Raw genomic sequence first — 57,671 nt, forward strand, 5'->3', positions numbered from 1 at the left:
ATGCAGTTTTATCTTCATAACCCAAAGCCATGCCACAGATGAGTTTTTTGCTCTCTGGATAGCCGAGAGCATCCCTAACAGCCGCAGGGTATTCTGCCAAGGCCGCTTGTGGGCATGAACTTATCCCGTGTTCGAGTGCCACCAGCATAATCGACTGAATAAACATACCATAATCAAGGTACGAACCCGTCTCTAAAATATCGTCAATAAAAAACAGCAGCATCACTGGTGCATCAAATGCTCGATAATTTGCCATCCACTGCTCTAACTGCCGATCTTTATCTTCACGGGTGATACCTAGAGTCGAAAACATCGCTAGACCACAAGCCTTGCGACGTGATTTGTAAGGCTCGACCCAAGTATCCGGATAATATTTATATTCGAGTGAATTTGGGGTGCCCTTTCTAGCCTCAGACTCTATCGCGGTTTGTAACGCCACCTTAGCATCACCAGTGACTACCGCTACTTCCCAGGGCTGGGTATTCACACCCGAAGGCGCATGTCCTGCCAGCGCCAATATTTTTCTGATAACAGATTCATCTACCGCTTGTTCAGTAAAGGCACGGACAGACTTTCTTGCAGTTAATGCCGATGAAACCTTCATAGTCTTAACACCTGTATAATTTTACCTACAATGTATTTAGTCGTTCATCATTACTAACAATCACCATCCATAAAACAGCTATAGATAGATAAACACCGATCTACATATTTCGACGATACTGACCACCAACAGCAAACATCGCATCGGTAATTTGTCCTAATGAACATACGCGAGCGGCAGACATTAATGCCTCAAAACCATTACCGCCCGCAATAATGGTATCTTGTAGATGCTGTAATGCTTCAACGGCATCAACTTCGTGCGTCTTTTGCCATTGAGTCACGCGCGAAATCTGACTTTCTTTTTCTTCTGTCGTTGATCTTGCTAACTCTATTTCTACTTCTTCATGTGGGTTTTCAGGCAAAAATGTATTCACACCGATAATAGGTAAACTGCCGTCGTGTTTTTTATGTTCATAGAGTAGCGATTCATCTTGAATTTTTCCGCGCTGAAAGCCGGTTTCCATTGCACCGAGTACACCGCCACGCTCAGAAATACGTTCAAACTCTCGCAGTACCGCTTCTTCAACTAACTCAGTTAGCTCATCAATAATAAATGACCCCTGCAAAGGGTTTTCATTTTTTGCTAAGCCAAACTCATTATTAATAATTAACTGAATCGCGAGTGCGCGCCTTACGGACTCTTCCGTTGGAGTAGTAATCGCTTCATCATAAGCATTTGTGTGTAAGCTGTTGCAATTATCGTTAATCGCAATTAACGCCTGCAATGTTGTTCGAATATCGTTAAAGTCCATTTCCTGCGCATGTAGAGACCGTCCTGAAGTTTGAATATGGTACTTCAAGCGCTGGCTACGGCTGTTAGCCTTATATTTATCACGCATAGTAACAGCCCAAATACGTCGAGCTACACGCCCCATTACCGTGTATTCAGGGTCCATTCCGTTAGAAAAGAAAAATGATAAATTAGGCGCAAAGTCATCAATATCCATACCTCGGGCAAGATAGGATTCTACATAAGTAAACCCATTGGCTAAAGTAAAGGCCAGTTGTGTCAGCGGGTTAGCGCCGGCTTCAGCAATGTGATAACCCGAAATAGAAACTGAGTAAAAATTTCTAATTTCTTGATTAATAAAATACTGTTGAATATCTGCCATCATTCGCAACGAAAATTCGGTAGAAAAAATACAAGTATTTTGTCCTTGATCTTCCTTTAAAATGTCTGCTTGCACAGTACCGCGAACACTTTTTAACGCAGCCGCTTTTAATTGATGGTATTCATCATCGTTCGGTTGCCGTTGATGATCAGTGGTGAATTTTTCAAGCTGTTGGTCAATCGCTGTATTTAAAAAGAAAGCGAGAATAGTCGGTGCTGGGCCGTTAATCGTCATTGACACTGAGGTTAACGGGTTGCATAAATCAAACCCATCAAAAAGATCTTTCATATCCTGAAATGTAGCAACCGACACACCCGAATTACCCACTTTACCATAAATATCTGGGCGAACAGCAGGATCAAACCCGTACAATGTCACTGAATCAAAAGCCGTAGATAAACGCTTCGCCGTTGAATGTTCTGATAGTTTTTTAAAGCGCGTATTGGTTCGTTTTGGATCACCTTCGCCGGCAAACATTCGTGCTGGATCTTCACCTTCACGCTTAAAAGGGAAAACACCTGCCGTATAGGGGAACCCTCCGGGTAAATTTTCTTTCATTAACCACGAAAGCATATCACCAGCATCATGATAATTTGGGAGTGACACTTTTGGAATTTTTGTTCCTGCTAAACTGTCACGCTTATTAATCACCTCAATACTTTTTGTAGGCGATAAATTAACGGAAACAACGTCTTGGCTATATTGCTCTTTAATACTTGGCCATTGCTGTAAGAGTTTTTTTGATGAGCCTAATAGCTGATCTTCTTTTGCTGTTAAAACATCCTCCAGAGCAGAAAAATTATCGACACCTAACATTTTTTTTGTGGCTAATAATTGTTGGTGCTCACGCGCAATAATCGCCTGCTCATCCACTTGTTTTTTATAACTGCGTACCGTTTCTGCGATTTCGGCCAAATAGCGTGCCCGCTCTGCAGGAACAATACTGGTTTTTGCCGAAGATGTTTTTGTTTCTACAGTGGGTAAGGCACTATTGTATTCAATAAAATCATGCTCACGCAAAATAGCCAATAAGCCTTGATAAGCAGCCGTTACACCATCGTCATTAAATTTAGAGGCGATACTACCAAATACTGGCATCGCCTCTGGCATGACATCAAAGGCCGTGCGATTGCGCTGTACTTGCTTTGCAACATCGCGATAAGCATCATCACTACCCTTTCGATCAAATTTATTGATAACAACAAGGTCGGCAAAATCAAGCATATCAATTTTTTCTAACTGGCTTTGTGCGCCAAATTCGGGAGTCATTACATACATCGACACATCGACATAAGGAACAATACCCGCATCTCCTTGACCAATACCGGGGGTTTCTATGACGACCAAATCAAAATTCGACAGCTTCGTTGCCTGAATCACCGCAGGTAGTATTTCGGGCACTTCGCCAACAGTATCTCGTGTCGCTAGCGAACGCATATAAATATTGCTGTTGTATATCGCATTCATTCGAATGCGGTCACCTAATAGTGCCCCCCCCGTTTTTCTACGTGTGGGGTCAATGGCAATAATAGCGATATTCACAGAATCATTAGAATCTAAGCGAAAACGGCGAATAATTTCGTCAGTTAATGATGACTTACCGGCACCACCGGTTCCTGTAATACCCAATATAGGTGTGTTAATTAGCTCACTTTTTTCTTTCAAAAGCGACAACTGATCAGGGCTAATATTACCTTGCTCTATATCGCTTATAATTCGCGCTAAGTCATCTCTGTTGTGGTCATTATCGTTCAAGAAGTTATCGATAAAAGCAGGGGCTAGCCGCTGTTTTTCAGCGTTGCTATTGCCCATAGCTGACGCACGATCAAACGCTTTTGATGCTCGCTCAATCATGTCATCAATAATACCCTGCAAACCCATTTCTTGACCCATTTGTGGTGAATAAATACGTTCTACACCATAGGTTTCTAGGGCACGTATTTCTTCTGGAACAATCACCCCTCCTCCACCACCAAAAACACGGATATGCCCTGCACCACGTTCGTTCAGTAAATCAATAATATACTGGAAGTACTCAACATGGCCGCCTTGATATGAGCTAATAGCAATCGCTTGTGCATCTTCTTGAATAGCTGAATCAACCACCTCTGCTACTGAACGATTATGTGCTAAGTGAATAACTTCTGCTCCGCTGGCTTGCAGAATACGACGCATAATATTAATAGCCGCATCGTGACCATCAAATAGCGCAGCAGCGGTAACAAAGCGTACCGGAATCGTCGAATGCCCCGAAGTGGGTAATGAAGGTTTACTGACGGTATTCATTGGGATCACCTATTGTTTCGTCATAATGATGTGAACGTTGCATACTTACCTTTTGAGCAGTAACGCAATATTCAAAATTGATTTATCGTGAGAGTGTCTGTCTCATAAATTGGATGACATTATCATGTAATTGAGCAACCATTGCTTTGTTTTGATCAACACTAGACATGAGCATTAATTGATAGGCTATTCCATTCAGTGACGCATTATATTGCGCAGCAATATCATCTGCACTTTCGTGAAAAGCCTGTAAGCTAGGGTCATCAATAATCCACTGCATTAAGTCTTTTTGGCGGCGTTGATGAATGCTAATAACCACTTGCTGAACATCGCTTTCTGCACTGACTGCATCAAACCATAAAGTATAAAAAGCTCTAATATTATTTGTACTATTGTCAAACATTTGTGCATGCTTTAATGTTGCTGCGGCAATGGCATCAATCCCTTTTTTCCCCATCGTTGCCTGCTGTAAGTCACGCAACCAATATTCACTCAACGCACGCAATACAAATGTAAACAAACCTGCTTTAGAACCAAAACGGTAGCCCGCTAAACCTCGGCTATACCCTGCTTTTTCACCTACCTCTTTTAGCGTTGTTTTTTCAGTGCCTTTTTCCAATATCAATGCAACAGCGGCTTCAAGCATCAATTTATCCGATAAATCACTACGCTCTTGGTGCGTTTTTCGCTTTTTTTCTGTCATTTTTACTACCTTATATGCAGGCATTTTTTGTATATGTATTATTAACCTCGCATAACTTATGCGTGAGTCTACAATTGATCTGTTGCAATACTATGCAAACTGTCTACAGGAATGGCGACCATTTTTTGATACGCGGCTGCACGCGGCAAGACATGCTGACAATAAAAACGTGTTGTCGCTATTTTATTGTGAACAAACTCATCAGATAAGTCATGCGAGCCATTCACTACTGCTAGCGCCGCACGACACATTTGCCAACCGCCAAATACGGTGCCGGTCAACATCATAAAATTAACGGCAACCGAAGCCGCAAAGTCATTATCGTTACTCGCATTGTTCAGTACAATATCGACAGCAGCTTGCAATGATTCTACTGCATCATTAAGGGATACCGACATGTCCTTAAGCACATCATGTTCCGCTAGTTGCGCAACCACCGTACGAATTTCTGTAATCGCTTCACCAATACCTTCGCCACTATCACGCTGAAGTTTACGACCAATTAAATCGTTCGACTGAATACCTGTTGTTCCTTCATAAATAGTAATAATTCTTGCGTCACGGTAATGCTGCGCCATACCAGACTCTTCGATAAAACCCATACCTCCGAGTACTTGTACACCCAAGCCCGTGACCTCTTGAGCAATTTCAGTCGGCCATGCTTTTGCAAGAGGTGTTAACAATTCTAGTCGACGTTGGTGATAAGACTGCTCCGCGTCTGTTGTATTATATTTACTATGGTCGTAAGAAGCTGCCGCAACATAAGTTAACGCGCGAGTTGCTTCAGTTAAGCAACGCATTAACATTAACATGCGACGTACATCGGCATGCTCGGCAATCGCAACACTGCCTTCATGCCCAACCTTTTTACCCTGTTTACGATCAGTGGCATAGGCAACGGCACCTTGATACGCACGCTCTGATAAACCCACACCTTCCAAGCCCACTTCTAAGCGAGCATGAATCATCATAGTGAACATACAGGCAAGCCCTTGGTTTTCTTCGCCAACTAAATAGCCAACAGCACCACCATTATCGCCAAAACTCATGACACAAGTAGGGCTCGCATGAATGCCTAATTTATGCTCTACCGATACAGGTTTGGAATCATTTAGATCGCCTAAACTCCCATAACTGTTAACAAGATATTTGGGTACTAAAAAGAGTGAGATACCTTTTACCCCCGGAGGTGCATCTGGTAAGCGTGCCAGCACAAATTGAACGACATTATCTGTCATGTCGTGATCACCCCAAGTAATAAAGATTTTACTACCAGTAATTAGGTAGTGATCATCTTTTTTCTCTGCCTTTGTGGTTAACGCTGCCAAATCTGAGCCCGCCTGCGGCTCGGTTAACAACATGGTTCCGGTCCATTCACCACTCACCATTTTTTCTAGATACGTTGCTTTGAGCTCGTCACTACCATGAGCAATTAATGCATCAATACCACTGGCAGATAACATGGGGCATAAAGCAAATGACATATTGGCACTGTTCCAAAATTCACTCGCTGCCATATGTAATGAGAAAGGTAAGCCTTGGCCACCATATTGTTCAGGTTGTGCTAAACCTAGCCAGCCACTTTCAACAAATTGTTGATAGGCCTCAATAAAACCTGGGGCTGATTTAACACCCTTATTATCTAAAGTAACGCCGGCTTGATCTCCCGTCCAATTAAGGGGCGCCAAGACTTCTTGAGAAAATTTCGCCGCCTCTTCTAAAATGGCGCTCACCATATCCGGCGTTGCCTCTTCAAAACCGGGGAGTTTTTGCAAGGCCGGCAAATCAACCAAGTGCTCTAAAACAAAATTAACATCATCAACAGGTGCAGTATAAGTTGTCATAAAAGTCGCTCATTTCATATCAGGGTTAACAAATGTAAAATCATATACCGGACGATTACGCCCTACATTGCGTGGGGAATAAACCGGCCTTTTTCATTTTTTTCTATTCTGGCTCGGCTCACTTTTTCATCATGTGTAAAAAATAAGCTGCCATTACGTTTGACCAAATCATCTAGCAGTGCCATTTTTTCATCAATCACTTGTTCTGGATACCGATCGTAGCCCATCGTAATCGCATGATGCACCCAAGCCATACCGGGAATAAGATCTGAGCAAAAAATCATTGGCCCTTGAGGCGTCGCCAATTCAGCTAACATTAATCCCGGAGTATGGCCATCCGAATAATGAAAACGGACATGCTCCCCTAGTACAGGATGCGTTTCGCCCTCGACCAAGAATAAGCGACCACTATCACTCAGTAAGCTGAGCATGTCAGGGATATACGAAGCACGATCACGAGCGTGTGGATTATTGGCTCTTTCCCACTGTTTTTTTGACACAAAGAATTCAGCATGAGGGAACAATAAAGAAAGGGCTTCGTCTTCTTTCCATGGACTTAATATGCCACCCGCATGATCAAAGTGCAGATGTGACAAAATCACATAATCGATCGTATCGTGAGGACACCCAATGTCTTCCAAATTTTCTAGCAAGACGTGTTCGGTTTCTTGCACGGCAAAGCGTTCTTTCATTTTAGGATCAAAAAAAGCACCAACACCCGCTTCAAACAATGCCGTTTTTCCATTATTAAATTCAACAAGTAACGCACGTGTCGCTAAATGAATACGGTTTTTTTCATCCGCTTTGCACCATTGTTGCCACATTGCTTTTGGGGCATTACCAAACATCGCGCCGCCATCTAGGCATTGCGTATTGCCTTCTACTGCATAAAATTTCATGGATTTATTGCCTACTATTTTTTGTCTATTACTCGCTTACATCTTGATTTTTAGATTAACGCCCGGTAAAAACAGCAGCTCTTTTTTCTAAAAAGGCGTTAACGCCTTCACGCATATCTTCACTGCTAAATAATTCACCAAAGGCATCTTTTTCTTTTAATAGGCCATCATCCATCGAGACCTCATCGGCTTGATTCATGACTTGCTTAGCCGCAGCAATAGCGAGCGGACTATTTTTTGCAGACTGTATAATCGTTTTTTCTGCAGCTTCTAATAGCTCAATTTTTGAAGAGAAAACACGAGCAACAATACCGATGGATTCTGCCTCTTGAAGACTGACATTACGACCCGTAAACACGAGTTCTTTCGCTTTACTTTTACCCACCAAACGAACAAGACGCTGCGTACCACCAAAACCTGGAATAAGCCCTAGCTTAGTTTCTGGCAAACCAAATACGGCATTCTCTGTGGCATAAATAAAATCGGCGGCCATAGCTATTTCAAAACCGCCCCCTAATGCAAAGCCATTAACAGCCGCAATAACAGGAATAGGCAATGTAGAAAAACGGCAAGTTATTCTATGCCCTTGTGCACTAAAAGCGACGGCTTGATCCTTGCTCATAGTACTCATCGCTTTAATATCGGCACCAGCAATAAAAGCCTTATCCCCCTCCCCCGTAATGATCAATCCTCTTACCTGTTCTTCAAGGCGGTTAAGGCAATCATCAATTTCTTTGAAAACATTATCGTTTAATGCGTTGAGTTTATCTGGGCGGCAAATAGTTAATGTCGCAACACCGCCGTTAACGGCATAGCGAATAGTATCGTAATTATTATTTGAGCTTGATGATGAATTAGTAGGCATAAAAACCTCGACCCGACTTCCGTCCGTAACGACCCGCTAACACATATTTTTTAAGTAACGGACAAGGTCGATATTTCGTATCGCCTAAGCCATCATAAAGTACATTCATAATTGCTAAACAGGTATCTAAGCCAATAAAATCAGCGAGTTCCAGTGGCCCCATTGGCTGATTAGTCCCTAGTTTCATACCAATGTCGATATCTTCGATACTGGCAACGCCTTCATAGTGTGCATAAATCGCTTCGTTAATCATGGGCATTAAAATACGATTGATGGCAAAACCAGCCACATCATTAACCTTAATAAACGTTTTACCCATCGCTACAGAAACGGCTTCTACAGTATTAAATACCTCATCACTCGTTTCCAAACCACGAATGCCTTCAACCAATTTCATCACCGGCACAGGATTCATAAAATGCATACCCACAACGTTTTCTGGGCGGCGAGTCACTGCGGCAATTTCGGTAATTGATATCGATGAGGTATTGCTTGCTAATATGGCGCCTTGTTTAGCGACGTCATCTAGTTGTTCAAATATCTCAAATTTTATTTTTTTATTTTCTGTCGCGGCTTCGATAAGTAAATCGCAATCAGATAAAGTAGCTATATCGGTCGTTGAAGAAAACAGAGCCATCGTTTGATCAACATAAGGTTGATCCCATTTTTCTTTTTCTATCCCACGATTTAATTGTTTTAAAATGAAGTCCGATGCAGCATTAATCGCAACTTCATTCACATCAAACAGGTAGGTTTCATAGCCACTCATCATTGCCACTTGTGCAATACCACGCCCCATTTGACCAGCGCCAATCACACCTATTTTTTTAATGTTACTCATCATTCACCGGTCTCTTAATATTTTTATATTGATTGAATATTTTAAGCTATTTACATATTGGGATAATTAGGGCCACCACTACCCTCAGGTGTTACCCATGTAATATTTTGCGACGGATCTTTAATGTCGCACGTTTTACAATGTATACAGTTTTGTGCATTAATTTGTAAACGCATCGCTGCACCTTCACTTGTTTTTGACGCGCTATCTATCGTGGTATCTTCTACCATTTCGTATACGCCTGCAGGACAATAACGTTGTTCAGGCGCATCATAAATAGCAAGGTTGTGCTGTACTGGAATACTGTTATCCCGTAATTGTAAATGACAGGGTTGATCTTCTTCATGATTGGTATTGGATAAGAAGACAGATGACAGTCGGTCAAAACTCAGTACGCCATCTGGCTTAGGGTAAACAATGGGCTTTGTCTTTTTTGCAGATTTTAGTTGTGCATGATCCGGTGTTTTTTCTCTAAAAGTAAACGGCAAGCGGCCGCGAAAGATATTTTGATCGATAAAATTATAAGCGCCACCTACTCGTGTACCGAGCTTATGTAAAGCTCCACCAAAGTTACGCGTGTTATGCAGCTCATCATAGAGCCAAGAAGCTTTAAATTTTTGGGCATAATCTACTAATTCTGTGCCGCCTTGGTCACCCGTACGTAGTGCATCAACAATCGTTTCTGCAGCTAACATGCCCGACTTCATCGCAGTATGAGAGCCCTTAATTTTAGCAACATTTAGTGTGCCGGCATCACATCCCACTAACAAACCGCCAGCAAATGTCATTTTAGGTAAAGAGTAAAATCCACCCTTAGCAATGGCTCTCGCACCATAAGAGATACGCTCTCCGCCTTCTAAAATACGAGCAATTTCAGGGTGGTGCTTTAACTGCTGAAACTCATCATAAGGGCTAATATGTGGGTTGCTATAGTTAAGATCGGTAATTAAACCAACAACCACTTGATGATTTTCTCCATGGTAAAGAAAGAATCCCCCTGTCGTACCATGTCTGTTTAACGGCCAACCGGCACCATGTACTACTAGCCCCGGACGATGTTTATTCGGATCTATCGTCCAAAGTTCTTTAATGCCTAGGCCATAATGCTGCGGATCACTGTCTTCATCGAGTTGATAGCGACTCATCAACTCTTTGCCTAAATGACCTCGACAACCTTCAGAAAAAATCGTGTATTTTGCATGAATGGCCATACCAGGCTCAAAGCTCTCTTTTTGTTTGCCTTGATCATCCAGCCCCATATCACCTGTTGTCACACCCACCACACGATTTTCTTCGTCATATAAGATAGTGGATGCAGCAAAGCCCGTAATCACATCAACTTCTAGCGCTTCGGCTTGCTCTGCCAACCACCGGCAAACATTGCCTAAACTCACAATATAATTGTTATCGTTATGTAGTGTCTTGGGAACAAATAGCGTGGGAATTTCTGTGTAATGACGCCCATTGGGGAATAGAAAAACCTCATCACGCGTCACTTTAACGGATAAAGGGGCACCCTGTTGCTGCCAATCAGGAATCAATTCGTGTAAAGCGCGAGGCTCAAAAATAGCGCCCGATAATATGTGCGCGCCCACTTCAGAGCCTTTTTCTAACACACAAACCGATAACTCTATATTATGTTCAACCGCTAATTGACGAAGTTTAATCGCTGCGGATAAACCTGCGGGGCCAGCACCTACGATGCACACGTCATATTCCATGACTTCACGTTCGATATTATCGTGATCATTATTAGGATTAACCATGGGCACACCTGCTATTGTTTATAACAAAAAATAACGATTCAAAAATTCTTAACTCGAAGGACATTCAATGGCAATGGCTGTCGCTTCACCACCACCAATACATAAACTGGCAACACCTTTTGTTTTTCCTTGATTGCGCAACGCATGAATTAAGGTAACCACAATACGGGCACCCGATGCGCCAATGGGATGCCCTAACGCCGTTGCACCACCATTCACATTCATTTTATCTACCGGCAAACTCAGTGCCTGTTTAGCGGCAATTGCCACCATGGCAAACGCCTCATTAACTTCAAATAAATCAACATCGTCTATAGACCAATCAGCTTTTTGTAACACTTTTTGGATCGCACCAATCGGCGCATGAGTGAATTTTTCAGGCATTTCCGCATGAGAAGTATGTGCTTTAATAACGGCCAGTATTGTTAGACCTAGCTGCTCTGCTTTTTTTCGACTCATTACCAATAAAGCGGCAGCACCATCAGAAATAGAACTAGCATTGGCTGCTGTTACCGCACCGTCTTTGCCAAAAGCTGGCCTTAAGGTCGGAATTTTTTCAGGTTTTGCTTTGGGCGGCTGCTCATCCCTATCGATTATTAATTCGTCTCGCCGAGTCTTTACCACTACCGGTGTGATTTCATTCACAAATGCACCTTGCTCGATAGCCACCTGTGCACGCTGCAAAGACTCTATGGCGTAATCATCCATTTGCTCGCGACTAATACCATCAAGTTTTGCATTCTGATCGGCAAAGCATCCCATAAGCTGGCCATCGCTAGCATTTTGCAAACCGTCATAAAACATATGGTCAAGCATCTCCCCATGCCCCAGACGCTGACCCGAGCGTGCATTGGGTAAAATATAGGGTGCCTGAGACATACTCTCCATACCTCCCGCAACCGCAACATCAATACTGCCTGCCGCAATTTGATCAGACGCTAACATAATAGCCTTCATACCAGAGCCGCAAACCTTGCTCACAGTAGTACACGGTGTCGATACGGGTAGCCCCGCAGATAAAGCAGCCTGCCTTGCTGGTGCCTGGCCTACGCCTGCACTTAGCACATTACCCATAAGCACCTCGTCAACTGAGACATTTCCTTGCTGAGAAGGTACAGCCAGTGCCGCCCTTATGGCGATAGAGCCCAGTTGAGTCGCTGAAACTGTACTTAATTCACCCTGAAACCCACCCATTGGGGTTCTAACAGCACTAACAATAACAACTTCTGCGGACATAGGACTCTCTCTACTCTTTTATCAACTGCATTTTTAAACCGTGCAACACAACATCAACAACGACTAAACAACACGATATGAATGAATAATAAAAGATTAACTTAATTGCTTGCTGCAAGCAAGTAAATTGATATAAGATGTTTTTAATCAAGGCTGTTAGTAATAACACGGTTAAAAAACGATCCCATAGTAGAAACGATAGAAAGAAAAATATAACCGTGGGTCTATACTTTATTAGGATAAACCTATCAAGCTAAGAGGCTTAAAACGGTCTCAAAGAGGCATATCAATAGATACTAGTAGACATCGACCATTGTTGATGACTATTAGAGTTAGGTAACTGGTCATTAGATGATTAGCAATACATAAAAACATGAGGCAGAACATGAAAATTGTCGTCGCAGTTAAGCGCGTTGTCGATTACAACGTTAAGGTAAGGGTCAACGCTGACAATAGCGGCATTGACTTAAGTAATACAAAAATGTCGATTAACCCATTCTGTGAAATTGCGGTTGAAGAAGCGGTGAGATTAAAAGAGCAAGGAATCGCCAGCGAAATTATTGTCGTATCCATCGGCGAAAAAAAGTGTGAAGAGCAACTACGTTATGCCATGGCACTCGGTGCCGACAGAGGCATTCTTATTGAAAGCGACACACCACCCTCTTCTTTATATTGCGCCAAATTACTTCGCCAAATTGTTCAACAAGAAAAACCCGACCTTGTCATTCTTGGAAAACAATCCATTGACAGTGATAACAATCAAACAGGACAAATGCTTGCAGGTTTATGTGGAATGCCTCAAGGAACATTTGCATCCAAACTCACAGTTAGTGAAGATAAAGCGATTGTTACTCGAGAGGTTGATGGCGGACTTAAAACACTATCTCTCTCATTACCTGCCGTCATTACCACCGACTTGCGCCTCAACGAACCTCGCTACGCAAAGCTACCACAAATTATGAAGGCAAAGAAAAAGCCCTTAGAAAAACTACCCGCTAGCGATTTAATTCCAGCCTCAGATGCAGCAGCCACAATTATTGTTGAACGTGTTGATACTCCCTCCCAACGACAAGCGGGCATAAAGGTCAATAATGTTGACGAGTTGATTGAAAAACTGACCAACGAAGCGAAGGTGATCTCATGAACGTTTTAATCATTGCAGAACACAACAACGCCCATTTATCACCAGTTACACATCATGCTGTTAGCGCAGCTCAACAACTATCGACCTATAGTATTGATATTCTCGTTGCTGGAGATGATTGTGTGTCTGTTGCTGAAGAAGCGGCAACTATCACTGGTATCAACCGTGTAATTATTGCCAACAGCAGTGTCTACAAGCACCAACTCGCCGAAGCAGTTACTCCTCTTATTCTGGAAATAAATACGCAAAATACATACGCTTATATATTAGCCCCCGCCACCACTACGGGGAAAGATATTTTACCGCGCGTTGCAGCATTACTCGACGTTGAGCCCTTGTCAGATATCATCAGTGTAGAGACAGATAAAACATTCAAACGCCCAATTTATGCGGGCAATGCAATCGCTACAGTATCTGTTAATAGCGCCGTTGTTATCGCCACGGTTCGTGGAACAGCATTTGATGCTGCCGTTTGTGATGCAAGCAATTCTGCACCCATAATTACAGTAAATAGCCATCAAAACAATTCAATATCGGAATGCATTAACGAAGAATTAACGGTTGCCGATCGCCCCGAACTATCGGGCGCTAGAGTGGTTATTTCTGGTGGGCGAGGTATGCAAAGTGGAGAAAACTTTGCACTAATTGAAAGAATTGCAGATAAACTCGATGCAGCTATTGGTGCATCACGTGCAGCGGTTGATGCCGGCTATGTATCTAATGATTTACAAGTCGGACAAACGGGTAAAATTGTCGCGCCTGAACTTTATATTGCGGTTGGTATTTCTGGCGCGATTCAACATCTAGCCGGAATGAAAGAAAGTAAAGTCATTGTCGCTATCAATAAAGATGAAGAAGCGCCTATTTTTCAGATAGCAGATTATGGTTTAGTTGGCGACCTGTTTGACATTCTTCCTGAGTTAGAACAAAAGTTATAAGCGTCTATCGTAATGAGTATACTACTGCACGAACTGAGTGATCTATTAACACTAGAACGTATTGAAGAAAATACATTCCGGGGCCGCAGCCAAAACATCGGTACCGGCATGGTGTTTGGTGGACAAGTACTTGGGCAAGCCATTAGCGCAGCGCAAGAAACGGTAGCAATTGATCGAAAAATTCATTCTGCCCACGCTTATTTTTTACGTGCGGGAGATTATCACTTACCCATCATGTATAGCGTTGACCGAACGCGAGATGGCCGCAGTTATTCATCACGTACAATAACGGCGATTCAAAATGGTCAACCTATCTTTACTATGATGTGCTCTTTTCAAACCAAAGAAGAATCGGATTTACACTATAGTAGTAACACGGTTATTCCCAACTTTAACGAAGGGTCTTTTGAAGAAATTAATTTAGAGAGCGAATCATTAGCAGAACGCAGTGTGCGTAGTAAAATATTAAGTAACCAACCCTTTTTATTGCGTATCCCAAAAGAAGAAACGAATGGTCAGGTGCATCACGAAATACAAGAAAATTATTGGATTAAAGCCAACCACTCGCTACAAGAGAATACGTTATTACAATACTCTCTTCTGGCTTACACTTCTGATTTTCGTTTATTGACATCGACGCTTCGACCAGTTAATTATCGCTATCGCCTGAATGAAGTTAGCCTAGCCACTGTTTGCCATACCATTTGGTTTCATCGAGAGTTTTCGCTAAATAATTGGTTATTTGTCCAGTGTGACCCGCTATCGGTGTGTAACGGTCGCGGATTATCAAAAGGCAGTATTTATCGTGAAGATGGAAAATTAGTCGCAACTACTATGCAAGAAGGTGTTGTAAGAAAATCACTCCGCTAACCTGCTTTTTTATTCGAAATTTCAGAATGCACTACAGGTTCTGCTCGTTAACTCAGAGGCCTAAAAAAGTATTTTTTATATCAGTTTTTACCGATGCGATATAACATCTATTGAACACGTTTATTCGATCATCATAATACGTTATAGTCGAATTATTCATTGAGTCGTTGCAGATCCAACACTCAGTTAAAACGAAACATGACAAAGTATTTTGCAAACCAAACCTTTCTCATGTTTTTTATAAAACCACAGGGCATCGGCTGGAAAACCCAACGCTGCCACAGTGAGGTAATTGTATGACCCAAACACCTAATAATGGCGGGCTAAGCCTGCGCATTCCCGAACCCCTCACCCGTCCAGGCGATAGCCCAGACTTTTCATACCTCGACATACCGGCAGCCGGCAGTGTGCAGAAACCCACTCAGGATGCACCGTTAGCTACCTTTGATGCTTTATCCAAGAGTATCATTCGCGTGCTTGACGATAACGGTAAAGCCTGTGGAGAATGGCAACCAAAAATCTCTATCGATCAATTAAAAACTGGCCTGCAGGCGATGGTAAAAACCCGTGCTTATGACGATAGAATGATGGTGATTCAGCGGCAGGGGAAAACGTCTTTTTTTATGAAGACAACCGGTGAAGAAGCCATCAGCGTTGCACAAACCATGGTTATGAACCAAGGGGACATGTTTTTTCCAACGTACCGACAAGCAGGTATTTTAATCACTAACGAGATCATTCGCGGAACTGGCTGGTCTATGTTTGACATGATGTGCCAGGTGCTTTCAAATTCAGGTGACAAACTAAAAGGTCGCCAACTACCAGTATTTTATTCTTCAAAAGACGCCGGGTTTTTCTCTCTTTCAGGTAATTTAGGTACGCAGTATACCCAAGCCGTTGGCTGGGCAATGGCCTCAGCCATTAGCAACGACAATAAAATTGCCAGCACATTTATTGGCGATGGTTCTACAGCAGAAAGTGACTTTCATGCGGCTCTAACCTTTGCCAGCGTATACAAGCCACCCGTCATACTTAATGTGACTAACAATCAATGGGCAATCTCATCTTTTCAAGGCATTGCGAACAACCCCGAAACCACTTTTGCAGCACGTGGTATTGGCTATGCCATCCCTGCTCTACGAGTCGATGGCAATGATTTTCTTGCGGTCTATGCTGCATCAGAATGGGCGGCTGAACGCGCCCGACAAAATTTAGGCCCTACCATGATTGAATGGGTGACCTACCGGTCAAGCGGACACTCTAGCTCCGATGACCCATCAAAGTATCGCCCTAAAGATGATGAGAAAGCATGGCCCTTAGGCGACCCTATCGAGCGTTTAAAAAATCATTTAATTCAACTCGGAGAATGGTCTGAAGAACAGCATACTGCGCTTGAAAAAGAGATGAAAGAGACGGTATTAAGCCTTGTCAAAGAAGCACAAAAACTCGGCTCTCTCGCTGATCTACCCGACTTACCCGCGAGCTCTATGTTTGAAGATGTTTATAAAGACGTTCCGTCACATTTACAAAAACAAATTGCACGCGTTGAGAAAGGAGAGTAAGCATGAGCACAATGAATATGATTCAAGCCATTAACTCTGCGCATCACAATGCGATGGAAGAAAACGAAAAAGTTGTCGTTTTTGGTGAAGATGTTGGCTACTTTGGTGGCGTATTTCGCTGCACCGAAGGATTACAAGCGCGCTTTGGCAAACAACGTGCCTTCGACACGCCTATTTCTGAATGCGGTATTATTGGTGTGGCTGTTGGTATGGCCGCTTATGGTTTACGCCCTGTTGCCGAAATTCAATTTGCCGACTACTGCTATCCCGGCTATGACCAACTGGTATCTGAAGCAGCGCGTTTGAGACATCGATCAGCCGGTGATTTTACAGCGCCACTCACCGTAAGAATGCCAACCGGTGGTGGTATTTTTGGTGGTCAAACTCATAGCCAAAGCCCCGAAGCCTTACTCACCCATGTTTGCGGTTTAAAAACTGTCATCCCCTCTAACCCATACGATGCCAAAGGGCTATTACTCGCCGCAATTGAAGATGACGACCCCGTCGTCTTTCTTGAACCTAAGCGTATCTATAATGGCCCTTTTGAAGGCTATCACGATCGTCCATTAACTCCGTGGTCAAAACATCCTGATGGTGAGGTACCTGAAAGCCACTACACAGTACCTTTAGGCAAAGCAAAGGTATCTCGTGCTGGTAGCGACGTTACGGTTCTTGCTTATGGCAATATGGTGCATGTCGCTCTTGAGGCCGTCAATGTCTCGAGTGTTGACGCCGAAGTTATTGATTTACGAAGCCTATTACCACTCGACATCGACACCATTGCAGCATCAGTAGAAAAAACCGGACGCTGCGTTATTGTCCACGAAGCCACGCTCACCAGTGGTTTTGGAGCAGAGCTATCCGCACAAATTCAAGAGCACTGCTTTTACTCTTTAGAATCACCCATACAGCGTATTACAGGCTGGGATGTTCCCTACCCTCATTGTCAGGAATGGGATTACTTCCCAGGCCCTGCACGTCTCGCTAAAGCCTTACAACGTGCGATGGAGAATTAAACATGAATAATATAACCATTACACTCCCCGATATTGGTGAAGGTATCACAGAAGCTGAATTATCAGAGTGGCCGGTATCTGTAGGTGATAGCGTTTGTGAAGACGACACCCTTGCTGTTGTGATGACTGACAAAGCCGCCGTTGAAATCCCATCACCTGTCGATGGAAAAGTTGCCGCTATCCACCACGATGTCGGCGAGATCGTCGCGGTAGGTTCAGTGATTATTGAGATTAGCGCTGAAGGTATCGCTACAAACACGGATGAAAGCTCCGATAAACCTGTAGAGAACTCTCTTGTACAAGCGGAAGAAGGCCGTGTTAAAACCAATGATAGCCACATATCTAATCAGTCAGACTCCGATACAGTTATAGAAACAGGGACAATTATCAATGACAAACCACTTACCTCACCCGTTGTCAGAAAGTTAGCCAGAGAAAATGCTATCGATCTTCGACGCGTTCAGGGTACAGGTAAAAACGGCCGTATTTTAAAAGAAGATTTTTTACAATATTTAAGCCAAGTCGTCACAGGGCAACCACCGACTTTCAAAAAAACGCTTGAAGAACAACAGAAATCTACCATTGAAAGTGAAATAACGATTAAGAAAATGGTAGGAATGAGACGTAAGATTGCTGAAAAAATGCAGCTTTCCAAGCGGAATATTCCACACTTTAGTTATGGTGAAGAAGTGGATATGACTGAACTAGAAGCACTTCGCGCTCATCTCAATACCCACAAAGACGACGAGCAAACCAAATTAACTTTATTACCATTTATCACCAAAGCTGTGGTTAAAGCACTACAAAAATATCCGCAAATGAACTGCCGCTACGACGACAACGAAGGTGAAATGCTCATTTATAACAATGTTCATTTAGGAATAGCTGCACAAACCAATATGGGCTTAGCAGTGCCTGTGATTCATGACATGCAGCAATACAATTTATGGGACTGCGCCTATCAAATTAATGATTTAACATCGCGCGCTAAAATGGGAAAAGCCACACCCAAAGAAATGTCGGGGTCAACGATTACCATTAGCAGTTTAGGCCCTATTGGTGGGATTTTTAGCACACCGATTATTAATCATCCTGAGGTTGCCATCATCGGGATTAATAAATTATTTGATAAGGTAGTGCTTATCGATGGTGAGGTGTCTTCTAGAAAATGCATGAATATATCAGCATCGTTTGATCACAGAGTGGTTGATGGCGTTGAAGCCGCCGAATTTATTCAAGTTATCAAAAAATTATTAGAGAATCCTTCTCTAGTTATTATTTGAGGAATTTCTATCAATTAGCTGCTTATTTTTTAAGGTTACTGGCTCTATAAGCAGCTACTCTATTTAAAGAATATTACTTATCATTTTTCATAGAATCAATACAACGACTTTCTGCTTCATTTAAATCTTTTATCATTAAATCTATCTCTACTTTTTGGTTATCCAAAAAATCTAATTTTTCCTTTATTTTTTCCTGCAATATCACTAGCTGTTCTTTATTACCTGAAACAGGATCATACAATTTAATAATACTCAGGCTTTCATTAAGAGTAAAACCCAAACGCTTACCTCTCAACACAAGCTTTAGCATTGACCTATCATCAATACTATAAACCCTATTTTGCTTTTCTCGTTTTGGATGCAAAATACCTTTTTCTTCATAAAAGCGTAAGGTTCTATGGCTAATAGAAAACTCATTAGCTAAATCAGATATCGAATACATAAAGTGCTCTCATTTGATACTAGTACAACAACATATTATATAAGGTTAACGCAAAGAAAAAAACGCTGTATCTATTTGGAAAAGTGATAAAAAAACAGTGAACCAAACTCACTCTACTATCTAAGACAACACTTAGGACTACTTAGCACAACTCATTGTCATTATAACTTTTAGTTAACTGAGTATATTTCTAACCTGAAAGGTATCAATGGCGAACTAATCGACAGCATTGCCACGGAGATTTACGACTTAATACCGCTTTTATTTAGATATACCACCGACTAGAATGATACTATCTCACTATACTTCTTTTCACAGACGATTATTGGCAACACTTTTTATGAGTATCAATTGGTATCCGGGCCATATGCATAAGGCTCGCAGAGAAATAGCAGATGTTCTTAATAATATGGATCTTTTAATAGAGGTCGTCGATGCACGCTTGCCTTATAGTAGCCAAAATCCAGTTATAGAGAGTTTACGGCGCAATACACCCACAAACACTCCAACTATTGTAGTCCTGAATAAGTGTGATTTAGCCGATGAAAACGTCACCCAGCAATGGCAAGAACATTACCTTGCTCAAAAAAACATCAAAACAATCACCTGCCAATTAGACTCCCCGGAGAAAACACGTCAAATCTTAACAATGTGTAAATCGATAGCAGGAGAAAGAGATGCGAGTTTTAAAGCGATAAATGCAATGATTGTCGGTATTCCAAATGTAGGGAAATCTACTATCATTAACACTTTAGCCGGTAAAGTAATTGCTAAAACAGGTAATGAACCTGCCGTTACCAAACGGCAGCAAAAAATTAATTTAGCTCACGATATTATACTACACGACACGCCTGGAATTTTGTGGCCTAAAATTGAAAACCCTCACAGCGGTTACCGTTTAGCCATTTCTGGAGCGATTAAAGATACCGCCATTGAATATGATGATATTGGCTACTATGCTGCAGAATACCTTCTCAAGGAATATCCAGAAAGACTCTCGATACGCTACAAAATAGACAATTTACCTACTGATGCAATATCCTTTTTAGAAGTTCTTGGAGAAAAGCGAGGAGCCAAACAATCAGGGGGAAGAATCAATTTACATAAAACTTACGAAATTTTGTTACACGAATTTCGGCAAGGTACTCTCGGTTCTATCACTTTAGAAAAACCTGAAATGATTATTAACGAGATGCAAGAGGTTGAGAGAAAAAAGCAAGAAAAAGCGGAAAAAAAATCACAAAGAAGAAAAAATCACACCAAGAAATAGAACAAAGAGACTCAATAACGCTATGTCTAATAAAGCAGAAGAATCTGAACATGCTATCCCTCAAGGTTGGGATCAAAATATTCATTCCATTTTTGTCACAGGAGAAGCCAATAAAGCTATTGGAGCGTTAGTTGAACAGATAAATCTCAATAAAGATAGCAAGCCTAAAGGTTTACTTGAACAATTAAGCTACTATCTTTTTCTGATAAAAGATTATAAAGGTGCTAGCCACATATTAGAAAGCGCCCACAAACTACACCCTGAAGACGATGCACTTTTAATCAACTTAGGCGTAGCCCTTTCAAGAAGCCAAGAATATAAAAAGTCAATACATTACCTTGGACAATACCTCAAGAAAAACCCTTCAGAATACGGAGCTTGGGATTCCTTAGCCTCAAATTATTACCATATTAATGAAGAAGAGAAAGCAGCTCGATCAGGAAGAAATGCATTAATACTAAAAGATAAAAAATTTGGTGCTCCTGACGAAAAATGGAAACTACCCGACAAACCGGTAAAAGAACTAACAGCAGGTAAGAAAAAAGTAATTTCCTTTAGCTTATGGGGTAACGAAAAACGTTATATCTTCGGTGCACTACGTAATTTACTATTGGCACCTGATTTTTACCCTGAATGGGAATTATGGTTTTACGTAGACAGCAGTGTTAGCCCAGGTTTTATAGAATTAATAGAAAAATTGGGCGGAAGAATTATTTTACAAACAAACAACCAGAACCTACGTGAAAAATTATGCTGGCGATTTGCTGTTGCTAGCGAAGACACTGTAGGGTACTTTCTAGTACGGGATGCTGACTCTGTATTTAGTCTTAGAGAATGTTTAGCTGTTCAACAATGGATAAATTCAGGAAAACATTTTCATATTCTTCGAGACTGGTGGACACACACCGATTTAATTCTTGCCGGCATGTGGGGTGGAATTAGTGGTATCTTACCGGATATAAAGAAAATGATAGATAACTATTCCCCCAATGCCATGGCAACACCTAGTATTGACCAGTGGTTTTTACGAGACTGTGTTTGGCGATATATCAAAACAAGCTATATTGCACATGATAGATGCTTCAAATTCGGAAACGCTGTAAGCTTACAATGGCCTTTACCTGAAGGCAATCAACATATTGGGGCTTGCGAATATCATCAAAGACCAGAATTTCAAGAAAGTATATTAGCGGCTTGGCTAGATCGCGGTAGAAAAAAAGCAGAATACAGACCAAACCCTTTACCATAAAAAAATATCATATACCCCATAGCTACGGCCAATTGTAAAAAATAATATAACAACACATAATGGCCAACGTTATAAAAAAGTAACGGCAATAGAATAAATACATTCACTGATTATCAAATAATAATTATAAACAGATAATCATCATGAATGGCATCTTTACCGGCTTCTATGAAGTCGGTTAAAACAACACGATTTATCATGCTTCAAAGTAGAGGATACCTTATATGTTAATTGGCATACCTAAAGAACGCTTCTCGGGTGAAATGCGCGTTGCCACTACACCTGACGCCGCGCAGCAATTACAAAAATTAGGCTACAACATTGCCATAGAGACTGGAGCCGGTGACAGTGCTAAGTTCCGTGACAGTGACTATAAAGCTGCTGGTGTTAGTATAATCGATAACATTAACACTCTCTTTGAAACCGCCGACATTATTTTAAAAGTACGCGAGCCGAGCGAAGAAGAACTAGCACTTTTACGTGAAGAGCAATTGTTTATTTCTTTTTTAGCTCCGGCGCAAAACCCTGAATTACTACAAAAATTAGCCGATAAAAAAGTGACTGCTCTCGCTATGGAGAGCATTCCTCGAATTTCTCGCTCGCAAAAAATGGACGCGCTCAGTTCGATGGCAAATATTGCGGGTTACCGTGCCATTATAGAAGCCGCTCAACATTTTGGGCGCTTCTTCACCGGTCAAATTACTGCTGCAGGCAAAGTGCCACCAGCAAAAGTATTAGTTATTGGTGCCGGTGTTGCTGGCCTTGCGGCCATTGGTACTGCACAAAGTATGGGGGCCATCGTAAGAGCTTTCGACACTCGCCCTGAAGTAAAAGAACAAGTCGAAAGTATGAATGGTGAATTCTTAATGCTGGAATTTGAAGAAGACGGCAGCGGTGAAGGCGGTTACGCCAAAACCATGAGTAAAGAATTTATTGATGCAGAAATGGCACTATTCGCAGAACAAGCAAAAGAGGTTGATATCATTGTCACCACCGCATTAATTCCTGGCCGCCCTGCCCCAGAACTCATTACCGAAGAAATGGTTAAGTCGATGCGTGAAGGCAGCGTGATCGTTGATCTCGCCGCAGCAATGGGTGGCAATTGCAAACTCTCAGAGCCTGACAAAGTGGTCATCAAACACGGAGTATCTATTATTGGTTATACCGATTTACCCAGCCGTCTCCCGACACAATCAAGCCAGTTATACGCGACGAACTTGCGTCACTTATTAACCGACATGACGCCCGAAAAAGACGGTAAATTTATTGTCGACTTTGAAGATGAAGCTATTCGTGGTGCAACAGTAACAACTGCGGGTGAGATTACCTTTCCACCACCAGCACCTAAGTTATCTGCCGCACCTAAAACAAAAGTGGAAGCAAAAGCTAAGACCAACACTGAAGATATTAACGAAAACGCTGAAAAGACACCCTCTCTTACTAAGCAATGGTTACCGCTCATTGCTGGGGCGGTATTGCTCACTTGGCTGGGTAACGTTGCACCTGCGAGTTTTACCGCGCACTTTACGGTGTTTATTTTGGCCTGCTTCGTGGGTTATATGGTGATCTGGAATGTATCACCTTCACTACACACTCCGTTAATGAGTGTCACCAACGCGATTAGCAGCATCATTATCATCGGCGCTTTACTACAAATTTCATCACCATCACCATGGGTTATGTGGCTCTCTGGCATTACCGTCTTAATTGCCAGCATCAATATTTTCGGTGGTTTTGCAGTGACTCAACGTATGCTCGCCATGTTTAGAAAATAAATGCTTTCAATTGCCTTGGGGTTCGTTAAAGGCTGACACACTTACACTATTGATAACGCTATACAGAGAAATATTATGTCTCAGAACTTCGTTAACATCGCCTACATTGGTGCCACCATTCTATTCATTCTTGCATTAAGCGGATTAAGCAAACAAGAAACCGCTCGCAAAGGTAATTTATTTGGCATGATTGGTATGACCATTGCCTTGCTGATAACTGCCGTGGGCATTGTCACTGATAATTACACACTTCTGATTGCTGCACTCATAGTCGGCGCTGCTGTCGGTTTACTGCTCGCTAAAAAAGTACAAATGACACAAATGCCAGAACTTGTCGCTATCCTGCATAGCTTAGTCGGCCTTGCGGCTGTATTGGTTGGATTCGCCAATTTTTTAAGCCACGAAGCCGCATTATTTGGTGTCGAAAAAACCATTCACGATGTAGAAACCTATATCGGAATTCTTATCGGTGCGATGACTTTTTCTGGCTCCGTTGTTGCCTACTTAAAGCTCAGCGGAAAATGGGGTGGCAGGCCTTTATTATTACCTGCAAGACATTGGTTAAATCTCGGTTTGCTTGCACTCGCCATTTATTTTGGCATCCAGTTTGTGTCCGAATCCTATCTCGGTGGCGGTTTAACTCCTTTAATATTAATGACGATTGTGGCATTACTTTTTGGAATTCACATGGTTGCCGCTATTGGCGGTGCAGATATGCCTGTGGTCGTCTCAATGCTCAATAGTTATTCTGGCTGGGCAGCAGCAGCTCTGGGGTTTATGCTATCAAATGACTTACTCATTGTTGTCGGTGCACTTGTTGGTAGTTCTGGTGCGATTCTGTCTTACATCATGTGTAAGGCCATGAACCGTAACTTTCTTTCTGTGATCGCTGGAGGCTTTGGCAGTACATCTAAAACATCATCGGGAGCAGAGACTCCAATAGAAGGCGAAGTTACCGCGACTACAGTAGAAGATGTCAGTGATATGGTCAGCAATGCTAAAGAGGTCATGATTATTCCCGGGTATGGAATGGCTGTCGCACAAGCACAACACATGGTCAGCGACATTACCAAGACACTTAGAAAAAAAGGCGTTAATGTTCGCTTTGGTATTCACCCAGTCGCTGGGCGCATGCCAGGACACATGAACGTATTACTCGCGGAAGCAAAAGTACCTTACGATATTGTTTTTGAAATGGAAGAGATAAACGAGGACTTTCCCAACGTTGACGTCTCTATTGTTATCGGTGCCAACGACATCGTTAACCCTGCCGCACAAGAAGTACCCGACAGCCCTATTGCCGGTATGCCTGTACTAGAGCCGTGGTTAGGTAAAACAACTATTGTTCTTAAGCGCGGGATGGCAGCCGGATACGCCGGTGTCGAAAACCCACTATTTTATAAAGATAATACGCGTATGTTATTTGGCGATGCTAAAGAAAGTTTAGAGCGTTTATTCAAACACATTAGTTAACCCGTGGTGCATTCTAAAATTTCGAACAAAAAATCATGTACTATTATTTTGTCTACAGGGATGTAGGCCATTATTATTAATCAGAAAAATAAATTACATCAAAAACTTACACCTATCACTCGCTTAGCCGAATCAACCACAAAATCACCATACTTTTCTTCTAAGCTTTCTCTTTCTTTGTCATAACGTAGCTTTTCTTTTGTCGATAGTGCTTTCCATTTTTCCAAAATAGGAATATGGGCAGTGGCTTCCGCTAGCTGAAAAAACGCACTATATTCGTCTTTTACTGCATCACTCACATCTAAAAATTCTAACAAAGCCCCTATCCGAATGGCCGCTTCCGTTTTACTTAACTGCCCCTCAACCAAGCCTTGTGCCAGTATTTGAATACTTCGATTCATTGAATCTCGCTTGTCTTGTACTTGCTTATCGTAAGCTTGTTGCTGTGCTAATTTTTTTTCTTCGGCTTGCTTTACCTGTGTTTGCAAACGAAAAGCAACCACGCTTAATACAGCAATAATCACTAGGCCAATACCACTCACCATTAACCACATATTTTTTCTCTTTAATTAATTAACACTTTAATCAAAACAGCACTGCTGTTCTATTAACTATTTCAACAATAGATTACCAATCATTGGGGGGAATTATCGCCCATTGTCTCTTTACCATCTTCCTCTTGGCTTTCTAGCAATGCCTTAGAGGATGGGGGCAATGCTTTTTTAGCTTTTGCACCGAGTTTTTTCAATTTTTCTACACGAACCAATAAATTGCCGCGACCATCTGACAAGCGATTACGGGCTTTTTGATAGCTATTTTGTGTTTTCTCTAGTTGATTTCCTAAATCATCTAGGGATTCTAAAACCAGCACAAACTGGTCATACAGACCACCTGCTTGTGTTGCAATTAATTCTGCATTTTTATGTTGCTTATGATAACGCCAAATATTAGATACTGTACGCAGCGTTGCCATTAATGTCGTCGGGCTCACTAATATAATCTGTTTATCATACGCTTCGCGGAACAAATTGGGTTCGTGCTGTAATGCCAACATAAACGCCGCTTCTATCGGCATAAAAATAAAAACAAAATCAAGCGTTTGAATCCCCTCTAAACGTTCATAGTTTTTACTACTGAGTCCACGAATATGCTGCCGAACAGAATCGATATGATTTTTCAGCGCAATAGATTTTTCTGCTTCATCATCGCTATTAACATAGCGTTCATAAGCGACCAGTGATACCTTCGCATCAATCACGAGCTGTTTATCTTCAGGAAGGTGAATAATGACATCTGGGTTACGACGCGCCCCGTCTTCACTTTTAAGAGAAACCTGCGTGTCGTACTCCCGCCCTTTTTGCAAGCCCGACTCTTCCAACAACCGCTCTAAAATCACCTCTCCCCAATTACCCTGAGATTTATTATCACCTTTGAGTGCTAACGCTAAGTTAACCGCATCTTCGCCAATTTTTTGTGTCTGTGATTGCAGCTCACCAATTTTTCCCATCAACTTATTGCGTTCAGCATTTTCTTTCTCATACGCATGAGTGACCTGTTGCTTAAAATCGTTAATCTGTGTTTTAAGTGGATCTAAACTATGGGATAAGGTTTTAGCATTTTGCGCATCAAACTGCTGCTGTTTTGATTCAAAAATACGATTCGCTAAATTTTCAAATTCATTACCTAACTGTAAGCGCGCTTCTTTTAGCAAAGTCGATTGCTCATCCATACTTTTTTGTACATAGTCGAGCTGACCTTTAGCAACCGCAGCCTCTTCTCTTGCACGATGACATTCCTGTTCTAAATCTGCTTGAATTTGTCGAATCTTTGTATTGGCAGTGGCATTACTTACCAGTAAAGTCACTAATGACGCTATAGCGGCGCCTATACCAAAGCTTATCAATAGCAAACCTATTTCCACACTGTCACCTGTTAAAAAATTATCCAATGAACGCCTCTATTATGTGTTGTTGATTGAAAACTGTTAGGTCGTTTTATCCAATCAGATGGCTCTTTTTTGGTATCATGTGCGCCTATTAATAAGAACCATAGGCCACCCTATTTATGCCTGTTATTCAGCATACCGACAAACATCCACAAACACCGAGAATCTTAGTCTTTGATTCAGGCGTTGGCGGTTTGAGCATTTTACAGGAAATACGTCAGCAGTATCCTCATTGCGCTTACTTTTATGCATCAGATAACGCGGCATTCCCCTATGGCACTCAACCAGAGAATACGTTGGTTGATCGCGTCGACCATGTCATCCATCAATTACAACAGTGCACCCAAGCAGATATCATTGTTATTGCCTGCAATACCGCAAGTACTGTCGCTTTGCCTCGAATACGCGAGCGTTTTTCGCAACCTATTATTGGTGTAGTGCCCGCTATTAAACCCGCAGCGGCAATAAGCCAATCCAAAACTATTGGACTATTAGCAACCCCGGGGACTGTTGCACGAAGTTATACGCAGCAATTGATTAATGAATTTGCATCCGATTGCCAGATTATCTCCGTGGGAAGTAGTGAGCTGGTATTGCTCGCAGAAAAAAAACTCCGAGGTGAAACAATTAGTCCGCAACAACTTAAAACCATTGTTGAGCCATTCACAGACAACCATGACATTGACACCCTTGTACTCGCTTGCACGCACTTCCCATTATTAAGAGATGAATTACGTAGGGTATTACCTACTATCAAACACTGGATAGATTCCGGAGAAGCGATAGCAAGACGTGTGGGATATTGGTTGAATGAATCGCCTGTACTATCAGAAGTGACAGCAGCCGCACAACAAAATACCGTTTTCTTTACAGAGCAGAGCTCCTCTATCGAAAGCCTAGCACCAGCCTTGCAACAATTTAGCTTATGCAATATCGCTATTGTGCCTAACACGCAAATACATAACGCACAAAATACGGGCGCCAAATAATATGCCAACCCTTCCCTCGCTCTTTAATTTATCGAGAATTTTACCGCTAGTTGAAAAACAACAATTGATTCTTACGCCTAATAATCGCCTACGCAGTAAAATCCTGCAGGCTTGGGGTCATCATCAACGCGAGCAAGGTGTATCGGTATGGGATACACCGCGCATTTTTACTGTCGAACAATGGTTTGAGCAGCAATGGGAAATGTTACAGGCACACGGTCATCCAGACTCCGCACAAACTATCATTAATAGTGAACAACAGCGCATTATTTGGGAAAGTATTACGGCCGATTGCGGTCTCATGCAGGTAGATGCTGTCGCAAAGCAAGCCTCCAGTGCCTACACGACACTCGTACGTTGGAATCAGCCGGTGGATACGCCGAGTATTCACGCCGATATCAACCCTCAATTTAAGGCATGGATTCAGCGCTTTCAGCAACGCCTAGAACAACTGCATTTTATTACTCTTGAAGATAGCTACGGTATTATTGGTCAAGCTTTTGCGCAGCGCTATCTCAAAACTGAAGCCACTATTCACCTGCTTGGCTTTGATGATTTACCGCCATTAGTAGAAAAACAACTGAATAAGGCCTGTGAAAAGCTCGTATTACTCTCTCACGCAGACTATTCCCCTAGCAGCACACAGCGTATGGAATACGATACTCCTGATGCCGAAATGCGAGCAGCCGCTCAATGGGCGCGCACAATCATCCAACAACAACCCAATACCCGTATTGGAATTATCGTGCCGAACCTTGGCCAATGCCGACAGCAAGTCGAGCAAGCTTTTATTGCTGAGTTTGAAGCCCATAGCCTCTTACCCCAACAAGAGCGTTATACGCTGCCTTTTAACTTTTCTGCGGGTACACCACTGGGAGATACCCCACTGATTGCCAGCACATTGCAATTACTTCGATTACAGGAACAGCGTGGCCAACAACAGGCACGGGATGTTGAATTTTTAAGCCACTGCTTGCTATCACCTTTTTGGGGGAAGTACAGCGAAGAGCTTACCCAGCGCTGCGCTTTAGTAAACAAGCTGACATCATTGGGCACATTTACTATCAGTGGGGACACTCTACGCTATTGGGCACAACGTATCGGGGAACAAAGCGATAGACAGAGATACCGGGGCAGACCCGGCATGACGGGTTCAACTAAAAATAACAGTATGACGGGTGGATATATAGACACAGGCATGGATGCAAGCACGGGTGCAGGTATGGGTGATATGATGAGCAAAGATGGTGAGCATCATCAGCCCGTCATTTCGGCGAACGCCGGAGCCCATTCCCCCCCCAAAACTACATCGTCATTCCGGCGAACGCCGGAATCTATGGAAGCCGAACAAACCGTATTCGATTATCTGCATGCGTTTCACCAATACACCAACCATACTCGCAATCAAGGTAAACACCTGCCCTCGCGATGGGTGGAGATCTTTCTAGAACAGCTTGATATTCTGCACTGGCCGGGTGAACGCACACCGGATAGCCAAGAATACCAACAGACCCAACTGTGGTATCAATTGCTAGAAACATTTGCGAGTCTTGATAGTGTCTTGCAAGCTATCGACAGCAGTACGGCATTACAACAACTACAACGTATGGCGAATCAGCTCCCGTTTCAGGCCAAAGTACCCGATTCACCCGTACAAATTTTAGGTATTCTTGAAGGCGCCGGTTTACATTTTAACCATTGCTGGATCATGGGTTTACACCAAAAAGTATGGCCGCCAGCACCCGCGCCTAACTCACTGCTACCCATTCGCTTACAACGTGAACACAATATGCCCCACGCCAGCAGTCTACGTGAACTGGCTTATGCACAATCACTCACAGACAATTATCGCCACTGCGCCGATCATATTATTTTTAGCTCACCCACCCACGAAGACGATAGCGAACAAGCCCTACTCGTGAGTCAACTCATTCGCGATATACCGCTCGCCAGTACACTCGCACACACATCCGCTCATGATTCACCCTATGATTCCTCCAATGACTCTTTAGACCATTGGTATAGCACCCTAAAAAGCACACAGGCGCTTACTCTTGTCGATTGCGCAAACGCACCTACGTACACCAGTGATACACTCACTGGCGGCTCTGGCGTATTTAAAGCACAAGCCGACAACCCTTTTGATAGCTTCGTCAAATATCGCTTGGGTGCTCCACTCCCCATTGAGCCGAGTAATGGGTTTTCGCATATAGAGAAAGGCCACATTCTGCACAATAGTTTAGCGGCAATATGGCAAGAACTGCGTACTCAGGCAGCCTTGTTAGCACTTAGCGATGATGAGTTAAATGAAAAAATAAACGAGCAACTCACACTCGCCATTAATGACATTCGCCGACATAAACCTAACCACCTTAGCGATGTACTCTGCAATATAGAGCGAGAACGCCAACACCGGTTACTGCAACAATGGTTTACCGTAGAGAAAGAACGCCCACCCTTTACCGTTGTCGCTATCGAAGAAGCGCATACCGTTGTGTTTAATGGCCTCAACATTAACATTCGTATCGATAGGGTCGATCAGCTCCTTGATGGCCGGTTTTTAATTATTGATTACAAAACCGGTAGCGCAACGCAAAATGCATGGAAAGGTGACCGCCCTAAAGAGCCCCAATTGCCATTGTATGCACTGACATACAATAAGGATTGCACCACGATTAAAGGCATTAGTTTTGCGCAAATTAATGTTAAGGCGCAGCAGTTTAGTGGACTGGGGGATGGTCAGCTTGCCAGCGGAATTACATCTATCGAAAAAAATCGTTTGAGCCTGCCCGACACATGGGAAAGTACGCTTAATCATTGGCAAGCCGTACTCGATCAATTACTCCAAGAATTTATCCAAGGGCAATGCACCATCCACTACAACGATGATGTTGCCAAGCGCTATGCCGGCGACTATTTACGCATTAACCGCTTTTATGAAGCCGATGCCATTAACACGTTTGATACCCATAAATTATGAACACACCGCCGATTGATCAAACAGAACGTAGCCGAGCATTAAGCACCACAGACTCATTCGCGGTTAGTGCGCCCGCAGGTTCGGGCAAAACCGGGTTACTTACACAGCGCGTCTTAGCTTTATTAGCTCAATGCGACGAGCCAGAAAATGTACTCGCCATTACGTTTACCAAAAAAGCGGCTGCCGAAATGCAATCGCGTATACTCGATGCCTTACGCGATGCTGAACAACAGCCCCACGAACCAGAAGCCGATTATCTCAAAACTACATGGCATTTAGCACGGGCAGTGTTAGCGCGTAATAGCGAAAAGCAGTGGGAATTATTTAGCTGTCCTAATCGTTTACGTATCACTACCATCGACAGCTTGTGCCGTTCTATTAGCCAGCAAATGCCGTTTGAAAGTAAGCTAGGACATACCCCTGAGATTTTAGACAATCCTAATGTTGCCTATCAATTAGCCGCGCGCGATACGCTAGCACAGCTCCATCGCAATAGTGAGCTGCAAGCTCATCTAATTTCACTCACTCAACATGTAGATAATAAACTCGACACCATTGAGCAATTATTTATTCAGTTACTCGGTAAACGTGATCAGTGGCTACCGGTATTATTTCAATCAAAAGATCAACGCCATGCGTTAGAGCAAGTACTTGCTGATGTGATCGAAGAACATCTGCAACACACCCACACATTGCTCTCGCCTTTTAGCAGTGAACTCGCATTATTAGCCGATCATGCCGCGCTTAATTTTTCACGCGTCGAGTTATCCCCTAAAAATCCGCAGTCACCGGTTAGTCATTGTGTCGGCTTGCAGGCTAGCCCAGAGCCTGTGTTGGAAGCTATACCTTTATGGCTGGGGGTGGCTGAGTTATTACTCACACAAAAAGGCGAACTACGAAAAAGTGCGAATAAAGATATTGGATTTTTTGCACCATCGGCGAAAGGTTTATCCTCCGAAGAAAAAGCCCAAGCAACGCATTACAAGCAACGCTATCTCGAATTCATCGAGCATATTAGTAACGACCCCGAACAAGCCGAGGCACTGGCAAGCGCGTTGCACCAAGTACGTCATTTACCTGCCCCGCACTACCCCGATGCACAATGGGCATTGCTCGATCACCTCACCCATATTTTAGTGAACCTGGCACAAAATTTAAGCGTGGCTTTTCAGCAGTTAGGGAAAACCGATTATCTTGCCGTAACATTAGCCGCACTCGATGCCTTAGGTGAAAGTGATAGCCCTAGTGATTTAGCGCTCGCGTTAGATTATAAAATTCAGCATATTCTAGTCGATGAATTTCAAGATACATCAAGTACCCAGCTGCGATTGCTAGAAAGACTCACCGCCGGTTGGCAAGCCGACGATGGCCGCACGCTATTTGTGGTGGGCGATGCCATGCAATCATGCTATCGTTTTCGGGATGCTAACGTCGGTATTTTTTTAAATGTGCGTGAATACGGCATCGGCGATATTTTGCTCGAGCCACTCGATCTACAAGTTAATTTTCGTTCGCAACAACATATTGTCGATTGGATAAACCGCAGTTTTAGTGAAATTTTTCCACAACATAACGACAGTAATAGAGGTGCGGTACGCTACAACCCATCGGTTAGTGTTAATGCAGCGTTATCACATACCGCAGTGCATACACACCTACTCGCCTACGAAGATGGCGCACCCGATACACGCAGCCATGAAGCCGCTACCGTTGTCGATATTATTCAACACTGCCGACAAAACCATGCCAACAATCTTGTAACAGAAGAATTAACAAGTGACAGTATTGCGGTACTCGTACGCAGCCGCGCTCATGCGCAAGCAATTATTGCCGCATTACGCAGCGCTAATATTACTTATCAAGCAACCGACATCGACAGTTTAGCCACCTGCATGCCAGTACTTGATTGCCTATCGCTCACCAAGGCATTACTTCACCCCAACGATCGCTTAGCGTGGCTAGCGGTACTTCGCGCACCGTGGTGTGCTCTTGATATGGCAGACTTGCTAGCACTCGCGGAATACAACAAAACCGATAAACAATGGCCCTTATTGATAAATAGTATCAGCGAGCTTTGCGTCGATAAAAAAACCATACAAGCCATCAAACTCTCCGCCATTGGCCAGCAAAAATTACAGCGCTTTAATAAGGTCATTCACCATGCACGCCAGCAACAAAAACGTCATCGTTTAAGCCATTGGCTACACGGTATTTGGTTAAGTTTAGGTGGCCCAGCCTTATTATTGAACTCTAGCGACAAAGATAATGTACATACCTTTTTTAATCTGCTCGATCGCTATGAGCACGGCGGCATCATTCCCCAATGGGATGATCTAGAAAAAGCCGTTAGCGATTTATACGCAAAACCATCACAAGATACCTCATTAGAGTCTGCGACTGTACATTCGACTGTTCCTCCCGTGCAAATCATGACCATTCATAAATCCAAAGGTTTAGAATTTGACCATGTGATTATTCCCGGTTTAGAAAAAGGCAGTAAAAGTAACGATAAAGAATTACTGTTATGGTTAGAGCGTATGGCTTACACGGAAGGCTCGCCACACAACTATGCCAACCATCAATTATTAATTAGCCCTATGAATGCGACGGGTGCTAAAGATGACCCTATTTATAATTTTATTCGCGCTCAACAAGCCGAAAAAGAACGTATTGAGGCCGACCGCGTACTTTATGTCGGCTGCACTCGCGCCATTAAACATTTGCATTTACTTGGCTACGTCGCGATTGACGCCAAGCAACTAGCGGATGAAGCCAGTGATACAAACAGGCCAACACTCAACCAGTTAACACTCAAGGCCATCAAACCACCCGGCCAGCATACCTTACTACGTCGCCTATGGCCGAGTATTATTAACAGCGAAGAAAACAATAGTAGCTCTCTATTGAGCCAAGTATCTATTACCCATTGCGAAAGTTTATCGACCACAACATCGTTTAACAATAACCCACAAAAACTCAGCCACCCTAATAAAATTGCGAGTTTATCGCCGCATTGGCAAGCACCCGTGATACGCACAAACAACCTGCTTGAACATTATCGCGGCAATAATGCTCTTGCTTCATTACACACGACTGGCGCAAATAGTAATCTTAATACCAGTAACTACAGCCAGCAAAATCTATTCGATCAGGCGGAATCAAAAAATAAAAAGAATATAAACAGTAACAACCAAGCAGATTTATTTGGTGATAATAATAACCAGAGCGATAACAACGAACCATCACCTACCCCGTCGAAGTCAACGACTAATAATGAGAGCAAAAAAAAATCGACGCGGGATAATATCGCCTCACCCGATGCACTCCGCCAGCGTGAACAACGCTATATCGGCATTGTGATTCATTTAGCATTACAACATATTACCAATACCGGCTATAAGCTCTGGAATCAACAGCGCATTCAACAACAACAGCTCATTTGGCAAACACAATTAGCACAAAAAGGCATTAGCCCTCACCGACTCGACAAGGCATTAGATACCGTTATACAAGCCGTTAACCATACATTAAATGATAAAACCGGAAGATGGCTACTCGATAATACACACAGCCACAGTGCGACCGAACTAGAACGCTGGGATACCAAAGGCCAACATATTATTGATCGTACCTTCGTAGAAACGACGGCAGATACTAAAACGGTAACCACAAAAAACAACAACAAAAAAACATATACCCGCTGGATCATCGACTATAAAAGTAGCCAACCTAAGCCCGATGAAACTATAGAAGCCTTCACCCAACAACAGGCCAATGAATACCGATCACAACTAGAGCGTTATAAAACATTATTTAAAGACGAAGGGAGTGAAATACGTGCTGGACTGTATTTTGTTTTAGAGGGTGTATTTGTAGAGGTGTAGAATGCGCACTGCAGCATTTTTAGCGTAATACCTAAAGAAATACGTTACGATTTTAAATCTGTATTAAATTGACTGCGATAACGCAAAGGGCTTAAATGGTATTGACGCTTAAAGTGGTGTCTGAGTAATTCAGCAGAAATAAAACCAGTTTCATGCGCAATTTGATTAACACTTAAACGGGTTGTTTCCAATAACTCCCTCACTAAGGATAAACGCTCCATAATTAACCATGTCGCTGGCGTAGTACCCGTCGCGTCTTTAAATCGCCGAAGTAATGTTCTAGATGAAGTCGCAGCACTATGAGCCATACGTTCAACAGGCCAATGCTCATTCAGACTTGCTCTCATTTCATCTAATAACGGAGAAAATAAATCATTATTTTTAGGTGAGGGACGAGGCACATATTGCGCCTGCCCCCCTTCTCTATGAGCGGGTAAAACCAATCGCCGAGCAACCGTATTAGCCGTTTTTTGCCCAAAATCATTACGCACAATATGTAAACACAGATCAATTCCTGCTGCTGAGCCTGCCGATGTAAGAATACTCCCCCCATCAACATAAAGAACATCCGCATTAACATTAATATCCGGGTATTCTGTTTGAAGTTTTTCAGCATAGCGCCAATGTGTTGTGGCCGTTTTCCCATCTAGTAAACCGCAAGCAGCCGGAAGAAACACTCCAGAACAAATGGTCGCGATACGAACTCCATTATTATGAGCCTTGATTAATGAGGCTCTTAATTCATCACTAACCTCACCACTCCAACCGGGTACTACGACTAAAGAAGATTGAGCAAGTAACGATAGATCTTTACTCGCATCAATGCTCACGCCACCAATGGCATGAATATCAGTTTTATGGCTTGCAATCACCTTATAGTCATACCACTCAGGTAATTCAGGTCGCGGCAAAGCAAAAATTTCAAGGGCTATCCCGTACTCAAACATACACAAATTGTTATAGGTCAAGATGCAGACTAATGGCTTAGATGAGGCGTTATTCATAATGGCGAAATATTACTGTATATTGTCATTTTTGCCAATTCTTTCTTTTTTCAAGCTGCGTATAGTTATAGACATTACTCACTACTAAAAAGAAAGGATAATTATGAAAAATCAAGCACTGTCACAAGCCATAGACACTTATTTAGATGCAATCTACTACTGTGATGTTAACAAATTAGATGCCGTTTTCCATGAGAAATCTAGCTTGTTCGATGCTGATCAAGGCACTATATTTGTTGATCCTATCGCCAGCTTTCGTCAAGATGTAGCCACTCGCCCCTCTCCCGCTAGCATTAACCAAGAACGTGAGGAAGAAGTTCTCCTAATTGATTTTTTATCACCTAAAAGTGCTACGGTTAAACTAAGAATTAAAGCGCATAACAACATATTTGTTGATCATCTCAGCTTTGTTAAAAATGAAAGTGACGACTGGAAAATAGTCGCTAAAGTGTGGCACTTAGAAAGTGTATCAACCGTATTATAATACGCTAAACCACATAATCGAAATGCAATAGCACCACATTCTTTAATAATAATGTGGTGCTATTATGACAATAAATACTACGGCGCAAGTACCATAATATACCCACCTAAGTTTTCATCATCGGTGCCTAAGATAAACCCATCGGATGGTTGACCAGTGAGTAACTCTAGAGCTTCTACTTTTTTACCCTTGCCTTTAATAAATAACGGCATTAGTGGCGGATAAGGATCACTATTAAACGTCACCTTGCTGGCACTTTGAAAAGTACCGGGGTTATATAGCGTTGCTCCAAAGGGGCCGTTATTACCACCATCGAAGGCAGATGAAACATAGATGGCACCATTGGGGTTGCTGGCAACTTTTAAATCAGAAATTAGACGACTATCACCATCATCACTCCAGATGGGGCGCGGCCAATTAAAATTTGTTTCTTGTATTTGAAAACTGTTGTGATCGTTATAGCCCACTTGGTTACTATTATTTTCGAAATCGGCAGCAAATAAATAAGCGGAATGATCTCTTGATCCTCGTCCTGCCCATACCAGTTTAATGTTGCCGCTGTTGCTATTAATAAAAAATCCGACTGACTCAATTTCTTTTGCGGTGCTATTAGAGCCTTCTTGATCAAGCTGCTCATCGCCCTGTACAACATTCACGACTTGTTTATTGTTATTAACAGTAAAACGCCAAAAATAACCACTAGATGTAGCTGCCACAAATTGTTGCTGGTCGCCCGTCTTATTGTTGGGTACGGCAGCTACACTTTCGAGATCACTTAAATGTGAAGGGTAATCATTAGCCCAGGGAATAACGGGCACTTTACCATTCGTTAAATTAATAACATTAAAGTGGCTATCTAAGTTAATCAGTATAGTGCGCGGTTCGTCATCGTTTTTATTATCTATAACGCCAAGAAAACTATAAGCAGCACCATCGCGTGCGGGATTCATCTTCGCTAAACCAGATACGCTATAACCAATATTTTGCCAACGCCCAGCTGCACTATCAGCCATACTAATTAAAGAGAAGGACATACCTAAAAGAAAAGAAAGGCACAGTATAAATTGAGGAAAATGTAAGAAACGGGTCAATATTTTTATCATTATTTTCTCCTTTAAAGAAAGTCATTTAGAACTAAAAAGGGAGACTAACGATATTTGTACTGTTTAGCTATTAATGAATTCGCAAGGAATTATTTGGCGACAAAAATAAAACAAATGGTGACAAAGTATTTTTTATACTCATAAAAAAGCCCCCTAAATAATAATATTTAGAGGGCTTAAGATAACAACACTAACCGTTAGGTTGCTACAGGAGGAAAGAAACCATCTTCGCCACAAAATGGTTGTATCTCGCCGCAAAATAGCCCTATGCTAAATTCAATAAAGACCCCATCACCCGTAAAAATATTAATTGATATTGATGTTGTGCTTGCACCACTAATATTCCCTGCGCGAACCTGAGAAGTAAAGAAAAGCCCATCTTTGATAAATTGGTTATCGTCGAAAATGGGTGGCCCTACATCTGGTATAAGTGTCGGATCAATTGTTAGCTCACCTGTATTATTATTGAATGACAACCAAACAGGCAAATTATCCTCACTTAATTCCCAATTAACTGCTGCTCCACCAGCATTGTATTGATTCAAATTAATCACAACAAGGTCATTAGTATTTGCCGAAATAAAATCCCCTCCCGAAACTAGCAATGGGGGTTGCACATCTGGACTTACTAAAATGTTGACGTTAATTTCATCGATATTGCCTTCGCTATCCGTTGCTAAAATAGTGGCATTAAAAAGACCCGACTCAGTACTGATACCCGAGATTTCGGCCTGTGTGCTGTTAATTGTAGACAGTACTACCCCTGCTGGTAATGCGCCCGCCGACAAGGAATAAGTCACTGATGACTCTACAGAAACAGGCGATAGGATGATGGTATCGATCGGACTTAACAAGAAGTCTGACAAATTAACCACATCACTTGCATCACCCGGCAAAGCTAACACATCGAGAGGTTCACTCGATCCAGTACCAAAGGTTAACGATAGCTGCTCATTCGCTGTTGGCGTCACGCATTGCTCTGATGTGGTTACTGATAACCCACTATTAAAGTTAACTTCTGCCCATAGGCACGTTTCAACATTACTAGGGATGGGTAACGGCGACGTTGTGCCATTCACCGGGATAGTGGTATCTACTAAGCTAGGACGGAAACCAATACTGGCAAGCGTTCGGCCAAATACCGTAGCGGTACCATTGTCTGTACCTAATACGGTCACTTCAACACTGGCAGCATTCATACTTACATCACAGTTCCACCAAGAGAAATGGCTAACGGTTGCACTTAACGCTAAGCCAGTTGGAGAATCAATAGAGGCAATGACTGTACCAGTGCCTTCTTGATCCCAAATACCGGTTTCTTCATCTAACGACCATAAAGGAATGGTATCACCCACCGAAATATTGCTCCCATCTTGATAGGTAAAGCTGTAGATAGGAATGATGACATCGGCGGTAGCACCCGGTGCCAAGTTAATAGACTCACCATTTGCCGTGAACTCATACTCTACCGTACCAAAGCTGACAATCGGTGTTTCTGTACCATCGCTTTCTAGAATGCCACTAAACTCACCGGGGAAAGCCGCGAGTGTAGCCGGTTGAGACACATCAACAGGTGTGATCGTTAACTGAATATCACCGACAACAGGATTGCCTGCTGCATCGACAAAATCACTGGTAGTAAAGCTAACTGCAGCACCATCATTACCCTCTTCCGCAAACGAACCCGCGCCACTAATGGTAATAACTTCGCCACGAGGAATTAAGGTAATATCTAGATCAACATTGCCGTCTTCGATAGCTGACCTAAATGGGATGACTTGTACTGCAAAGCCTGCTGCATTTGTTCTGATTGAATAATCTGTATTAGCATCAATAGTTAACACGGCAGTTTCATTGACAAGGCTGGTGAGGTCATCACGCCTAATACCATCAATATAGAACTCTAGTTCTACACCCGACACTAATGAAGCGTTAAGCGTTCTCACACGTACATTGGCTTGAGATGTTGGAATCACCGGCTCTACCGTAACATCGACGGTATCAGTCGCCATATTATTGAGTGCATCGGTAACCGTTAACTCAAACGTGAGGGTTTCAGCAACAGCCACATTCGGTGCGGTAAAGCTCGCTGTAGCAGAGTTATCATCTGTAAGCGTGACGCTACTACCTGCTGTTTGTACCCACGCGTAACTCGCAATATCATTATCCGGATCACTGCTAGCGGTACCATCTAACGTCACTGCGGTACTTGCGTCGACAGTTTGGTCGATACCCGCATTCGCTACTGGTGGCTCTGATGCGACAACGGGCGATACAGTAATAATGACTTGATCCCGATCACGAGCACGGCGATTATCTCTTACTCGTAATACAAAAGTCAGCTCTGTCGTTTCCGTTACTTCTGGAGCGGTAAATGTCGCTGTTGCACTTCTGCGGCCTAACAACTTAACGCGTGGGCCACTAGTTTGCCTCCAACGATAGCGGATGATGCTTCCATCTTCATCGCTGCTAGCTTCAGCATTTAGGGTAACTACATCACTAACGACAACATCTTGATCTTCACCCGCATCAGCTACTGGCGCTTGATTAGGACAGTGATTATGCCACCAAAAAAAACGTGACCAGTAATAATGGCCACTATAATTACCTTGATGCGTATGACATTCATGATTATGCCCACCAAAAAAGTTATTCCACCACGAATAACGACCTGAATTTTGTGCATAAGCGCTCGAAGCCACTAATACACTCAATAAGATAGAACTGATAAAAAGTATTTTTTTATACATAGATGATCCCTTATCAACGCCATTAGGCGATGATCAAATGTACAACATGATTAGAAAAAGTAGTTACCTTAAGAAAAAATAAAAAATATAGAAAAGGTAACATGATAGAAAACGGGCAATGAGTATTACGATTTTATTGCTATTATTTACAGCGTAAACACTTTGCCGCATTGCGCTGCGACAATAGAGTGAGGAGATGAGACTGTCAAACGGAAAGAGACTGAAAGCGCCAAAATATTCTAGGAATTTTTGATAGTGTTAACTGGAACACGCTTCTAACGTCTAGGAAGATAAATATTATTAATAAAAAACTTTCCTGCTGCCCCGTTAACTTTTCAATAGTGGAATGCCAGCCATTAGGCAAAGCGTAGCTTAATGGGACAGCAGTGAAAAACTTAATAGCTTGATGTTCGCCCTTCTATTAAATCACGCTGTTGCTCGATAATATCGATAAGGAATTCTCGACATACGCGTACTCTTGCGGTTGATCTTAAATCGACATGGCTTAGCACCCACAGCGCCCATTCAGATGATGGCAATGGTACGTTAATTCGGCGAAGTTCGAGCTCGGTGTCTGCAATATAACAAGGCAGCCGTGCAATACCGAAACCTTGTTTCACCAGTGATAGCATAGTGGTTATTTCTGTTGTTCTTACCATCGCCATTGCACCCGAAAAGTGCTGAATAGCCCACTCAGGCAACGTACGTTCTTGCTCCCATAAAATGAGCTTATCTTGCTCGCGATGCTGGTTAAGATAATCCGCACTGGCATAAATACCATGTTGCATAGACACCACTTTTTTTCCAACAAGATAGTCTGGTGGTTGAGGAGAAAAACGTAGAGCAATATCTGCTTGGCGGCTTGCTAAATCAGCAAGGCCTGTAGACGTCAGCAATTCTAGATTGATATCTGGATAATGACTCGTAAATTGTGAAAGCTGTGGAATGACTAAACGAGAAAAAGCATTATGAGATGCCGTCAGCTTTAAAGTGCCACTTAACTGAGCATCCATCCCAAAAACTTCTCGATCAGCCAGTTGTATGACCTCTTCTACTGCCAATGCATGTTTATAAAGGTTTTCTGCCACTTGTGTCATTGCATAACCGCTGGGCAATCGATCAAATAGCCGACTTCCCATCTGCTGTTCCAATGCTGCAATCCGTCGAGCAACGGTAGTATGTTTTACGGATAGCACCCTACCCGCACCACTCACTGTTTTTTCTCGAGAAAGCGCTAAGAAAAAACGTAGATCATCCCAATTCATTTTGACACCTTTATTTTTCAATTAACGACTTCTCGTTATCGATGCAGGTAACCTTTAATTACTGCCGCGCATACTGATAAATAAAACGATCCATATAAACAATCGTCAATATTGTGCATTTTTGCACACATTAAATGCTTTTTTAATTATTCTATAACCATAAAGAACAGCCTAGTATAGGCTTATAGACTGCAAAATCAATGAACATAAACACATTGAACAAGCATAAACGGTCATTAATTGAACGAGAGGAGGCAGTACATGCGCCAAAAAAAAGATCTTGATACTCTTTTAGAAGATTATGAACAAATTGAGCGAATGGCACGTCATGAAAGAGCAAAAGCATTCAAAGAGCTGATTCTGTCGCTTAAAGCACGTATCAAATCACGACAACAGTGGATAGTAAAACAACGAAACCATCACCCCACATAGGTAAGTATCTATCGTAAAGCCAATAGAATACGATTACATAACCACACATAAAGTAGACAGTACACAAAAATATTTATTAAAATCATATTAACCATTGAAAATAGCTATCAACATACGTCTTACTAGAACCCTATTACTGCCACTCATTGGTTAATTTGCAAGCATCCTACAAGCGCCATATACTCGGTGATAAGAGTCAGGTAAAAGTATAAATTACTCTATATTTTAACCTGAGCACTTTTCAAGCTGATAAAAATAACGAGTTATGATGCCTAAAAAAATAATTATCCCTGCAGCTCTATTATCGATAACCGTGATTATCGCTGTATATGCTATCTATTCTTTTAATTCTCGCGTCAGCGAACTAGCAGCAAGTTATAGCGTGTTAGAGGAAGAAAGTAGTCGGGCAAATATTTACGATAAAACTCGGTGCTTATCCCCTGTATCAATACAAGACTCGCTAACATCTATTAATCGTATACATAGCCATACATTACATCGCTTACTACTTTCTGAAAAAGTGAAGAATACTCTCAGTAATAGTCTGAATATCATGATTACACAGGGTATTGATTGCCAATTAGCGGCTAAAGAAGCACGTTTATTAACTTGGCCTATTAGCCCCATTTCTGCGGCACAAAACAGCGACTTTTTAGCAACAGGTGAAAACCTTCAAGCATTTATTAATGATTTTAATGCTTTTGAAGAGATGATTGAAAAACGAAAATTGCTATTTAGTACATCGGACGACACTTCAACTTTACAGCTAACTACCTTTAATCACTTATTAAAAGTGCTGTATTTAAAAAATCAACAAGCTCAGTTACATGGTAATCAATTAATTATAGCCAATGAATTAAATACCTTTACTATCAGTTCTACGTTTGCAAATGAAGCGGCTGAACATATCCAATTATCATTAAATGCTATCGACTCTCAAATTCAAGAACAGCTCAGCATGGGAACGCTTTGGATTAAAGAGTTGCAAGACGCTACCATTGACAGCAAAAATATAACGCGTCTCGCTCAGTGGTTTTACTGGGTAGACGGCTTACCCAATCAGTGTCAGCAATTAACCGAAACACTAACACCCTTATTAAATACCGCGTCTATATCTCCTATTATTCTCAACAATAACTCTAACGGCAGTGTGCTTTTTAATATTGAAACACATCTCATTAACGACTGCCCTAGCGCTGCACAAAGGCTAACCACAGAAATAAATAATACATTAAGTAATGAGCCCTTTTTATTAGCCGCGCGAGGAGTGCGTTCGGGCTTGGTATCGCCAACTTGGCTAACTATCGCGGAATCAATAGAATCACTAGCACAATTACCGTTTATGGTGCATTCGGTGTTAGCAGAAAAAAGCGATTCTATTTTTATGTGTAAAGACACAACGACTGATTGGGATGATCAGACTGCCATTTTAATGGAGAAGTACACGCAAGAAGCCATTGATTTTTTAGCGCAACACTCAGTGCAAAAACAAGCAGTATCAAACACCGTTAAAAATAGTAATTTTGAAGAACGGTTAGCCATAAAAAAATTAACGATACTCATGAATACATTAGGAAATACTGCACAAAAAAATCTTTCCATTACTCCCAGTACAAATCTCGCTGGGAAAATGAGCGAACTCTCACAAAACAGTGAGCGTTTTTCTCGATTTTTAACGCCATTTTTAACCGCTATTAATAATACGAAAGCTTTGGCTATTAATAGCTCACTGACCGATTTAAGTGCCTGTACTATTAATCATACACGTAATCGTTTTTTTAGCTTAAGCAATATTATTAATGAACACTCACTATTGACGATGCCAGTAACTAAAATAGATAGTACAGAGGAAGATAATATATTGCGTCACTTTTCAAACAATGAAGCATTTGAGCAATGGTGGGATAAAGAGCAGCAAACCGTCGCCTCTCTTATTGAATATAGTGAGCCCTATACAGTATATCTTTCTACTGCCGATCAAAGCCGTGATACAAAAAATACTCAGCAATGGCTATTTTGGCAAAATACAGTCAGAGAATATCAATATTACCAAAATGCAAATGATAACAACCAAGTATCTCAGCTTTATGGTCTTTACAAAAAAACTATCTCTTTAGAAAAATCACAATGTGATCAATTGTTATCAAAAAATGGAACCTTAGCCATTGCTGACAACAATAATTTATACGCTCAACGTTTAAAAGAATACGCCAATCATTTAAATGATTTCTGTAATCGTTAATTAGTCGTTAAACAATTAGTTTTAACGACTGCTCAACGTTTAACCGATAACGTTTTCTTTCTTTTTGATCGATAGAAGAGCGATAGAATAAAGCATTAATATCTTTGCACAGGCCTTCCAGCAAGGCTTGATGTTGAGGAAACGCGACTATAGCTTTTTGGCACACCGTACTCACTGAATCACTATCTTTTATTTCGACTCCCTTAGCTTTTAGCTTTTTTATCAAGCGTAGGTAAATCTTTTCTTCAGCACTGGCACGCTGAAAATATCGAGCGATAAAACTCTCGCGAAATAAACTAAAGCTTATTATCAGAGCGACAACAACTAGCGGAATAGTAACGACAGTGATTACTTTTCCGATGGTCATCTCTCCAAAGTATTTTTCCAATAAATTTTGCTGCGCTTCATTGTCGTAACTGACCACCCAACGCTGCCAGCGATAATCGATATTTTGCCATTGCTGATGTAATTTTTTTACCCACTCAAGCTGTGTAGAACGATTACCGCCCACTAACGAACGTTCTCGCTGCGGTAATGCAGCACTGACACCTTGCTCTATACGAGAAAACGCTACAGCCGCTGTTGGATCCACCCTAATCCACCCTTTATTTTTCAGCCAAACCTCAGCCCATGCATGAGCATCTCGCTGGTAGACATTCACATAAGATTGATCGCTATTCCATTCACCACCATGGTAGCCCACTACTACACGAGCAGGGATGCCGACTGAGCGCATTAATACTGTAAAGCTGCTTGAGAAGTGTTCACAAAAACCACTTTGCGTATCGAATAAAAACTCATCAACGGTATGAAAGCCTAAAGGTGGTGGTGATAATGTGTACTGAAAATTTTTCCTGTAATAGGTAAGCACTTGGTCAATATAAGCCTCTGGGCTACTAGACTCTTGCCACCATTGAAGGGCTAAACGCTGAGTTTTTGGGTTACTACTGGAAGGTAATGCTGTAAAACGACGATAATCAATCGTCGATAAAGGGTCTGTATTAGCTACTGCCGTATTAGTACTAACCCGGTATTGTATGCGTTGATTAATAGTATTCTCTTGAAAAATTTCAGACGCATTAGAATATATAGGCGATCGAACACCTTGGATCACACGAGCATTAGGTACGGCATATAACCATTGTTGGGTTGTGGCTTCTAGTAAAACATCATAGTCAATCGGCCTTACATCTGGCTTATTTAACACTGAGGAACTTATCCTAGTAGCGTTTTTATTACCTAATCGAACTGTTTGCTCAACGCTTTGGGAGCGCTGCCAACGCCGACCATCAAAGTCATCAAACACAAGTCCACGCCAATACATATCCTGCCGATCAATAACATCATCAACAAATGTCACACGAAAAGCTAAAGAAGGGTCTTGAATTAGTGAGCTAATATCGCCCGGCGACATACTATCACTGATACCCGTTGTTGCTTGATCCGAATGTATAGGAACAGACCACAACGGATTAAGTCTTGGAAAAAGTAACAATATCACTGCCGCTAAAAAAACGCTTTGAAAAAGTAATTTTGCGCTGAGTTTTATACTATTAACAATAACGTAAGATGTCGGCTGAGCAGCTTGTATTCCACCCTGCTGACTACTATATAGCAACACCAACACAGCAGTGATCAAAACAGTGACAAGTGCACTCGCTGCGCTATAGATAAGTGATTGCTTAAATAGAAAGCCGCAAGCCACTAAAAAAAAATAAAGAAATGCAATAACAAAAATATCCCGACGGTGGCGAATCTCCAGCAATTTCAAACTAGAGGCAACAAGTAATAGCCCAACGGTAGGTTCCACTGCGACCCACTGTTTATAATAAAAAAATAAAAACAAACAAAATACTAAAGAAAAGCATGTTTTTACTAAGCGATTAGGTGGAGCCATTTTTTCACGTAATATCTGAATACGCCACGCTATAATCAGTGGTGATGCAACCAACAATAAAGCGGGCAATTGTGAAAAGTGTAATAAGCACACGCTACTATAGGCGATGAGTAGACTAATCATTAGTGGCCTGGAATTTACACTAGGATCACCAACATAACTATCTGATTGAACTCGCTGAAAGAATATACCCTTAGATGAGTCAGTTACCGTATTATTATTTTTAGCGATCATGATAAAGCCTCTTTATCACTATAAGCTTTGTGCTGTCTCTGCGTATCAAAAACAGCTAAAGCAAAAAGTAATGCTTCTTGATGTTTTTTTCCTTTACCTAGTTTTATAGTGCTGTTCGGAAGTTCTAACCCATAACGAACATTAAGTGACTCGGCCTGTAATATACAATCACATAATTTTGACAGCCTAAGCTCTGTAGGCAAACCGGAAAATCCATGCCACGTTAACCACAATTCACTAGCAGCAGCGCTATGATTATCATACTGTTTAGTGGATAAACCCTGCCCTTTGGCATAACTTTTCCACGCAATTTGTCGAAGCGAATCACCGAACTGATATTCTCGAAGATGCGATATTTCATCCTTCACATTATTTTGATCGACATATTGTGCAAATATTTGCGGTTTCTTATTGTCATTATCTACAGATCGTAGCGTATTTTCGGGCAGTTCAGCCGATAACGGCTGAGGATAAGTGAGTATGTCAATCGCCATATCTAAATGCGACCAGGCCGTTAGCAAGCCTAATGGATAGCTTGAAGCAACACGTATACGTTTTGCTTGATAATAACCACGATGACTGGGTGATATAAGCAAAGTCAGCATTTGTGGTTCGTTTTTGTTAAGTGTTAGCGTTGTACTTAACAAATCATCTGCCGACAAAGTGACTTGGTGATGCATACGACCACTATCACTACTTATTCGACATTGCACTTTTGCCATTTCGCCTAAAAAACAAGGTTCTATAGAAACAATATCAAGCGAAAGCCCTGACAGACTCGCATACGTGTAAAACATACAAGTATGCATCAATGACAACAGTAAGAACGCAAGTATTATGGCAAGATTATTTTGATAATTGGTGCCTAATAACCAAACCAACAGCAATACCAATAAGAAGCACATGCCGGTTATTGAGGGCAAGATAAAAATATTTTTCCGGTATAAATAGTGTTTTTTACTAGGTGGGATACGGCGATTAAGCCAACGCTGAAAAAAAGTCAGTGAATTTTTTTTATTAATTCTATTGATGGCGCCTTTACTAGTATTCTCCATTATCGCCTTCTCGAACGTTCATCTCATCAACCTTTATCGTTAGCGAACTACAGGTACTGTTTTCATAAACGTCTCTATCTTAAGGGCTGCACTATCAATACTATCCATAGGCAAGAGGCGATGACCAATCACTGGTAACATGACAGCTTGTAAATCATCAGGTGTTAAATAGTCACGCTGCTGTAATAGCGCCCATGCTTTAGCACAATGTAACCACGCTAAACCCGCACGCGGGGACAAACCATTATCAAAGGATTGATCATGGCGAGATTGAGTTAACAATCGATGTAAATAATCGATAACATTATCGCTAACTTCAATATTTTTTACGGCTGTTTGCAACCGTTGTAATTGCTCGAAAGAAATAATCGCCTTTGTCGCTTTAACAAGGGATTGTGTTCCACCTTGCTTAAGCAGCAAACGTTCAGCTTTTTCTGTCGGGTAGCCTAGCGATAAACGCATCATAAAACGATCGAGTTGCGACTCAGGTAAAGGGAATGTACCTGATTGGTGCTGGGGATTTTGTGTCGCTATAACAAAAAAAGGAGAAGGTAGATCATAGGTATGGCCATCAGCCGTTACTTGTCGCTCCCCCATAGCCTCTAAGAGAGCACTCTGTGTTTTAGGTGATGCACGGTTAATTTCGTCTGCCAACAATACTTGAGTAAAAACAGGCCCTTTGTGAAAGGTAAATTCGCCTGTTGTTTGTTGATAAATCGTACTACCAGTGACATCCGCAGGGAGTAAATCACTAGTAAACTGCACACGCTGATAATCTAAACCAAAGACTTTTGCTAAGCCTTGTGCCAAGGTTGTTTTTCCCATGCCGGGTAAATCTTCAAGCAATAGATGGCCGCCCGCTAACAAGCCACATAAGGCATGCTCTGTAACCGCTTGCTTACCATAAATAATTTGCCCCAATGCATGGCTCAATGCTTGTAGCGGCTCTTTTAACAATGTTGCCATAAAACTGTCCTAACTAACGATCAAAAAAATGAAAGGTGGTATAGAAGCTCAGAATAAGTCTGAATGATATTTTCGATGAGATAAAATCACGTATGACTTGTTCGGAAGCTTCTTATGTTAAGAATCAAGATTCCACTCGCGGCGTAGCTGTTCACACCAACGTTGAACACGCATCTCCGTTAATTCATCTTGCTGATCTTCATCAATCGCTAAACCAACAAAGCAAGGCTCGCCGCTAATGGGGTGAGTGGTCTCAGCCTTTGAGGCTTCAAATTCATAACCCTCCGTAGACCAGTAGCCAACAATACTCGCTCCATTGCTTGCAACAACATCATGCAACATGCCCATAGCATCTAAAAAATAGTCACCGTAACCGAATTGGTCACCTAAACCAAATAAGGCTATCACCTTATTATTAAAATCAATGGCTTCAATATCTTCCCAAAATTCTTCCCAGTCGGACTGGATTTCCCCAAAATCCCACGTGGGTATCCCTAATATGATGTATTGATACTCTGAGAATTCGACCTGTGTGACATCAGCAATGTCATATAAGTCAATTGAGGAGGAAGATAATCCTAAAATGCTCTGCAATTGATGATGGATAAGACCTGCGACACGCTCTGTATTACCTTCGTCACTACCGAAAAATATACCAATACTCGACACAAAAACCTCTAAATAACCATCCAATTAACAGCCAGCGATTGTCCCAATCTTAGTGTTTATACGCAACCTAAAGTGGCAATATATTGCCTTGACGAATTTATGGAGTGATATCTTGTAACGCAATTGGCAAACTATGGTGACATTCACTATGCCAGAATTTTGTCGCTTATTTTTCATGCAATAATTTATCTGTCCTAACTCTATATTTTTACTCGATTTTTTAACATAAATAATAATTTGGTACGCAATTAGCATGTACTTTTTGTACACTAATTAGGCAATATGTAGTTTCAAGCATTTTTTCCTAAATAATTCTTGATATAGGTCGATAACTCGTTTTAGCAGCGACTATTTTAGATAGGTATTACTATGTCCACCCAAGTTAATCCATCCGCAGATGTACGCGACACATTGTCTACCGACTCTCTCGCCCGTAAAGCTCATTCTGGCAACACGGCTATGGAGACAACAGCAAGAGTAGTGACGTCTAATGATTCGAATATTCAGCTCAAATTAACATCGTTGCTGCAAACAACGTTAAAGCTAGAACCTTTATTCGACTTATTTTTTGGTCAATTACAGCACCTCTTGAAGGTCAATAGCTGCGCTTACAGCTTTCAAGAAAAAAACATCACGGTTAAATTAGGTAAAGGCTCGACACATACCACTGATTATTCTTTACGCCTACAAGATAGTTATTTAGGCAACATTGTCTTTAGCCGCAAACAGCGCTTTACACACGCGGAGCTAGAGCAATTAGAAGGTTTGTTAAGCATTTTAATTTACCCCTTACGCAATGCGTTAAGTTACCGTGATGCTATACAGCAAGCCTTAAGCGACCCACTGACAGGGTTAGCGAATCGCGGAGCACTTGAACAAGCCATATCGCATCAATGGCAAATGGCGCAGCGTTATGACCAACATTTTTGTGTATTGATGCTTGATATTGATCATTTCAAAAAAATTAATGACACTTATGGGCACAGCGTTGGTGACAAAGTCATTAAGGCCGTCGCCAACAGTATTAGTTCAACAACAAGACAAACCGATGTCGCTTATCGTTATGGTGGTGAAGAGTTTGTGGTTATCTTGAATAAGAGTGAATTGTCAGGTGCGATGATTATTGCCGAACGTATACGAGAAAATGTTTCGGCATTGAGTATTCCTGTTGAAACTCAAAAAGGCAAAAACATTGGCGTCACTATCAGTATTGGCGGGAGTTGTTCAGCCTACTGCTCGGACACACAAGAACTGATGCAGCAAGCAGACAAAGTATTATATTGTGCAAAACATGCAGGCAGAAACCGCGTTGAGTTTTCATCAAAAGAAGGAAACACACACACGCAACGCGATTTATTAGTGACTGCTGACGGACGTCAGCACTAGCGGCACACCAGATTGCCGATAGTGCAGCGTACCAGCCGACAAGTTACCGCTTATTTTTTTTGCGGTAGCTAGTCGGCTGCCTATTAGAACGCAATTTACGCTGGTGCCGCTGATGAGTATCGAGCTGGGCACGCGTTAATGGTTTTGATGATGGCGCTGCCACACCCGCCGTACCACATAGTTCCTTAATTTCTGATTCGGTCATTTCAATCCATTGCCCTACACGAACATGAGATGGAATAAAAATATTTCCATAACGCACACGTTTCAAACGGCTCACCGACACACCTTGTGACTCCCACAAGCGCCGAACTTCACGATTTTTTCCTTCCATAACCACACAATAAAACCATTGGTTACGACCTTCGCCAGCACCGTCTACAATATCTGTAAACTTAGCCACACCGTCATCTAGTTCAACACCATCGCGTAGGCGCTGCTTCATGTCGTTATCAACGTCACCCTGTATGCGGGCAAGATATTCTCGATCAATCACAGAGGATGGGTGCATCAATTTATTGGCCAGCTCGCCATCGTTGGTAAACAATAATAAGCCACTGGTATTAAAGTCTAAACGACCAACTGATATCCAGCGATCGCCTTTTATAGGGGGCAAGCGATCATATACAGTCGGTCGATTTTCAGGGTCTGAGCGAGTACAAATTTCCCCTTCAGGTTTGTTGTAGAGTAAAACTCGAATGCGTCGCTCTTCTGGCTTTTCTAATTTAATACGACGGCCATTAACATCAATTTTATCATTAAGACTAACGCGATCGCCCAAGGTTGCCACTTGACCATTAACAACGACCTGGCCTTGCTGGATAACACGCTCCATTTCTCGACGAGAACCCAAACCTGCACGCGCAAGTACTTTTTGCAGCTTTTCACCTTCGGGACTGGGTTCTGTTACTTCTACATCATCATTCATTAATTATATTACCTGCTCGTCATCCGAGGCGTGATTATCTGTTTCTGTTTCTGTTTCTGTTTCTGTTTCTGTTTCTGTTTCTGTTTCTGTTTCTGTTTCTGTTTCTGTTTCTAAAATATTTTGCTGAGCAGGTGCATCTGCAACATCAACCTCTTCTTCATCATTTGTCGGAGGCACGTCTTGCAAATTTAATTCAGGGTTAAGTAAATCAATATCCGTCAGCTCTTGTAACGACGGCAATTGCTCTAAACTTTGTAAATTAAAATAATCTAAGAACGTTTTAGTTGTTGCAAATAATGAAGGCCTACCGGGAACATCACGATGTCCAATGACTTTAATCCACTCGCGCTCGGTTAGTGTTTTAATAATATGGCTACTAACAGCAACACCACGAATTTCTTCAATGTCCCCACGCGTAATGGGTTGTCGATAAGCAATAATCGCAATAGTTTCCATCAATGCACGTGAGTAACGTTGAGGTTTTTCATCCCACAACTTATTCACCCAAGGCGCCGTTTCTTCTTTCACTTGGAAACGCCAACCACTTGCTACTGATTTAAGCTCATAGCCTTTATCTTCACAGCTTTGTTGAATTTCTTCCAAGGCGCTAACAATGTCTGCCTTATTCACTTGCGACTCAACTGGTAACTCATCACCTTCTTCGGTATCCGTCGTTTCTGTCACAAATAAGCTATGCAGCTTATCGAGCGTCAATGGCTGGGCATAAGCTAGCAAAGCGCCTTCGAGTATTTTTTTAAGTTGAGACTTTTCTATCATAATTTTTGCTACTAACTAGTTTACTGTTATCCAATAAGAACCATGGGCTAAAAAGGTCGGCAAGTCCAGTTAATCCACCTTGGCTTTTACATGGATAGCACCGAAAGATTCATTTTGTACAATATCAACGAGTGACTCTTTAATGAGTTCCATAATAGCCATAAAGGTGACAATCACACCGAGGCGCCCTTCTGCAACACTGAACAAACTAACGAAGGGGACGAACGTTTTTTCTTCACTTAATCGCTCAAGCACTTGCGTCATTCGCTCACGCGTAGACATACGTTCCATTTCTACCTGATGGCTTTCAAACATATCCGCACGACGGAGCACTTCGGACAACGCCAATAATATTTCTTTAAAATCGACTTCTGGGTCTGGGCGAGTAAGGTTTCGGTCGGGAGCATCGGCACTTGCTTGATGCACATCACGATACAATCGTGGCATCTCTTCGATATCTTCGGCTGCGGATTTAAAGCGCTCATATTCTTGTAGGCGACGGATCAGTGCCGCACGAGGATCATTACCTTCGTCTTCTTCTTCCTCTTGATTACGAGGCAAAAGCATCCGCGACTTAATTTCTGCAAGCATAGCCGCCATCACTAAATATTCTGCCGCCAATTCAAACTGTAAATTACTCATCATCTCAACATATGCAACATATTGATGCGTAATATCTGAGACATTGACCTCAAGAATGTCAAGATTTTGACGACGAATAAGGTAGAGGAGTAAATCAAGCGGGCCTTCAAAGGCCTCAAGAATAACTTCTAATGCATCTGGCGGGATATAAAGATCTTTAGGAACATCGGTATAGGCTTCGCCATTCACCAAAGCAAAGGGCATTTCATCTTGTTCTGGCTTTTCAGCAGAAGAGGATTGAGACGTCGCCGTATCAGTGGGCTCACCCACAGTAACGGAGCTATCTTGGGTGGACTCAGGCTGCGCGGCTGATTCAGGGGCAGAGTCCGTCGCGGATAGTGTGTTATCGTCAGCAATGATAGTCATTATCTTCCAAGTCTTTATAGACTCTCACGAGTCGCCAATGTGTGGGCGGATTATAACGACTTTTGCCAGTCGGCAATAGAGGGAGAGTGGTGCTAACAACGATAAGGTCAGTTATACCTCACTATACGAACAAACTAAGGGGTATTCTGGAGTAGCAAAGCATAAAATAGAGGCTTTATGGATTTTCACTAATGAATTTTGCACAATCTACCAAAGGTACATCTGTTATTTAGCCACTGGCCACTGAAGAGTGACTCAACAGCGGCTAAATCTTGGTAAAGATAGTTATTTGAGGGGCCTATGCTGGGGAGTCAGTGCCCTAACAAACTACGCAACATCCACGCTGTTTTTTCGTGTACGACCATACGGTCAGCAATAAGGCTGGCGGTTGATTCATCATCAACATCTTGTGCTAAGGGTAAAATTCTACGTGCCGTACGAATAAGTGTTTCATTGTCGCTCGCGAGAATAGCAACCATCTCATCGGCTGATGGCACACCTACCGTTTCGTCGATCGATGTCAGGGCAGCAAACTGTTGGTAAGTACCCGGCGCAGGAAAACCTAGCGTACGAATGCGTTCTGCAACATCATCAACCGCCGTCGCTAGCTCGATATATTGCTCTTCAAACATTAAATGCAGGTCATGAAATTTGGGGCCAACCACATTCCAATGAAAGTTGTGTGTTTTAAGATAGAGAGTGTAGGTATCTGCGAGTAATTCACCTAAGCTAGCGGCTACTGCCTGACGCTGCTCTTCGCTGATACCAACATTCATTGTATAGTTAACTGACATGATAGTTATTCCTTATTGATTTGATTAACCGTAAATACATAATAAAACTATCAGAAATGCAAATATAATATTAAATAACTATCGACCTTATAGTGCCTATGTAATGTTAGGTGATCTACAGTAATCGTTCTACTGGAAAACACCGCACCCCTGACGAGCAATAACCGGTTCATCCCCGGTCATATCGACCACAGTTGTTGCCTCCATTCCACAAAAGCCACCATCAATCACTAGCTCCAACTGGTGCTCCAGAGATTCTCGAATATCATAAGGCTCGGTCAGTGGTTGAGATTCCCCGGGTAATATTAAGGTACTTGTCATCATAGGCTCATTCAGCTCTTCAAGTAGCGCTTGCGCTATCGGATTGCTGGGTATACGCAGACCAATAGTTTTTTTCTTTGGATGCTTTAATCGTCGAGGGGTTTCTGTGGTTGCTTCTAAAATAAATGTGAAGGGCCCCGGCGTGCAATTTTTAATCATGCGAAAGGCTTGATTATTTACTTTAGCGTAGGTGGCAATTTCTGAGAGATCTCGACATACCAAGGTAAAATTATGATCTTTATCGAGCTGACGAATACCTCGAATACGATCCAGAGCAAACTTGTCACCAATATGACAACCTAAGGCATAGGCAGAATCGGTGGGATACGCGACTAAACCACCTTTGCGGATAATATCAACCGCACGAGTCACAAAACGTGCCTGTGGGTTTTCTGGGTGAATACTGAATAACTGAGCCATTGTTTTCCTTTTTATTCGTTTAAGACGTGAATTGCGTCCATACCGGTGCGACATCATCCGGCAAGGCGGAATAGCCGCCGAGTGATTGCCAAGTATTATTAGGGCTATGAAAGTCACTCCCGCAAGAAGCCAGCAATGAAAAATCGTTAGCAGCACGCGCTAATTTTTGTGTTACGGTTTTATCTTGATGGCCGCTCACCACCTCCATGGCCTGCCCTCCCGCTTCTACGAAATCACCAAGTAGTTCGTACAGTTTCGTGCGAGTGAGGTCATATTTATCAGGATGTGCCAATACGGCAATTCCGCCTGCGGCTGAAATCCATTGAACGGCCTCGTCTATATCCGGCCAGCATTGTTTAACATCGCCCACTTTTCCTGCCCCTAAATAACGCTTAAACGCTTGCGGAATAGACCCAACATAGCCTGCATCCACCATATATTGTGCAAAGTGTGGTCGGCCAATAGCACCCTGCCCTGCATAATGCCTAGCGCCGTCTAATGCCCCTTTTATGCCCGATTTTTCCAGTTTGTCGGCAATCGTTTGCGCACGCTTAATACGCACCTGCGTTTGCCGCTCAACAGCTTGCTGCAACTCAGGAGAGTCAATGTCGACATTAAGGCCAACAATATGGATGCCTCGACCTCGCCACTGAGTTGAAAGCTCAATACCTGTGATAATGGTCATATCGTCTAATAGCTTATTTGAGGCTGCTTCGCTTGCCTCTGCTATACCCTCTAAGGTGTCGTGGTCGGTGAGCGCGAGCACACGCACACCATTGGCATGAGCAGTGCGCACCAATTCGGTCGGTGATAACGTGCCATCAGAGCAATAACTATGGGTGTGTAAATCGTACACAAAACATCCTTTGAAAGTATAAAGTAGGTATAAGCCTGATAATAAAGTAACAGATAACGTTTACGCTAGGTAGTTTACGTAATATAGTGCATTTTTTAACGTATAGACCATCTAGCCCTTTTTATGGCTATTCATGGCGACCCATATCTTGTCTAACGGTTGCCTCCACCCAACACCAACGATTTATTAGCTACTGAATTATGCACAGTAATACACCTACTCCTGAAGAAAATAACATACAGGTATCCGCTAACGATACCATCAACGCGGAGCCTGAACCTCAAAATGCTCCATCTAAAGATAATGTCACTGCCAAGCCAGAAAAAAAAGAAAATCTTTTAATTAATCTCTTGGTTAATATTTTAATTCCCACGCTTATTTTATCGAAATTTAGCGGAGAAGATGATTTAGGTGTGGAACTCGCAATTGTTGTTGCCTTAAGTTTTCCACTAGCATACGGATTAAAAGAATTTTTTAGCGTTGGCAAATTCAATTTATTCTCAGCAATTGGCATTGTCAGTATTATGCTAACTGGTGGTATGGCTTTACTCAAGCTTCCTCCAGAATATATTGCTATTAAAGAAGCCGGTATCCCTGCGTTATTCGCTATTTTTACACTATTATCATTAAAAACACGCTTCCCTCTTGTAAAAACATTTTTGTATAACGATAAAATTTTACAAATCGATAAAGTGGATCAAGCATTACTTGTTCACAATAACAAAACGGCTTTTGAACAAGTATTAAAAAATGCTTCTTATCTTATTGCCTGCTCATTTATCCTTTCTTCGATACTCAATTACATATTGGCTATCGTGATTCTAGTTAGTGAACCAGGCACCGAAGCATTTAATGCAGAATTAGGAAAAATGAATGCACTTAGCTTTCCTATTATTGCTATACCGGCCACCATTGTAATGATGTTTGCTTTATTTTATTTGTTTAAGCAGATCAAAAAGCTCACACAATTAGATTTAGAAGATATTTTAAAACAACATTAAACACAACATAATGAAAATTAAACCTGTGATGTATTCTGACTGAATTACACTCATCGAATAAAAGGTCAAGCTGCCGCGAAGTTTATAGTACATATTTACAACGTGTTGCTGAAAAAGCAGCCTGATCTTTTATTTGATGTTTTGGCATACATCACGGGTAAATTAAGAATATACGATTAAGGAGTTAACCCCATGTGGTACGTTTTTATTTGCGAAGATAAACCCAACACGCTTGATTTACGTATGGCAACTCGCCCCGCTCACGTTGAACGCTTGAATGCATTAAAAGAACAAGGACGTCTTTTCGTCGCAGGCCCCTGCCCCGCCATTGACAATGAAGACCCCGGCCCCGCAGGTTTTACAGGCAGTGTTGTAATTGCCGAGTTTTCTTGCTTAGAGGACGCACAACAGTGGGCAAATGACGAGCCCTATTTAGCGGCTGGCGTTTACGAATCAGTTATCGTAAAACCCTTTAAGAAAGTGTTACCGTAAAATAAGGGGTTGTTGCAAAAACAATCTCACTCATTACTTATCGATTACTACTATTGACTACTTTTTATTATGGCCACAGTACTTAGCGTTAACATGAATAAAATCGCACTTCTCAGAAATTCACGAGAAGGTAATTATCCGGATGTCGTACACTTTGCTGAACAAGCGATTAAAGCTGGAGCCAAAGGGATTACTGTACATCCCCGGCCCGATCAACGGCACATCCGACCGCATGACCTAAAAGCACTTCGATCGCTCACTAACAGCATAAGCGGATGTGAATTCAACATAGAGGGCAATCCATTTGAAGGGCATTTAGCGTTTGAAATGGGTGAAGACTATCCCGGATTTATGGCACTTATTGATCAATACCGTCCTGATCAAGCGACGCTAGTGCCGGACAGTAATGAACAATTAACCTCTGATCACGGTTTTGATTTACGCCAAGACACTGCCGCACTAGAAAAAGTTATTCAGCAACTGAAAAGCTGGGGAGTTCGCTGTAGTTTATTTATGGACCCTGATATTGAACAAATTAATCAAGCCAAAGCAATAGGCGCTGATCGCATCGAACTCTATACTGGGCCTTATGCCGAGCACTACAATACG

The 57,671-nt window shown here is 42.1% G+C and carries 46 protein-coding genes (2 of these 46 only partly in view); 20 read left to right on the top strand and 26 right to left on the bottom strand.

Annotation, left to right across the window (positions count from 1 at the left end):
- From ACZ5O6_RS06625 to ACZ5O6_RS06665, 9 genes are all read right to left on the bottom strand, one after another.
- Nucleotides 1-604: the 5' portion of a nitroreductase gene (locus ACZ5O6_RS06625; RefSeq protein WP_447091677.1), read on the bottom strand. The gene continues 80 nt to the left of window position 1, outside the view; 604 of the gene's 684 nt are visible here — the first part of the coding sequence; its start codon is at nucleotides 602-604; its stop codon lies beyond the left edge, outside the window.
- Nucleotides 605-704: 100 nt separating this feature from the next.
- Nucleotides 705-4,004: a fused isobutyryl-CoA mutase/GTPase IcmF gene (gene icmF / locus ACZ5O6_RS06630; protein WP_447091678.1), complete on the bottom strand. Its 3,300-nt coding sequence runs from the start codon at nucleotides 4,002-4,004 to the stop codon at nucleotides 705-707.
- Nucleotides 4,005-4,086: 82 nt separating this feature from the next.
- Nucleotides 4,087-4,707, bottom strand: coding sequence for a TetR/AcrR family transcriptional regulator (locus ACZ5O6_RS06635; RefSeq protein WP_447091679.1), 621 nt, complete (start codon nucleotides 4,705-4,707; stop codon nucleotides 4,087-4,089).
- A 68-nt stretch (nucleotides 4,708-4,775) separates the two neighbouring features.
- A complete protein-coding gene (locus ACZ5O6_RS06640; protein WP_447091680.1) occupies nucleotides 4,776-6,551 on the bottom strand; it encodes an acyl-CoA dehydrogenase in 1,776 nt (591 codons plus the stop codon).
- A 62-nt stretch (nucleotides 6,552-6,613) separates the two neighbouring features.
- Entirely contained in the window at nucleotides 6,614-7,450 is an 837-nt protein-coding gene (locus ACZ5O6_RS06645) for an MBL fold metallo-hydrolase (protein ID WP_447091681.1), read from the bottom strand.
- Nucleotides 7,451-7,505: 55 nt separating this feature from the next.
- Nucleotides 7,506-8,315 carry an enoyl-CoA hydratase/isomerase family protein gene (locus ACZ5O6_RS06650; RefSeq protein ID WP_447091682.1) on the bottom strand — a complete coding sequence of 270 codons (810 nt, stop codon included), beginning with the start codon at nucleotides 8,313-8,315 and terminating at the stop codon, nucleotides 7,506-7,508.
- Nucleotides 8,305-9,159, bottom strand: a complete 855-nt coding sequence (locus tag ACZ5O6_RS06655) for a 3-hydroxybutyryl-CoA dehydrogenase (protein ID WP_447091683.1) — start codon at nucleotides 9,157-9,159, stop codon at nucleotides 8,305-8,307. Before ACZ5O6_RS06655 ends, ACZ5O6_RS06650 begins: the two co-directional genes overlap by 11 nt.
- 47 nt (nucleotides 9,160-9,206) lie before the next feature.
- A complete protein-coding gene (locus ACZ5O6_RS06660) occupies nucleotides 9,207-10,892 on the bottom strand; it encodes an electron transfer flavoprotein-ubiquinone oxidoreductase (RefSeq protein ID WP_447091742.1) in 1,686 nt (561 codons plus the stop codon).
- Nucleotides 10,893-10,970: 78 nt separating this feature from the next.
- On the bottom strand, nucleotides 10,971-12,158 hold the full coding sequence (locus ACZ5O6_RS06665; protein WP_447091684.1) for a thiolase family protein: 1,188 nt from the start codon (nucleotides 12,156-12,158) through the stop codon (nucleotides 10,971-10,973).
- Between the two features lie 385 nt (nucleotides 12,159-12,543).
- On the opposite strand from ACZ5O6_RS06665, the gene ACZ5O6_RS06670 reads away from it, so the two are divergent.
- The 6 genes from ACZ5O6_RS06670 (at nucleotide 12,544) to ACZ5O6_RS06695 (ending at nucleotide 18,971) form a co-directional block, all read left to right on the top strand.
- A complete protein-coding gene (locus tag ACZ5O6_RS06670; RefSeq protein WP_447091685.1) occupies nucleotides 12,544-13,302 on the top strand; it encodes an electron transfer flavoprotein subunit beta/FixA family protein in 759 nt (252 codons plus the stop codon).
- On the top strand, nucleotides 13,299-14,240 hold the full coding sequence (locus tag ACZ5O6_RS06675; RefSeq protein WP_447091686.1) for an electron transfer flavoprotein subunit alpha/FixB family protein: 942 nt from the start codon (nucleotides 13,299-13,301) through the stop codon (nucleotides 14,238-14,240). Before ACZ5O6_RS06670 ends, ACZ5O6_RS06675 begins: the two co-directional genes overlap by 4 nt.
- 12 nt (nucleotides 14,241-14,252) lie before the next feature.
- A complete protein-coding gene (locus tag ACZ5O6_RS06680) occupies nucleotides 14,253-15,110 on the top strand; it encodes an acyl-CoA thioesterase (RefSeq protein ID WP_447091687.1) in 858 nt (285 codons plus the stop codon).
- Between the two features lie 296 nt (nucleotides 15,111-15,406).
- Nucleotides 15,407-16,672, top strand: coding sequence for a thiamine pyrophosphate-dependent enzyme (locus ACZ5O6_RS06685; protein WP_447091688.1), 1,266 nt, complete (start codon nucleotides 15,407-15,409; stop codon nucleotides 16,670-16,672).
- Between the two features lie 2 nt (nucleotides 16,673-16,674).
- On the top strand, nucleotides 16,675-17,688 hold the full coding sequence (locus tag ACZ5O6_RS06690) for an alpha-ketoacid dehydrogenase subunit beta (protein WP_447091689.1): 1,014 nt from the start codon (nucleotides 16,675-16,677) through the stop codon (nucleotides 17,686-17,688).
- Between the two features lie 2 nt (nucleotides 17,689-17,690).
- Complete coding sequence (locus tag ACZ5O6_RS06695; RefSeq protein ID WP_447091690.1) at nucleotides 17,691-18,971, top strand: dihydrolipoamide acetyltransferase family protein; 1,281 nt, start codon at nucleotides 17,691-17,693, stop codon at nucleotides 18,969-18,971.
- A gap of 73 nt (nucleotides 18,972-19,044) precedes the next feature.
- Here ACZ5O6_RS06695 and ACZ5O6_RS06700 read toward each other — a convergent pair whose 3' ends face one another.
- A complete protein-coding gene (locus ACZ5O6_RS06700; RefSeq protein WP_447091691.1) occupies nucleotides 19,045-19,413 on the bottom strand; it encodes a MerR family transcriptional regulator in 369 nt (122 codons plus the stop codon).
- Nucleotides 19,414-19,753: 340 nt separating this feature from the next.
- Between ACZ5O6_RS06700 and ylqF the strand changes: the two genes are divergently transcribed.
- The 4 genes from ylqF (at nucleotide 19,754) to pntB (ending at nucleotide 25,180) form a co-directional block, all read left to right on the top strand.
- On the top strand, nucleotides 19,754-20,683 hold the full coding sequence (gene ylqF, locus ACZ5O6_RS06705) for a ribosome biogenesis GTPase YlqF (protein ID WP_447091692.1): 930 nt from the start codon (nucleotides 19,754-19,756) through the stop codon (nucleotides 20,681-20,683).
- Nucleotides 20,684-20,705: 22 nt separating this feature from the next.
- Nucleotides 20,706-21,932: a tetratricopeptide repeat protein gene (locus tag ACZ5O6_RS06710; protein ID WP_447091693.1), complete on the top strand. Its 1,227-nt coding sequence runs from the start codon at nucleotides 20,706-20,708 to the stop codon at nucleotides 21,930-21,932.
- 224 nt (nucleotides 21,933-22,156) lie between these two features.
- On the top strand, nucleotides 22,157-23,707 hold the full coding sequence (locus ACZ5O6_RS06715; protein WP_447091694.1) for a Re/Si-specific NAD(P)(+) transhydrogenase subunit alpha: 1,551 nt from the start codon (nucleotides 22,157-22,159) through the stop codon (nucleotides 23,705-23,707).
- Nucleotides 23,708-23,782: 75 nt separating this feature from the next.
- Complete coding sequence (gene pntB / locus ACZ5O6_RS06720; protein WP_447091695.1) at nucleotides 23,783-25,180, top strand: Re/Si-specific NAD(P)(+) transhydrogenase subunit beta; 1,398 nt, start codon at nucleotides 23,783-23,785, stop codon at nucleotides 25,178-25,180.
- 98 nt (nucleotides 25,181-25,278) lie between these two features.
- Here pntB and ACZ5O6_RS06725 read toward each other — a convergent pair whose 3' ends face one another.
- Together ACZ5O6_RS06725 and ACZ5O6_RS06730 are read right to left on the bottom strand one after the other, a co-directional pair.
- On the bottom strand, nucleotides 25,279-25,734 hold the full coding sequence (locus ACZ5O6_RS06725; protein WP_447091696.1) for a DUF2489 domain-containing protein: 456 nt from the start codon (nucleotides 25,732-25,734) through the stop codon (nucleotides 25,279-25,281).
- 80 nt (nucleotides 25,735-25,814) lie between these two features.
- Nucleotides 25,815-27,128 (bottom strand): DNA recombination protein RmuC, encoded by a 1,314-nt coding sequence (locus ACZ5O6_RS06730; protein WP_447091697.1) that lies wholly within the window; start codon nucleotides 27,126-27,128, stop codon nucleotides 25,815-25,817.
- Between the two features lie 116 nt (nucleotides 27,129-27,244).
- Between ACZ5O6_RS06730 and murI the strand changes: the two genes are divergently transcribed.
- Genes murI through ACZ5O6_RS06745 form a run of 3 tightly spaced genes read left to right on the top strand, consistent with a single transcriptional unit; the run spans nucleotide 27,245 to nucleotide 34,978 of the window.
- On the top strand, nucleotides 27,245-28,114 hold the full coding sequence (murI, locus tag ACZ5O6_RS06735; protein ID WP_447091698.1) for a glutamate racemase: 870 nt from the start codon (nucleotides 27,245-27,247) through the stop codon (nucleotides 28,112-28,114).
- 1 nt (nucleotide 28,115) lies between these two features.
- Nucleotides 28,116-31,094 (top strand): PD-(D/E)XK nuclease family protein, encoded by a 2,979-nt coding sequence (locus ACZ5O6_RS06740; RefSeq protein ID WP_447091699.1) that lies wholly within the window; start codon nucleotides 28,116-28,118, stop codon nucleotides 31,092-31,094.
- Entirely contained in the window at nucleotides 31,091-34,978 is a 3,888-nt protein-coding gene (locus ACZ5O6_RS06745) for a UvrD-helicase domain-containing protein (protein WP_447091700.1), read from the top strand. Before ACZ5O6_RS06740 ends, ACZ5O6_RS06745 begins: the two co-directional genes overlap by 4 nt.
- 44 nt (nucleotides 34,979-35,022) lie before the next feature.
- Here ACZ5O6_RS06745 and ftrA read toward each other — a convergent pair whose 3' ends face one another.
- On the bottom strand, nucleotides 35,023-35,982 hold the full coding sequence (gene ftrA, locus ACZ5O6_RS06750) for a transcriptional regulator FtrA (protein WP_447091701.1): 960 nt from the start codon (nucleotides 35,980-35,982) through the stop codon (nucleotides 35,023-35,025).
- 103 nt (nucleotides 35,983-36,085) lie between these two features.
- Between ftrA and ACZ5O6_RS06755 the strand changes: the two genes are divergently transcribed.
- Nucleotides 36,086-36,466, top strand: a complete 381-nt coding sequence (locus ACZ5O6_RS06755; protein ID WP_447091702.1) for a nuclear transport factor 2 family protein — start codon at nucleotides 36,086-36,088, stop codon at nucleotides 36,464-36,466.
- A 77-nt stretch (nucleotides 36,467-36,543) separates the two neighbouring features.
- On the opposite strand, the gene ACZ5O6_RS06760 is transcribed toward ACZ5O6_RS06755, so the two are convergent.
- The 3 genes from ACZ5O6_RS06760 to ACZ5O6_RS06770 all read right to left on the bottom strand — a co-directional run bounded on the left by ACZ5O6_RS06760 (nucleotide 36,544) and on the right by ACZ5O6_RS06770 (nucleotide 41,584).
- Complete coding sequence (locus ACZ5O6_RS06760) at nucleotides 36,544-37,569, bottom strand: hypothetical protein (RefSeq protein WP_464283487.1); 1,026 nt, start codon at nucleotides 37,567-37,569, stop codon at nucleotides 36,544-36,546.
- A gap of 197 nt (nucleotides 37,570-37,766) precedes the next feature.
- A complete protein-coding gene (locus ACZ5O6_RS06765) occupies nucleotides 37,767-40,319 on the bottom strand; it encodes a PKD domain-containing protein (RefSeq protein WP_447091704.1) in 2,553 nt (850 codons plus the stop codon).
- A gap of 395 nt (nucleotides 40,320-40,714) precedes the next feature.
- Nucleotides 40,715-41,584, bottom strand: coding sequence for a LysR family transcriptional regulator (locus ACZ5O6_RS06770; RefSeq protein ID WP_447091705.1), 870 nt, complete (start codon nucleotides 41,582-41,584; stop codon nucleotides 40,715-40,717).
- Nucleotides 41,585-41,845: 261 nt separating this feature from the next.
- Between ACZ5O6_RS06770 and ACZ5O6_RS06775 the strand changes: the two genes are divergently transcribed.
- Nucleotides 41,846-42,016 (top strand): RSP_7527 family protein, encoded by a 171-nt coding sequence (locus tag ACZ5O6_RS06775; protein ID WP_447091706.1) that lies wholly within the window; start codon nucleotides 41,846-41,848, stop codon nucleotides 42,014-42,016.
- Nucleotides 42,017-42,281: 265 nt separating this feature from the next.
- Entirely contained in the window at nucleotides 42,282-44,258 is a 1,977-nt protein-coding gene (locus tag ACZ5O6_RS06780; protein WP_447091707.1) for a hypothetical protein, read from the top strand.
- Nucleotides 44,259-44,265: 7 nt separating this feature from the next.
- Here the strand turns inward: ACZ5O6_RS06780 and ACZ5O6_RS06785 are convergent, their stop codons facing one another.
- From ACZ5O6_RS06785 to ACZ5O6_RS06800, 4 genes are all read right to left on the bottom strand, one after another.
- The gene (locus ACZ5O6_RS06785) at nucleotides 44,266-46,389 is read right to left on the bottom strand and encodes a transglutaminase TgpA family protein (protein ID WP_447091708.1); all 2,124 of its coding nucleotides are present in this window, start codon (nucleotides 46,387-46,389) and stop codon (nucleotides 44,266-44,268) included.
- Nucleotides 46,386-47,444, bottom strand: coding sequence for a DUF58 domain-containing protein (locus ACZ5O6_RS06790; protein ID WP_447091709.1), 1,059 nt, complete (start codon nucleotides 47,442-47,444; stop codon nucleotides 46,386-46,388). The genes ACZ5O6_RS06785 and ACZ5O6_RS06790 overlap by 4 nt, the downstream gene beginning before the upstream one ends.
- A gap of 39 nt (nucleotides 47,445-47,483) precedes the next feature.
- Nucleotides 47,484-48,410 (bottom strand): AAA family ATPase, encoded by a 927-nt coding sequence (locus ACZ5O6_RS06795; RefSeq protein ID WP_447091710.1) that lies wholly within the window; start codon nucleotides 48,408-48,410, stop codon nucleotides 47,484-47,486.
- A gap of 117 nt (nucleotides 48,411-48,527) precedes the next feature.
- Nucleotides 48,528-49,079, bottom strand: a complete 552-nt coding sequence (locus ACZ5O6_RS06800; RefSeq protein WP_447091711.1) for a flavodoxin — start codon at nucleotides 49,077-49,079, stop codon at nucleotides 48,528-48,530.
- Between the two features lie 369 nt (nucleotides 49,080-49,448).
- Between ACZ5O6_RS06800 and ACZ5O6_RS06805 the strand changes: the two genes are divergently transcribed.
- Nucleotides 49,449-50,465 carry a GGDEF domain-containing protein gene (locus tag ACZ5O6_RS06805; RefSeq protein ID WP_447091712.1) on the top strand — a complete coding sequence of 339 codons (1,017 nt, stop codon included), beginning with the start codon at nucleotides 49,449-49,451 and terminating at the stop codon, nucleotides 50,463-50,465.
- A 43-nt stretch (nucleotides 50,466-50,508) separates the two neighbouring features.
- On the opposite strand, the gene rluB is transcribed toward ACZ5O6_RS06805, so the two are convergent.
- From rluB to ACZ5O6_RS06835, 6 genes are all read right to left on the bottom strand, one after another.
- On the bottom strand, nucleotides 50,509-51,393 hold the full coding sequence (rluB, locus tag ACZ5O6_RS06810; RefSeq protein ID WP_447091713.1) for a 23S rRNA pseudouridine(2605) synthase RluB: 885 nt from the start codon (nucleotides 51,391-51,393) through the stop codon (nucleotides 50,509-50,511).
- 3 nt (nucleotides 51,394-51,396) lie between these two features.
- Entirely contained in the window at nucleotides 51,397-52,170 is a 774-nt protein-coding gene (gene scpB, locus ACZ5O6_RS06815) for an SMC-Scp complex subunit ScpB (RefSeq protein WP_447091714.1), read from the bottom strand.
- A 69-nt stretch (nucleotides 52,171-52,239) separates the two neighbouring features.
- Nucleotides 52,240-53,178 (bottom strand): segregation and condensation protein A, encoded by a 939-nt coding sequence (locus tag ACZ5O6_RS06820; protein WP_447091715.1) that lies wholly within the window; start codon nucleotides 53,176-53,178, stop codon nucleotides 52,240-52,242.
- Nucleotides 53,179-53,489: 311 nt separating this feature from the next.
- Nucleotides 53,490-53,972 (bottom strand): Dps family protein, encoded by a 483-nt coding sequence (locus ACZ5O6_RS06825; protein ID WP_447091716.1) that lies wholly within the window; start codon nucleotides 53,970-53,972, stop codon nucleotides 53,490-53,492.
- A gap of 129 nt (nucleotides 53,973-54,101) precedes the next feature.
- Nucleotides 54,102-54,713 (bottom strand): L-threonylcarbamoyladenylate synthase, encoded by a 612-nt coding sequence (locus tag ACZ5O6_RS06830; protein WP_447091717.1) that lies wholly within the window; start codon nucleotides 54,711-54,713, stop codon nucleotides 54,102-54,104.
- A 19-nt stretch (nucleotides 54,714-54,732) separates the two neighbouring features.
- The gene (locus tag ACZ5O6_RS06835; protein ID WP_447091718.1) at nucleotides 54,733-55,569 is read right to left on the bottom strand and encodes a PHP domain-containing protein; all 837 of its coding nucleotides are present in this window, start codon (nucleotides 55,567-55,569) and stop codon (nucleotides 54,733-54,735) included.
- A gap of 200 nt (nucleotides 55,570-55,769) precedes the next feature.
- Between ACZ5O6_RS06835 and ACZ5O6_RS06840 the strand changes: the two genes are divergently transcribed.
- From ACZ5O6_RS06840 to ACZ5O6_RS06850, 3 genes are all read left to right on the top strand, one after another.
- A complete protein-coding gene (locus ACZ5O6_RS06840; RefSeq protein ID WP_447091719.1) occupies nucleotides 55,770-56,570 on the top strand; it encodes a VC0807 family protein in 801 nt (266 codons plus the stop codon).
- Nucleotides 56,571-56,762: 192 nt separating this feature from the next.
- Nucleotides 56,763-57,062 (top strand): YciI family protein, encoded by a 300-nt coding sequence (locus ACZ5O6_RS06845; protein ID WP_447091720.1) that lies wholly within the window; start codon nucleotides 56,763-56,765, stop codon nucleotides 57,060-57,062.
- A 69-nt stretch (nucleotides 57,063-57,131) separates the two neighbouring features.
- A protein-coding gene (locus ACZ5O6_RS06850; RefSeq protein ID WP_447091721.1) for a pyridoxine 5'-phosphate synthase crosses the window boundary here: on the top strand, nucleotides 57,132-57,671 show its 5' portion. It continues 243 nt past the right edge of the window; only the first 540 of its 783 coding nucleotides appear in the window; it begins with the start codon at nucleotides 57,132-57,134; its stop codon lies off the right edge, out of view.

It is taken from the genome of Eionea flava, assembly GCF_055393785.1.

Coding starts and splice junctions, on each gene's coding strand:
- icmF (WP_447091678.1), bottom strand. CDS start 4,004: ATGAATACCGTCAGTAAACCTTCATTACCCACTTCGGGGCATTCGACG.
- ACZ5O6_RS06635 (WP_447091679.1), bottom strand. CDS start 4,707: ATGACAGAAAAAAAGCGAAAAACGCACCAAGAGCGTAGTGATTTATCG.
- ACZ5O6_RS06640 (WP_447091680.1), bottom strand. CDS start 6,551: ATGACAACTTATACTGCACCTGTTGATGATGTTAATTTTGTTTTAGAG.
- ACZ5O6_RS06645 (WP_447091681.1), bottom strand. CDS start 7,450: ATGAAATTTTATGCAGTAGAAGGCAATACGCAATGCCTAGATGGCGGC.
- ACZ5O6_RS06650 (WP_447091682.1), bottom strand. CDS start 8,315: ATGCCTACTAATTCATCATCAAGCTCAAATAATAATTACGATACTATT.
- ACZ5O6_RS06655 (WP_447091683.1), bottom strand. CDS start 9,159: ATGATGAGTAACATTAAAAAAATAGGTGTGATTGGCGCTGGTCAAATG.
- ACZ5O6_RS06665 (WP_447091684.1), bottom strand. CDS start 12,158: ATGTCCGCAGAAGTTGTTATTGTTAGTGCTGTTAGAACCCCAATGGGT.
- ACZ5O6_RS06670 (WP_447091685.1), top strand. CDS start 12,544: ATGAAAATTGTCGTCGCAGTTAAGCGCGTTGTCGATTACAACGTTAAG.
- ACZ5O6_RS06675 (WP_447091686.1), top strand. CDS start 13,299: ATGAACGTTTTAATCATTGCAGAACACAACAACGCCCATTTATCACCA.
- ACZ5O6_RS06680 (WP_447091687.1), top strand. CDS start 14,253: ATGAGTATACTACTGCACGAACTGAGTGATCTATTAACACTAGAACGT.
- ACZ5O6_RS06685 (WP_447091688.1), top strand. CDS start 15,407: ATGACCCAAACACCTAATAATGGCGGGCTAAGCCTGCGCATTCCCGAA.
- ACZ5O6_RS06690 (WP_447091689.1), top strand. CDS start 16,675: ATGAGCACAATGAATATGATTCAAGCCATTAACTCTGCGCATCACAAT.
- ACZ5O6_RS06695 (WP_447091690.1), top strand. CDS start 17,691: ATGAATAATATAACCATTACACTCCCCGATATTGGTGAAGGTATCACA.
- ACZ5O6_RS06700 (WP_447091691.1), bottom strand. CDS start 19,413: ATGTATTCGATATCTGATTTAGCTAATGAGTTTTCTATTAGCCATAGA.
- ylqF (WP_447091692.1), top strand. CDS start 19,754: ATGAGTATCAATTGGTATCCGGGCCATATGCATAAGGCTCGCAGAGAA.
- ACZ5O6_RS06710 (WP_447091693.1), top strand. CDS start 20,706: ATGTCTAATAAAGCAGAAGAATCTGAACATGCTATCCCTCAAGGTTGG.
- ACZ5O6_RS06715 (WP_447091694.1), top strand. CDS start 22,157: ATGTTAATTGGCATACCTAAAGAACGCTTCTCGGGTGAAATGCGCGTT.
- pntB (WP_447091695.1), top strand. CDS start 23,783: ATGTCTCAGAACTTCGTTAACATCGCCTACATTGGTGCCACCATTCTA.
- ACZ5O6_RS06725 (WP_447091696.1), bottom strand. CDS start 25,734: ATGTGGTTAATGGTGAGTGGTATTGGCCTAGTGATTATTGCTGTATTA.
- murI (WP_447091698.1), top strand. CDS start 27,245: ATGCCTGTTATTCAGCATACCGACAAACATCCACAAACACCGAGAATC.
- ACZ5O6_RS06740 (WP_447091699.1), top strand. CDS start 28,116: ATGCCAACCCTTCCCTCGCTCTTTAATTTATCGAGAATTTTACCGCTA.
- ACZ5O6_RS06745 (WP_447091700.1), top strand. CDS start 31,091: ATGAACACACCGCCGATTGATCAAACAGAACGTAGCCGAGCATTAAGC.
- ftrA (WP_447091701.1), bottom strand. CDS start 35,982: ATGAATAACGCCTCATCTAAGCCATTAGTCTGCATCTTGACCTATAAC.
- ACZ5O6_RS06755 (WP_447091702.1), top strand. CDS start 36,086: ATGAAAAATCAAGCACTGTCACAAGCCATAGACACTTATTTAGATGCA.
- ACZ5O6_RS06760 (WP_464283487.1), bottom strand. CDS start 37,569: ATGATAAAAATATTGACCCGTTTCTTACATTTTCCTCAATTTATACTG.
- ACZ5O6_RS06765 (WP_447091704.1), bottom strand. CDS start 40,319: ATGTATAAAAAAATACTTTTTATCAGTTCTATCTTATTGAGTGTATTA.
- ACZ5O6_RS06770 (WP_447091705.1), bottom strand. CDS start 41,584: ATGAATTGGGATGATCTACGTTTTTTCTTAGCGCTTTCTCGAGAAAAA.
- ACZ5O6_RS06775 (WP_447091706.1), top strand. CDS start 41,846: ATGCGCCAAAAAAAAGATCTTGATACTCTTTTAGAAGATTATGAACAA.
- ACZ5O6_RS06780 (WP_447091707.1), top strand. CDS start 42,282: ATGATGCCTAAAAAAATAATTATCCCTGCAGCTCTATTATCGATAACC.
- ACZ5O6_RS06785 (WP_447091708.1), bottom strand. CDS start 46,389: ATGATCGCTAAAAATAATAATACGGTAACTGACTCATCTAAGGGTATA.
- ACZ5O6_RS06790 (WP_447091709.1), bottom strand. CDS start 47,444: ATGGAGAATACTAGTAAAGGCGCCATCAATAGAATTAATAAAAAAAAT.
- ACZ5O6_RS06795 (WP_447091710.1), bottom strand. CDS start 48,410: ATGGCAACATTGTTAAAAGAGCCGCTACAAGCATTGAGCCATGCATTG.
- ACZ5O6_RS06805 (WP_447091712.1), top strand. CDS start 49,449: ATGTCCACCCAAGTTAATCCATCCGCAGATGTACGCGACACATTGTCT.
- rluB (WP_447091713.1), bottom strand. CDS start 51,393: ATGAATGATGATGTAGAAGTAACAGAACCCAGTCCCGAAGGTGAAAAG.
- scpB (WP_447091714.1), bottom strand. CDS start 52,170: ATGATAGAAAAGTCTCAACTTAAAAAAATACTCGAAGGCGCTTTGCTA.
- ACZ5O6_RS06820 (WP_447091715.1), bottom strand. CDS start 53,178: ATGACTATCATTGCTGACGATAACACACTATCCGCGACGGACTCTGCC.
- ACZ5O6_RS06825 (WP_447091716.1), bottom strand. CDS start 53,972: ATGTCAGTTAACTATACAATGAATGTTGGTATCAGCGAAGAGCAGCGT.
- ACZ5O6_RS06830 (WP_447091717.1), bottom strand. CDS start 54,713: ATGGCTCAGTTATTCAGTATTCACCCAGAAAACCCACAGGCACGTTTT.
- ACZ5O6_RS06840 (WP_447091719.1), top strand. CDS start 55,770: ATGCACAGTAATACACCTACTCCTGAAGAAAATAACATACAGGTATCC.
- ACZ5O6_RS06845 (WP_447091720.1), top strand. CDS start 56,763: ATGTGGTACGTTTTTATTTGCGAAGATAAACCCAACACGCTTGATTTA.